Origin of the sequence: Martinezella tropici, from assembly GCF_008370325.1 — a bacterium.
Classification (GTDB): Bacteria; Pseudomonadota; Alphaproteobacteria; order Rhizobiales; family Rhizobiaceae; genus Rhizobium; species Rhizobium tropici_B.
Window position 1 is genome coordinate 1 of sequence record NZ_VNIP01000011.1, and the last position, 55,828, is coordinate 55,828.

Annotated in this window: 56 protein-coding genes and 3 tRNA genes (1 of these 59 cut by a window edge); 28 read left to right on the plus strand and 31 right to left on the minus strand. The window is 60.2% G+C overall.

Annotated features, from left to right (window positions below):
• Nucleotides 1-419: 419 nt before the first annotated feature.
• From FP026_RS20910 to FP026_RS20920, 3 genes are all read right to left on the minus strand, one after another.
• Nucleotides 420-848 (minus strand): DUF3597 domain-containing protein, encoded by a 429-nt coding sequence (locus FP026_RS20910; RefSeq protein WP_112607070.1) that lies wholly within the window; start codon nucleotides 846-848, stop codon nucleotides 420-422.
• Between the two features lie 205 nt (nucleotides 849-1,053).
• A tRNA-Gly gene (locus FP026_RS20915) sits at nucleotides 1,054-1,127 on the minus strand.
• A gap of 26 nt (nucleotides 1,128-1,153) precedes the next feature.
• A tRNA-Tyr gene (locus FP026_RS20920) sits at nucleotides 1,154-1,238 on the minus strand.
• 197 nt (nucleotides 1,239-1,435) lie between these two features.
• Here FP026_RS20920 and rlmB point away from each other — a divergent pair.
• Complete coding sequence (rlmB, locus tag FP026_RS20925; RefSeq protein ID WP_149636539.1) at nucleotides 1,436-2,344, plus strand: 23S rRNA (guanosine(2251)-2'-O)-methyltransferase RlmB; 909 nt, start codon at nucleotides 1,436-1,438, stop codon at nucleotides 2,342-2,344.
• 40 nt (nucleotides 2,345-2,384) lie between these two features.
• The gene (locus tag FP026_RS20930; protein ID WP_149636540.1) at nucleotides 2,385-3,074 is read left to right on the plus strand and encodes an AprI/Inh family metalloprotease inhibitor; all 690 of its coding nucleotides are present in this window, start codon (nucleotides 2,385-2,387) and stop codon (nucleotides 3,072-3,074) included.
• Nucleotides 3,075-3,129: 55 nt separating this feature from the next.
• Here FP026_RS20930 and FP026_RS20935 read toward each other — a convergent pair whose 3' ends face one another.
• The 3 genes from FP026_RS20935 to FP026_RS20945 form a co-directional block, all read right to left on the minus strand.
• Nucleotides 3,130-3,423, minus strand: a complete 294-nt coding sequence (locus tag FP026_RS20935; RefSeq protein ID WP_149636541.1) for a hypothetical protein — start codon at nucleotides 3,421-3,423, stop codon at nucleotides 3,130-3,132.
• 146 nt (nucleotides 3,424-3,569) lie between these two features.
• Entirely contained in the window at nucleotides 3,570-3,839 is a 270-nt protein-coding gene (locus tag FP026_RS20940; RefSeq protein ID WP_149636542.1) for a hypothetical protein, read from the minus strand.
• Between the two features lie 131 nt (nucleotides 3,840-3,970).
• Nucleotides 3,971-4,046: transfer RNA gene (locus FP026_RS20945), tRNA-Thr, on the minus strand.
• A gap of 171 nt (nucleotides 4,047-4,217) precedes the next feature.
• Here FP026_RS20945 and FP026_RS20950 point away from each other — a divergent pair.
• Nucleotides 4,218-4,991, plus strand: a complete 774-nt coding sequence (locus FP026_RS20950; RefSeq protein WP_149636543.1) for an NAD kinase — start codon at nucleotides 4,218-4,220, stop codon at nucleotides 4,989-4,991.
• A 78-nt stretch (nucleotides 4,992-5,069) separates the two neighbouring features.
• On the opposite strand, the gene prfB is transcribed toward FP026_RS20950, so the two are convergent.
• The 3 genes from prfB to FP026_RS20965 all read right to left on the minus strand — a co-directional run bounded on the left by prfB (nucleotide 5,070) and on the right by FP026_RS20965 (nucleotide 10,296).
• A protein-coding gene (prfB, locus tag FP026_RS20955; RefSeq protein WP_149636544.1) for a peptide chain release factor 2 occupies nucleotides 5,070-6,201 on the minus strand; the annotation gives its coding sequence in 2 pieces (ribosomal slippage) (nucleotides 5,070-6,131 and nucleotides 6,133-6,201; 1,131 coding nt in all).
• Nucleotides 6,202-6,327: 126 nt separating this feature from the next.
• The gene (locus FP026_RS20960) at nucleotides 6,328-8,787 is read right to left on the minus strand and encodes a penicillin-binding protein 1A (protein WP_149636545.1); all 2,460 of its coding nucleotides are present in this window, start codon (nucleotides 8,785-8,787) and stop codon (nucleotides 6,328-6,330) included.
• Between the two features lie 258 nt (nucleotides 8,788-9,045).
• Nucleotides 9,046-10,296: an N-acetylmuramoyl-L-alanine amidase gene (locus FP026_RS20965; protein WP_432444146.1), complete on the minus strand. Its 1,251-nt coding sequence runs from the start codon at nucleotides 10,294-10,296 to the stop codon at nucleotides 9,046-9,048.
• 643 nt (nucleotides 10,297-10,939) lie between these two features.
• Between FP026_RS20965 and FP026_RS20970 the strand changes: the two genes are divergently transcribed.
• On the plus strand, nucleotides 10,940-13,843 hold the full coding sequence (locus tag FP026_RS20970; RefSeq protein WP_149636547.1) for an Rne/Rng family ribonuclease: 2,904 nt from the start codon (nucleotides 10,940-10,942) through the stop codon (nucleotides 13,841-13,843).
• A 160-nt stretch (nucleotides 13,844-14,003) separates the two neighbouring features.
• Here FP026_RS20970 and FP026_RS20975 read toward each other — a convergent pair whose 3' ends face one another.
• The gene (locus FP026_RS20975; RefSeq protein WP_149636548.1) at nucleotides 14,004-15,161 is read right to left on the minus strand and encodes a pyridoxal phosphate-dependent aminotransferase; all 1,158 of its coding nucleotides are present in this window, start codon (nucleotides 15,159-15,161) and stop codon (nucleotides 14,004-14,006) included.
• A gap of 212 nt (nucleotides 15,162-15,373) precedes the next feature.
• Here FP026_RS20975 and FP026_RS20980 point away from each other — a divergent pair, with 212 nt between their 5' ends.
• The 7 genes from FP026_RS20980 (at nucleotide 15,374) to FP026_RS21010 (ending at nucleotide 21,263) form a co-directional block, all read left to right on the plus strand.
• Nucleotides 15,374-16,141: a DsbA family protein gene (locus tag FP026_RS20980; RefSeq protein WP_149636549.1), complete on the plus strand. Its 768-nt coding sequence runs from the start codon at nucleotides 15,374-15,376 to the stop codon at nucleotides 16,139-16,141.
• 205 nt (nucleotides 16,142-16,346) lie between these two features.
• A complete protein-coding gene (aroQ, locus tag FP026_RS20985; protein WP_112344254.1) occupies nucleotides 16,347-16,784 on the plus strand; it encodes a type II 3-dehydroquinate dehydratase in 438 nt (145 codons plus the stop codon).
• Nucleotides 16,785-16,808: 24 nt separating this feature from the next.
• A complete protein-coding gene (accB, locus tag FP026_RS20990) occupies nucleotides 16,809-17,276 on the plus strand; it encodes an acetyl-CoA carboxylase biotin carboxyl carrier protein (RefSeq protein ID WP_149636550.1) in 468 nt (155 codons plus the stop codon).
• Between the two features lie 4 nt (nucleotides 17,277-17,280).
• Nucleotides 17,281-18,633 carry an acetyl-CoA carboxylase biotin carboxylase subunit gene (accC, locus tag FP026_RS20995; protein ID WP_188112646.1) on the plus strand — a complete coding sequence of 451 codons (1,353 nt, stop codon included), beginning with the start codon at nucleotides 17,281-17,283 and terminating at the stop codon, nucleotides 18,631-18,633.
• 3 nt (nucleotides 18,634-18,636) lie between these two features.
• Nucleotides 18,637-19,272 carry a leucyl/phenylalanyl-tRNA--protein transferase gene (gene aat, locus FP026_RS21000; protein ID WP_149636551.1) on the plus strand — a complete coding sequence of 212 codons (636 nt, stop codon included), beginning with the start codon at nucleotides 18,637-18,639 and terminating at the stop codon, nucleotides 19,270-19,272.
• Nucleotides 19,273-19,330: 58 nt separating this feature from the next.
• Nucleotides 19,331-20,290: a DUF2167 domain-containing protein gene (locus FP026_RS21005; protein WP_149636552.1), complete on the plus strand. Its 960-nt coding sequence runs from the start codon at nucleotides 19,331-19,333 to the stop codon at nucleotides 20,288-20,290.
• Nucleotides 20,291-20,627: 337 nt separating this feature from the next.
• Nucleotides 20,628-21,263 carry a DUF1062 domain-containing protein gene (locus FP026_RS21010; protein ID WP_149636553.1) on the plus strand — a complete coding sequence of 212 codons (636 nt, stop codon included), beginning with the start codon at nucleotides 20,628-20,630 and terminating at the stop codon, nucleotides 21,261-21,263.
• 67 nt (nucleotides 21,264-21,330) lie between these two features.
• On the opposite strand, the gene FP026_RS21015 is transcribed toward FP026_RS21010, so the two are convergent.
• The 6 genes from FP026_RS21015 to FP026_RS21040 form a co-directional block, all read right to left on the minus strand.
• The gene (locus tag FP026_RS21015) at nucleotides 21,331-21,771 is read right to left on the minus strand and encodes a DUF2155 domain-containing protein (protein ID WP_149636554.1); all 441 of its coding nucleotides are present in this window, start codon (nucleotides 21,769-21,771) and stop codon (nucleotides 21,331-21,333) included.
• Between the two features lie 103 nt (nucleotides 21,772-21,874).
• Entirely contained in the window at nucleotides 21,875-22,273 is a 399-nt protein-coding gene (locus tag FP026_RS21020) for an NADH:ubiquinone oxidoreductase subunit NDUFA12 (RefSeq protein WP_149636555.1), read from the minus strand.
• A 106-nt stretch (nucleotides 22,274-22,379) separates the two neighbouring features.
• A complete protein-coding gene (locus FP026_RS21025) occupies nucleotides 22,380-22,847 on the minus strand; it encodes a GNAT family N-acetyltransferase (protein ID WP_149636556.1) in 468 nt (155 codons plus the stop codon).
• 20 nt (nucleotides 22,848-22,867) lie between these two features.
• The gene (locus tag FP026_RS21030) at nucleotides 22,868-23,371 is read right to left on the minus strand and encodes a GNAT family N-acetyltransferase (RefSeq protein ID WP_149636557.1); all 504 of its coding nucleotides are present in this window, start codon (nucleotides 23,369-23,371) and stop codon (nucleotides 22,868-22,870) included.
• A 3-nt stretch (nucleotides 23,372-23,374) separates the two neighbouring features.
• A complete protein-coding gene (gatB, locus tag FP026_RS21035) occupies nucleotides 23,375-24,880 on the minus strand; it encodes an Asp-tRNA(Asn)/Glu-tRNA(Gln) amidotransferase subunit GatB (protein WP_149636558.1) in 1,506 nt (501 codons plus the stop codon).
• A gap of 88 nt (nucleotides 24,881-24,968) precedes the next feature.
• Nucleotides 24,969-25,478 carry a GNAT family N-acetyltransferase gene (locus FP026_RS21040; RefSeq protein ID WP_149636559.1) on the minus strand — a complete coding sequence of 170 codons (510 nt, stop codon included), beginning with the start codon at nucleotides 25,476-25,478 and terminating at the stop codon, nucleotides 24,969-24,971.
• Nucleotides 25,479-25,779: 301 nt separating this feature from the next.
• Here FP026_RS21040 and FP026_RS21045 point away from each other — a divergent pair, with 301 nt between their 5' ends.
• Nucleotides 25,780-26,037 carry a YjhX family toxin gene (locus FP026_RS21045; RefSeq protein ID WP_149636560.1) on the plus strand — a complete coding sequence of 86 codons (258 nt, stop codon included), beginning with the start codon at nucleotides 25,780-25,782 and terminating at the stop codon, nucleotides 26,035-26,037.
• Nucleotides 26,038-26,100: 63 nt separating this feature from the next.
• Here the strand turns inward: FP026_RS21045 and FP026_RS21050 are convergent, their stop codons facing one another.
• From FP026_RS21050 to FP026_RS21065, 4 genes are all read right to left on the minus strand, one after another.
• Nucleotides 26,101-28,098 (minus strand): DUF4139 domain-containing protein, encoded by a 1,998-nt coding sequence (locus FP026_RS21050; RefSeq protein ID WP_149636561.1) that lies wholly within the window; start codon nucleotides 28,096-28,098, stop codon nucleotides 26,101-26,103.
• 210 nt (nucleotides 28,099-28,308) lie between these two features.
• Nucleotides 28,309-29,790 carry an Asp-tRNA(Asn)/Glu-tRNA(Gln) amidotransferase subunit GatA gene (gene gatA / locus FP026_RS21055; RefSeq protein WP_149636562.1) on the minus strand — a complete coding sequence of 494 codons (1,482 nt, stop codon included), beginning with the start codon at nucleotides 29,788-29,790 and terminating at the stop codon, nucleotides 28,309-28,311.
• Nucleotides 29,791-29,849: 59 nt separating this feature from the next.
• On the minus strand, nucleotides 29,850-30,137 hold the full coding sequence (gene gatC, locus FP026_RS21060) for an Asp-tRNA(Asn)/Glu-tRNA(Gln) amidotransferase subunit GatC (RefSeq protein ID WP_015339557.1): 288 nt from the start codon (nucleotides 30,135-30,137) through the stop codon (nucleotides 29,850-29,852).
• A 67-nt stretch (nucleotides 30,138-30,204) separates the two neighbouring features.
• Nucleotides 30,205-30,915 (minus strand): metal-dependent hydrolase, encoded by a 711-nt coding sequence (locus FP026_RS21065; RefSeq protein ID WP_149636563.1) that lies wholly within the window; start codon nucleotides 30,913-30,915, stop codon nucleotides 30,205-30,207.
• A gap of 204 nt (nucleotides 30,916-31,119) precedes the next feature.
• On the opposite strand from FP026_RS21065, the gene ruvX reads away from it, so the two are divergent.
• Entirely contained in the window at nucleotides 31,120-31,614 is a 495-nt protein-coding gene (ruvX, locus tag FP026_RS21070) for a Holliday junction resolvase RuvX (RefSeq protein ID WP_149636564.1), read from the plus strand.
• On the opposite strand, the gene FP026_RS21075 is transcribed toward ruvX, so the two are convergent.
• From FP026_RS21075 to FP026_RS21105, 8 genes are all read right to left on the minus strand, one after another.
• Nucleotides 31,551-31,883 carry a DUF6105 family protein gene (locus FP026_RS21075; RefSeq protein ID WP_149636565.1) on the minus strand — a complete coding sequence of 111 codons (333 nt, stop codon included), beginning with the start codon at nucleotides 31,881-31,883 and terminating at the stop codon, nucleotides 31,551-31,553. The two genes, ruvX and FP026_RS21075, sit on opposite strands and share 64 nt — an antisense overlap.
• Complete coding sequence (locus tag FP026_RS21080; protein WP_149636566.1) at nucleotides 31,880-32,089, minus strand: hypothetical protein; 210 nt, start codon at nucleotides 32,087-32,089, stop codon at nucleotides 31,880-31,882. Before FP026_RS21080 ends, FP026_RS21075 begins: the two co-directional genes overlap by 4 nt.
• Before the next feature lie 94 nt (nucleotides 32,090-32,183).
• Nucleotides 32,184-32,840 (minus strand): TetR/AcrR family transcriptional regulator, encoded by a 657-nt coding sequence (locus FP026_RS21085; RefSeq protein WP_149636567.1) that lies wholly within the window; start codon nucleotides 32,838-32,840, stop codon nucleotides 32,184-32,186.
• A gap of 104 nt (nucleotides 32,841-32,944) precedes the next feature.
• Nucleotides 32,945-33,562 carry a GNAT family N-acetyltransferase gene (locus FP026_RS21090; protein ID WP_149636568.1) on the minus strand — a complete coding sequence of 206 codons (618 nt, stop codon included), beginning with the start codon at nucleotides 33,560-33,562 and terminating at the stop codon, nucleotides 32,945-32,947.
• A 66-nt stretch (nucleotides 33,563-33,628) separates the two neighbouring features.
• The gene (locus FP026_RS30615) at nucleotides 33,629-33,817 is read right to left on the minus strand and encodes a type II toxin-antitoxin system RelE/ParE family toxin (protein WP_246665402.1); all 189 of its coding nucleotides are present in this window, start codon (nucleotides 33,815-33,817) and stop codon (nucleotides 33,629-33,631) included.
• Nucleotides 33,753-33,929, minus strand: coding sequence for a type II toxin-antitoxin system RelE/ParE family toxin (locus FP026_RS30965; RefSeq protein ID WP_246665403.1), 177 nt, complete (start codon nucleotides 33,927-33,929; stop codon nucleotides 33,753-33,755). Before FP026_RS30965 ends, FP026_RS30615 begins: the two co-directional genes overlap by 65 nt.
• Nucleotides 33,919-34,164, minus strand: coding sequence for a type II toxin-antitoxin system ParD family antitoxin (locus FP026_RS21100; RefSeq protein ID WP_149636569.1), 246 nt, complete (start codon nucleotides 34,162-34,164; stop codon nucleotides 33,919-33,921). Before FP026_RS21100 ends, FP026_RS30965 begins: the two co-directional genes overlap by 11 nt.
• Nucleotides 34,165-34,258: 94 nt before the next feature.
• On the minus strand, nucleotides 34,259-35,917 hold the full coding sequence (locus tag FP026_RS21105; protein ID WP_149636570.1) for an acyl-CoA dehydrogenase family protein: 1,659 nt from the start codon (nucleotides 35,915-35,917) through the stop codon (nucleotides 34,259-34,261).
• 185 nt (nucleotides 35,918-36,102) lie between these two features.
• Between FP026_RS21105 and FP026_RS21110 the strand changes: the two genes are divergently transcribed.
• The 10 genes from FP026_RS21110 (at nucleotide 36,103) to rpmG (ending at nucleotide 47,608) form a co-directional block, all read left to right on the plus strand.
• Nucleotides 36,103-37,059 (plus strand): aspartate carbamoyltransferase catalytic subunit, encoded by a 957-nt coding sequence (locus FP026_RS21110; RefSeq protein WP_015339549.1) that lies wholly within the window; start codon nucleotides 36,103-36,105, stop codon nucleotides 37,057-37,059.
• Nucleotides 37,056-38,345: a dihydroorotase gene (locus tag FP026_RS21115; protein ID WP_149636571.1), complete on the plus strand. Its 1,290-nt coding sequence runs from the start codon at nucleotides 37,056-37,058 to the stop codon at nucleotides 38,343-38,345. The genes FP026_RS21110 and FP026_RS21115 overlap by 4 nt, the downstream gene beginning before the upstream one ends.
• Nucleotides 38,346-38,376: 31 nt before the next feature.
• The gene (plsY, locus tag FP026_RS21120) at nucleotides 38,377-38,997 is read left to right on the plus strand and encodes a glycerol-3-phosphate 1-O-acyltransferase PlsY (RefSeq protein ID WP_188112647.1); all 621 of its coding nucleotides are present in this window, start codon (nucleotides 38,377-38,379) and stop codon (nucleotides 38,995-38,997) included.
• The gene (gene dprA / locus FP026_RS21125; protein ID WP_149636572.1) at nucleotides 38,997-40,145 is read left to right on the plus strand and encodes a DNA-processing protein DprA; all 1,149 of its coding nucleotides are present in this window, start codon (nucleotides 38,997-38,999) and stop codon (nucleotides 40,143-40,145) included. Before plsY ends, dprA begins: the two co-directional genes overlap by 1 nt.
• Before the next feature lie 175 nt (nucleotides 40,146-40,320).
• A complete protein-coding gene (gene topA, locus FP026_RS21130; RefSeq protein WP_149637166.1) occupies nucleotides 40,321-42,990 on the plus strand; it encodes a type I DNA topoisomerase in 2,670 nt (889 codons plus the stop codon).
• Nucleotides 42,987-45,365, plus strand: coding sequence for a ribonuclease R (gene rnr / locus FP026_RS21135; RefSeq protein ID WP_149636573.1), 2,379 nt, complete (start codon nucleotides 42,987-42,989; stop codon nucleotides 45,363-45,365). Before topA ends, rnr begins: the two co-directional genes overlap by 4 nt.
• A gap of 32 nt (nucleotides 45,366-45,397) precedes the next feature.
• Entirely contained in the window at nucleotides 45,398-45,853 is a 456-nt protein-coding gene (locus FP026_RS21140; protein WP_149636574.1) for a DUF983 domain-containing protein, read from the plus strand.
• Nucleotides 45,850-46,167, plus strand: a complete 318-nt coding sequence (locus FP026_RS21145) for a hypothetical protein (protein WP_149636575.1) — start codon at nucleotides 45,850-45,852, stop codon at nucleotides 46,165-46,167. The genes FP026_RS21140 and FP026_RS21145 overlap by 4 nt, the downstream gene beginning before the upstream one ends.
• Nucleotides 46,160-47,344 carry an MFS transporter gene (locus FP026_RS21150; protein WP_149636576.1) on the plus strand — a complete coding sequence of 395 codons (1,185 nt, stop codon included), beginning with the start codon at nucleotides 46,160-46,162 and terminating at the stop codon, nucleotides 47,342-47,344. Before FP026_RS21145 ends, FP026_RS21150 begins: the two co-directional genes overlap by 8 nt.
• Before the next feature lie 96 nt (nucleotides 47,345-47,440).
• A complete protein-coding gene (gene rpmG, locus FP026_RS21155) occupies nucleotides 47,441-47,608 on the plus strand; it encodes a 50S ribosomal protein L33 (protein ID WP_003547442.1) in 168 nt (55 codons plus the stop codon).
• 812 nt (nucleotides 47,609-48,420) lie between these two features.
• Here the strand turns inward: rpmG and FP026_RS21160 are convergent.
• Nucleotides 48,421-49,794 (minus strand): PleD family two-component system response regulator, encoded by a 1,374-nt coding sequence (locus tag FP026_RS21160; protein WP_149636577.1) that lies wholly within the window; start codon nucleotides 49,792-49,794, stop codon nucleotides 48,421-48,423.
• Nucleotides 49,795-49,810: 16 nt separating this feature from the next.
• Nucleotides 49,811-50,182 (minus strand): response regulator, encoded by a 372-nt coding sequence (locus FP026_RS21165; protein ID WP_028754034.1) that lies wholly within the window; start codon nucleotides 50,180-50,182, stop codon nucleotides 49,811-49,813.
• Nucleotides 50,183-50,313: 131 nt separating this feature from the next.
• Between FP026_RS21165 and FP026_RS21170 the strand changes: the two genes are divergently transcribed.
• Both FP026_RS21170 and FP026_RS21175 read left to right on the plus strand, forming a co-directional pair.
• Nucleotides 50,314-50,622 (plus strand): DUF3572 domain-containing protein, encoded by a 309-nt coding sequence (locus tag FP026_RS21170; RefSeq protein ID WP_149636578.1) that lies wholly within the window; start codon nucleotides 50,314-50,316, stop codon nucleotides 50,620-50,622.
• Nucleotides 50,623-50,624: 2 nt separating this feature from the next.
• Entirely contained in the window at nucleotides 50,625-51,272 is a 648-nt protein-coding gene (locus tag FP026_RS21175; RefSeq protein ID WP_149636579.1) for a hypothetical protein, read from the plus strand.
• Nucleotides 51,273-51,302: 30 nt separating this feature from the next.
• On the opposite strand, the gene FP026_RS21180 is transcribed toward FP026_RS21175, so the two are convergent.
• The gene (locus tag FP026_RS21180; protein ID WP_149636580.1) at nucleotides 51,303-51,881 is read right to left on the minus strand and encodes a GNAT family N-acetyltransferase; all 579 of its coding nucleotides are present in this window, start codon (nucleotides 51,879-51,881) and stop codon (nucleotides 51,303-51,305) included.
• A gap of 83 nt (nucleotides 51,882-51,964) precedes the next feature.
• On the opposite strand from FP026_RS21180, the gene FP026_RS21185 reads away from it, so the two are divergent.
• The 3 genes from FP026_RS21185 to FP026_RS21195 form a co-directional block, all read left to right on the plus strand.
• Entirely contained in the window at nucleotides 51,965-53,254 is a 1,290-nt protein-coding gene (locus FP026_RS21185; protein ID WP_149636581.1) for a DNA polymerase IV, read from the plus strand.
• A gap of 189 nt (nucleotides 53,255-53,443) precedes the next feature.
• Nucleotides 53,444-54,484 (plus strand): glycoside hydrolase family 25 protein, encoded by a 1,041-nt coding sequence (locus FP026_RS21190; protein WP_149636582.1) that lies wholly within the window; start codon nucleotides 53,444-53,446, stop codon nucleotides 54,482-54,484.
• A gap of 193 nt (nucleotides 54,485-54,677) precedes the next feature.
• On the plus strand, nucleotides 54,678-55,828 hold the 5' portion of the coding sequence (locus FP026_RS21195) for a L,D-transpeptidase family protein (RefSeq protein ID WP_149636583.1). The gene runs 121 nt beyond the window's last position; only the first 1,151 of its 1,272 coding nucleotides appear in the window; its start codon is at nucleotides 54,678-54,680; its stop codon lies off the right edge, out of view.

Consider the following 55,828-nt stretch of genomic DNA (forward strand, 5'->3'; position numbering starts at 1 on the left):
CAAACTTACTCTTTGCCATTTGAATGCTTCCTGTGAACGTAATGAGTGACCCCGGCGAACCGGTTTAGTGCCGCCGTTTAAGGCTTTCATCGCATTTGCGCAAGACTTAATTGCAGGGCCTATTCCCGGCGAAGTCAGAGCGATTGCGCATGATCCGCAGCCTTCGACATTCCTTCGCCGCACAAGCGTCGCCGGCCGATCCGGAAAGACATAAAAGCATTTGCCGGTTCAGATGCTTAGATAGGGGCGTTCAGGAAAGAATTCCAGATGCAAAACTGAACCGAAGCAGCTCGCCACCAACGAAATACGCCCTCGCCGAGGGGCAAGGGCGCAAAACCATCAAGCAACGGCGATCAGCGCGCTACGGCTTGTTTCCGGCGGACGGCAAGGCCCGCCGGGCCATCCAGGCTTGATGCCTATCAATCGAGAAGATCGGCGGGCACCTTGCCGCCGTTGTCGGCGAGCTTTTTCAAGAGCGCTTTGTGCAGGAACATGTTCATCTTGGCGGAATCTCCGGCATCGCCGGTGTAACCGAGTTCCTGCGCCAGTTCCTTGCGCTCCGAAAGGCTCGCATCCATGCCGAGCGCCTTCATAAGATCGACGATCGAATGTTTCCAATCGAGTTTCTGTCCGCTCTTCTTGACGGCGGCGTCGAGGATCGAGGCGATATCCACTGGCGCGGACGGCGCGCTGGTCGCGGGCGAAGTTGCTGCCGTGGTCGCTGAAGGAGCTGGTGTCGGCGCAGGCGCCGGATTGGCGGTTGCAGCGGTGGTCGTCGGTGCAGGCGCAGCTTCGGCGGCCTTTGCCTGTCCCCAGATTGCACCCTTGATCTTGTCGAAGATACCCATTTACGCTCTCCCGTTTCGGTTGCCAGAGCAATATCTATCGCTCGCGCGAATATAAGCAACCCTTCATGTCAAATATGCAAAGATGGCACCAGAACGAGTGCGAACATGAAATGGGCACAGCAGTGCGAGGGGCGGCCGACAGGCAAACATAGGGATCGGTCGACCCAGAAGCGAGGCGATCAACGAGCTAACAATTTGAAAAGACTGGAGCGGGTAGCGGGAATCGAACCCGCGTATTCAGCTTGGAAGGCTGCTGCTCTACCATTGAGCTATACCCGCGCGGGTGATCAAGATCCGGTCCGGAATGGTGGAGGGAGTTGGATTTGAACCAACGTAGGTGAAACCAACGGATTTACAGTCCGTCCCCTTTAACCACTCGGGCATCCCTCCAGTATTCCGACTGGATCTTGCGACCAAGTTGCTCGACCATGGCGTCGCCGCCGTGATCTGCGCCGCGTATATGACCGGACGATTTCAGTCTGTCAACACAAGGAATTGGCAAAAATGACGAAAAAATTCCAGCCTGTGGGAAAAGCCGGCGGCCGAAAGAGGCTATGCGCCCCGGAAGGCGCTGGTTATAAAGCCGCATGAGCAAAGATAGAACACCCGGCCGCTCCGGCCCTGAAAACACCGCCGACGACAAATCGGCCAAGGACACGCATTACGCCACCCTGCGTCGCGCGCATCGCGATGCCAAGCGTGAGCGCGGCGAAATCCCGACGCCGGCGCCGCAGAAGCGAAAGCGGGCTGGCGCGGACGATTGGAAGCCGCCGGCGCTCGCGCCCGACCAGGTCTTTCTCTATGGTCTGCACACGGTCCGCGCCGCGCTTGCCAATCCCGAGCGCCGGAACATCAAGCTGTCGACGACGCAGAATGCGTTGGTGCGGCTGGAAATCGGCCCGGCCGACGCACTCGGCATTCCCGTCGAGATCGTCTCGCCGCAGGATATCGACAAGGTGCTTGGGCCTGAAGCGATCCATCAAGGGGTCATGCTGGAAACGCGCCCCCTGCCCGTGCGTCGCCTTGAGGCGTTGAAGGACAGTCCGCTGCTGCTCGTTCTCGATCAGGTGACGGATCCGCACAATGTCGGTGCCATCATGCGCTCGGCCGTGGCCTTCGACGCTGGTGCCGTGATCACGACGCAGCGCCATAGCCCGACCGAATCAGGCGTGCTCGCCAAATCCGCCTCAGGCGCGCTCGAGCTCATACCTTATATACAGATCACCAATCTCGCGGATACGCTCAGCGAACTGCATCGGCTCGGCTTCACGACGATCGGCCTTGATTCGGAAGGCCCGGCTCCGCTGGAAGGCACGTTCAGCGGCGAGAAGATTGCACTCGTGCTTGGCTCAGAGGGCAAGGGGCTACGTCAGAAGACTCGCGAAACGGTGAATGCACTGGCTCGGCTCGACATGCCCGGCGCCATCAAATCGCTCAATGTCTCGAACGCAGCCGCGATCGCGCTATATGCGACGCGGTCCTATCTCAAATCATAGCGGCGCCTGTGGCGGCCGCGGCATGTTGGGAGAATTTGCCTTGATCCGTGCTTTCGGTCTAGCGGCGGTTTCCGCCGCCCTTGCTTCGACAGCGGCCCAGCCAGCTCCGGCTGCCGACGACGAAGTCATTCAGGCACAAACCGGCACATGGCTGGTCGCGCCTGAAAGCGGTGCCAAGGGCTGCCGCCTCACCTTCGGGACGAAGGCAGTCGCTGGCGGTCATGAAATCACCGGTGCCGACGCCTGCGAGAAACCCCTGCCCGCTCTCGCCAAAGCCCGCGCCTGGAACTTCACGGACGACGGCGCTCTCGCCATTGCCGATGCAGAGGGCAAGCCGTTGATGCGCTTCCAGCAGGAGGAAGGCTCCCCGTGGGAAAGCGAAGGCGGCGATCCTACATGGCTGTTGCCGGCGCTGGGCGATGTCGATCACGTGCCGACCGTCGCAAACCTTGCCGGCGCGTGGCGCATCCAACAGCCAAACGGAAAGCCGGTCTGCGATATCACGCTGAGCACCGACAAGGACCAGGACGGCACCGCCAAGATGTCGCCGAGCGGGGACTGCGCCGCCGAGATCGGCGAGCTCAAGCTTTCACTCTGGGCCGCCGAAGGTTTCGGGCTGGTGATGCTAGGCAGCGACGGCTCCTCGCTTTCCTTCGACATGAAGCCGGACGGCAGTTACCAGAAGTCCGAAGAGGAAGAAGGCGAACCGCTCCTGCTGGTACGCAAATAGGCCGGCTGAAGCCTATCGAAGCGCTCACCGCGAGCGCTGAATCGAGCCCCGATGCTCATCGCGCGGTGATAGGCGCCAGGTGCCAGGCCGATTGGCGCCAAAGCACTCTCTCGGTAACCGGGCAGCCGTCCTGCAGCTTCGCCCAGGAGGTGACATTGAGGTTCATCTCGCACTGCGCGAGATAGCTCCGGTCCCCGACGGTCATACAAGCGACCTCGCCGACCGCATGCTGCTTTCCATCCGCATTTTTACAGTAGCAGTTTTCACCGGCTAACGCTGATGCGCCTGTGATCGCCGTGATCACGATAAGCGGCAATCCCAAGACGACATGCCGCGACATCTCGCGCATGAACGTATCCTCCCCGCCATTGACGGATGAAGTGTATGCCTATTTCGAACGTTGTAAATGCACCTGCAATCCCGGGCACGCAGGCGAATGCATGCATAAAGAACCGAGGTGCGATTTGATGCGGTTCGCCAGACCTATCGGCAGGTTCAGTGAACCACGGGGTCCGCGTCGTCAAAGAACGATCTGATGCCGTCGCGCGCGATCGTTGCCAGGAATTCGTCGAACGCCTCGCGGTCGGTCGCGAAAGGCTCTTCCCATTCGATCAGATCCTCTTCCGGCGTAATGACTTCCATCCGCCAGTCGGCATTGGTGCCGGCCGGACGAAAGATATCGACCAAGACGGTCACACCGTCATCGGTGAACTCACCCGAGAGTTCGGAATGCTCTAACTTGGGCTTCTTTGGCTTGCTGGTCATATGTTCCAGGGACAGGATGTTACGTTGATGATTTCGCCGGCGTGGCGAGGATTTCGGCATACATAAATTATCTTATTGCCGCCGGTTTTCCATACCAGCGATCAATACGGCAACCAAGTCTTGGAAAAATCTGGTGCCCCCGGCAGGGTTCGAACCCGCGACCCCCTGATTACAAATCAGGTGCTCTACCAACTGAGCTACAAGGGCATATAGGCATGCCAACTAACAGATTTTGAAATCCTGTAAAGTGAAAATCACTCGTTCGGTCTTAAAGCTGAGAGATCAGTGTGTGGCTTCAACGATTTACCAGTCCGACTGAAACGTCTTGTCGCAAGAAGGGAATAACATTACCTAGTATGGCCACTTAAAGGACATTGCATGTCACGCAATCTTCAATCCGTTTGCTTTCTCGCTTCCACCGCGCCGGAAGCTCAGGCGGCGCAGCAGGAACTGATTCGCCTCTATGGCCAGACGCCGCAGGAGAGTGCGGATGTCGTCGTGGCACTCGGTGGCGACGGCTTCATGCTGCAGACGCTGCATAGCACCATGAATTCCGGCAAGTGCGTCTATGGCATGAACCGCGGTTCGGTTGGCTTCCTGATGAATGACTATCGAACGGATTGCCTGGCCGAGCGCATCGAGGCAGCCGTCGAAAACGCATTCCATCCGCTGCAGATGACGACGCGCAATGCCGATGGCAGCTCCCGCGTCGCGCTCGCCATCAACGAGGTGTCGCTGTTTCGCCAATCCTATCAGACGGCGAAACTGAAGGTCGAGATCGACGGCCGGGTCCGTCTGCCGGAGCTGATCTGCGATGGCCTGATGGTAACGACGCCGGCGGGCTCCACGGCCTATAATCTCTCCGCCCATGGTCCTATCCTACCGCTGGAGGCACCACTGCTGGCCATGACGCCGGTCAGCGCCTTCCGCCCTCGTCGCTGGCGCGGGGCGCTGCTGCCGAACAAGGTCACGGTCGACATCACCGTGCTCGAAGCGGAAAAACGCCCGGTCAACGCCGCCGCCGACAATGCTGAGGTCAAGTCCGTCCTCGGCGTCCAAATCCGCCAGAGCGAAGATACGACGGCCCGCATTCTTTCCGATCCGGACAGATCGTGGTCGGATCGGATCCTCGCGGAACAGTTTTCGGATTGAAGCTGGAATTAACAGCGCGCCCGCCAATAAAAAAGCCCCGTCTCCGGGGCTTTTTTATTGGTGCTGATATGTTCGAATTCACTCGACGTCGTCGACGACCGCATCGGCCGCACCGCTGATGCGATGCGCAAGGGCGGCTTCCATGAATTCGTTGAGATCACCGTCCAGCACGTCGCCGGGCGCGGTGCTGGCAACGCCGGTACGCAAATCCTTGACCAGCTGGTAGGGCTGCAGGACATAGGAGCGGATCTGGTGACCCCAGCCGATATCCGTCTTGGAAGCGGCTTCGGCGTTGGCCGCCTCTTCCCGCTTCATCAATTCCGCCTCGTACATGCGGGCACGCAGCATGTCCCAGGCCTTGGCGCGGTTCTTGTGCTGCGAGCGTTCCTGCTGGCACTGCACGACGATGCCGGTCGGAATATGCGTGATGCGCACGGCCGAATCGGTGGTGTTGACGTGCTGACCGCCGGCGCCGGACGAGCGATAGGTGTCGATACGGCAATCGCTTTCATTGATCTCGATCTGGATCGAATCATCGACGACCGGGTAGACCCAGATCGACGAGAACGACGTGTGGCGACGGGCATTGCTGTCGTAAGGCGAGATGCGAACGAGGCGATGCACGCCCGATTCGGTCTTCAGCCAGCCATAGGCATTGTGGCCCTTGACCAGCAGGGTCGCGGACTTGATGCCGGCTTCTTCGCCGTCATGAACTTCCAGCAATTCCACCTTGAAGCGCTGACGCTCGGCCCAGCGGGTGTACATGCGCAGCAGCATGTTCGCCCAGTCCTGGCTCTCGGTGCCGCCCGCGCCGGAATGGACTTCAAGATAGGTGTCGTTGGAATCGGCCTCGCCGGAAAGCATGGCTTCCACCTGCCGACGGGCAGCTTCGGCCTTGAGGGCCTTCAGGGCTTCTTCCGCGTCACGCACGACGTCGGCATCACCCTCTTCCTCACCGAGCTCGATCAGCTCGACATTGTCGGCAAGCTGCTGTTCGAGGGCGCGCACGCCGCTGATGCCGTCATCGAGCTGCTGGCGCTCGCGCATCAGTTTTTGTGCTTCGGAAGCATCGTTCCAGAGGGTCGGATCCTCTGCCTTGTTATTCAACCAGTCCAGTCGTCTTACCGCCTGATCCCAGTCAAAGATGCCTCCTCAGCAGGCTTATGGCCTGCTTGGTTTCGTCGACTACATTCTCGATTTCGGCTCTCATGATCCTGCTTCTTCATTTCGCCGCTCAAGACGAACGGCCATCCAATTCAAAGAGTGCTGGTGACATAGATATACATGCCGCGGCTGTAAAGTCCCGAGGCATGACGATCTGACAAATAGGATGGGATCAGAAGAGACCGCCTGCTCCGGACGTAATCGCCTGGTTCGCCTGTGGCGACGTCCTTAGAATTTCCTCCGGCGCAACCTGCGCGGCATCGCCGCCGCCGATGACCTGGAGGCTCGTTGCCGGGCCGGTGCCGGGCTTGAAGGCTTCCATGATAGCATTCGGATCGCCCTGCTGCGCGGACATGCCAGTCGCGCGATTGACTGCGACCATCGTCATGCCAGCCGGAACCTGGAATTTCTCCGGCGGTTGATCTTTCGTCGCCGCCTGCATGAATTCGTTGAAGACCGGTGCTGCCAGCGCGCCACCTGTGCCGCCCCGACCGAGCGTGGTCGGTGTGTCGTAGCCGATGTAGAGGCCGGCGACGAGGCTCGGCGTGAAGCCGACGAACCAGGCATCCTTCTCATCGTTGGTGGTGCCGGTCTTGCCGGCGACATCGGTATTGAGCTTGATCTTGCCGGCGGCCGTACCGCGAATAACGACGCCCTGCATCATCGACGTGACCTGATAGGCCGTCATCGGATCGAGCACCTGCTCGCGATTATCGGCGATGACCGGCTCGTCCTGATTCTGCCAGGCATTCACATTGCAGTTGTCGCAGACGCGCTCCTCATGCTTGAAGATCGTCTTGCCGTAGCGGTCCTGGATGCGGTCGATCAGCGTCGGCTTGATTTGCTTGCCGCCGTTGGCCATGACCGAATAGGCCGAAACCATGCGCAGCACCGTTGTTTCGCCGGCACCCAGCGACATGGCGAGAACCGGGTTCATATGGTCGTAGATGCCGAAGCGCTCGGCATATTCGGCCACCAGCGGCATGCCCATGTCTGAGGCGAGACGAACCGTCATCAGGTTTCGCGAATGTTCGATGGCGAAGCGCAGCGTGTGCACGCCGCCGCCCTCGCCTTCGTAGTTCGTCGGCTTCCACACATCGCCGTTGCTGAGCGTGATCTGCAGCGGATCGTCGAGAATGACGGAGGCCGGCGTATAGCCGTTATCCATCGCTGCGGCGTAGACGAAGGGCTTGAACGACGAACCCGGCTGACGCTTGGCCTGGGTCGCGCGGTTGAATTCGGACTGTGCATAGGAGAAGCCGCCGACCATGGCGAGCACGCGGCCGGTATGCGGATCCATGACGACCAGACCACCCTGCACCTTCGGCGGCTGGCGCAAGCGATAGCTGCTCGAATCGGCGTTGCCGGTCCTCTGCACGTAAACCACGTCGCCAGCGCTCAGCACGCCGCTCGGCGATTTCACCGACTTGCCGCCCGCCGATCGGTAGGCCCAGCGCATATCGGCAGCGGCGATCGTGCCGCGCTTGCGCTCGGCCGAAACCTTGCCCGCCGCATCGACGCTCGGCTGCAATCCGATGTCGACACCCTGATCGGAGGCGGAGAGGACAACGGCGACCTGCCATTCCGGCACATCGCTCAGCGCCGGAACCTTGGCAAGCTCGGCGCCCCAATCCTGCGAAGTCGCGATCTGCTTGAGCGGGCCGCGGTAACCGCGGCGCTCGTCATAGTCGACCAGGCCGTCCTGCAAGGCCTTGCGTGCTTCGAGCTGCATCTGCGGGTCGAGCGACGTGCGGACGGAAAGGCCGCCTTCATAAAGGGTCTTTTCCCCGTATTGGTCGATCAGCTGGCGGCGGACTTCTTCGGCGAAGTAATCCGAGGCGAAGAGCGACGGGCCGCTCTTCGGCGGCACCACGCCGAGCGGCTGCTTCTTTGCCTCTTCACCGTCGCTCTGGCTGACATAGCCGTTCTCCACCATGCGGTCGATCACCCAATTGCGGCGGGTCAGCGCTGCCTCGGCGCGGCGGAACGGATTGTAGTTGGACGGTCCCTTGGGAAGCGAGGCCAGATAGGCCGATTCGGCAATCGTCAGCTCGTTGACGGATTTGTCGAAATAGGTGAGCGCGGCGCCGGCGATGCCGTAGGAATTCAGGCCGAAATAAATCTCGTTCAGGTAGAGCTCGAGGATCTTGTCCTTGCTGTAGGCTTGTTCGATGCGGAAGGAGAGAATGGCTTCCTTGATCTTGCGGTCGAAGGTCTGGTCGGCGGAAAGCAGGAAGTTCTTGGCGACCTGCTGCGTGATGGTCGATGCGCCGACGAAGCGGCGGCCGGAACCGATATTCTGCAGGTTCACCACAATGGCGCGCGCCAGGCCACCGACGTCGACGCCGGGATGATTGTAAAAATTCTTGTCTTCGGCGGAAAGGAATGCTGCCTTGACGCGATCGGGAATGGCCTGGATCGGCACGAAAAGCCGGTTCTCCCGCGAATATTCCTTCATCAAGGCGCCGTTGCCGGCATGAATGCGCGTCGTTACCGGCGGCGCGTATTTCGCAAGCACCTCATAGTCGGGAAGTTCCTTGGAGACCACGCTCAGATAGATGGCCGCCGCAGCCGCCAAACCCAGAAACAGGAGGCAGCCCAGCCCAAAGAAATATCCAATCAGTCTGATCATATGATACTACCGGTGCTTGTTCTTCATGCGGCATGTGCGTGAGGTCATCGCATAACCACGGGCGTTTTGCATGCTCGCGGTGTTAATGCAAGACGGCAATGAAACAAAGCCGTGCTTCATTCGCGGGCAGATGATAGTTCGCTGTAAAGGCGGGAATGTGAGCAAAATAGGGCTCGCCTCAGTATTCCCAGTTTCATTCAATTCTAATATTTAAGGCTGTGACATGGAAGCCACGGCCGATCATGGCATTTAGCGTCGTTAACCGCCGTTCGCGATGATCGACACGCGATACTTCTTCACCGCCTCGGTCAGTCTGTCGGCGACCTTTTGCCGCCAATCTTGGTCGAGCAACAGCTTCTCGTCTTCCTTATTGGAGAGAAAGCCGAGTTCCAGCAGGATCGAGGGCACATCCGGCGCTGTCAGGACCTGGAAACCGGCGTGGCGGTGCGGGTTGTTGATCATGGAGATCTGGCCATTGAACGAGGACAGCACATCCTGCGCCAGCGAAATGGAGAAGGCCTGCGTCTCGCGGCGGGTCAGATCCATCAAAATGTCGTTGACGGCGGCCGGCTGCGCCTGAGCGTCGGTCCCGGCGATCTGATCGGAATTGTTTTCACGGTCGGCGACCTCGCCGGCAAGGCGGTCCGAAGCCTTGTCCGAGATCGTATAGACGGTCGAGCCGCGGATATCCTTCTGCTTCAGCGTATCGGCATGCAGCGAGATGAAAAGCGAGGCGCGATTCTGGCGCGCGATGGTCACGCGCTCCGACAGCGATAGATATTGATCCTTGTCACGCGTGAGGAAGGCCTTGATGCCGGGCTGGCCATTCAGCTTGTCGGCAAACATCTTCGCGAAGGCGAGCGTGATGTCCTTTTCCTGCGTGACGCCGTCGGTGCCGGTCGCACCCGCGTCGATGCCGCCATGGCCCGCGTCAACGGCGACGAGGAAGATATTCGGATCGGCCTTCTGCGTCGGCTCGACGGGACCGATATCCCTGGCGGTATCGTCGCTCGTCCAGCTCTGCTTCTTCACCAGTTCGGCAAATTGTTCGGCGGGCACCATCTCGGCATCGAGCACGAGCCGCTGCCCCTTGCCCCCTTCATCGGCCTGCACCTTGGCCATGACCAGCTTCACCGGCTTTTTTGCGGTCAGCACGATACGGGCGCTGTCTGCATCCATCGTGCCATAGCGGATATCCTTGAAGAGACCGGTCGCCTTGAGATCGGCGGCCGGGAAGCCGAACGCCGTCGCCGGCAGATCGACCACCACGCGGGCGGGATTGTCGAGATAATGGACCGTGAAGGCCGGCTCTCGATCCATGTCGATGACGATGCGCGTGCGGGCATCGTCGCCGGCTATGCGCGCGCCATAGGCGAGCAACGGACCATCCGCCGCCATGACAGGCGCAAATGCCGAAAACACGACAAGAATCACAAGGGCAAGGGCCGCTGCCGCAAATCGCAAAGCCCTCACGCCAATCTCCGCCACATGCCGCAATCCCTTTACCAAGTGTCCAACGCGCCCCATATTGGTTTCAGCGTTGTTTTTGAAGCCCCAATAGCGGGAACCAGGTTTGACGTGATGGCCGCACCTATGATGCGCCGGGAGACGAATCGTTGATAGCTCCTCCCGCGTCCTCATCATCCGACGAATCCATCAATATTATGGCATACTTGGCTTTTCCCTTGCTATTGTGACAGATAAAACATACAACGCATATTAGGGTAGAAGTGTTGACGGGATAGAGTCGTCGTAACGGCAGCCGCCTCGAGTACCAGGCGCCATAAGCGGCATTCATCCGACGTCTGCAATGCTTCCGCTCCAAACAGTGGATATCTGAATTTCCGGTTTCAAACAGGAAGTTCATCGGTGGAGAGCCACCAAACGCTCTTTAGAGAGCACATTCATCGGGCCCAGCTTTGTGGGTCTAAGGCATAGTCGATCTCGCTTGGTTACGGATGTCACCGCAGCAGCTTTTTCAAAAAGTGAACAGACCCCAGGGAAGTAATGCCCCGGCTGCCGTCTGGATGCTGTCATCTCCGAACCACTTGCGACTTTCATTATCCGGTGCAGCAACGGCGGACCATATCCGGCTTGTCCCAGCGACAGGCAGGCCCCCATCCGGTTGCCTGCGCCGAGGAGCACAGCTTTCATGGCAGACAAAATGCTTATCGATGCGTCTCACGAGGAAGAGACGCGCGTCGTTGTCGTTCGCGGGAACCGCATAGAAGAATTTGACTTCGAGTCTCAGCACAAGAAGCAAATCCGCGGCAACATCTATCTTGCAAAAGTAACGAGGGTCGAGCCTTCGCTTCAAGCCGCTTTCGTGGATTACGGCGGCAACCGGCACGGCTTCCTGGCCTTTGCCGAAATCCATCCCGACTACTATCAGATCCCCCTCGCCGATCGCCAGGCGCTTCTGAAGGCCGAGGCCGAAGAACATCGCCGCGACGATGATGTCGAGCACGTCGAAACCGCGCTCGACCTTTCGCAGCAGGAACAGCCCGATATCGGCATCGTTCCCAAGGCGGGCGAAGAAGCCGAAGTACCGGCCGCGATCGCGGAAGAGGCCTCTGCCCCGGAGGCAGCAGCACCCACCGAGGAAGCAGTTCCGGCCAAGAAGGCGAAGCCGCGCCGCAGCCGCAAGAAGGCGGCAGCGGAGGCCCCTGCCGAAGAGGCGGCCGCCCCGGAAGCGACGGCAGCCGTCGATGCGCCGAGCGAGGACGAGGACGGTCCGTCTGGCGAAATGGCCGCTATGGTCGAAACCGATTCGATCTCCGAAGACGTCCGCTCCTCCAAGCGCCGTCATGATGACGACGACGATGACGATCACGACCATGAAGAAGAGGTGATCGAATCCGTTGGCGCCGAAGATGCGATGGAGGAGGTTCCCGATCGCACCCAGCGCAAGCCGCGCAAGCAGTATCGCATCCAGGAAGTCATCAAGCGCCGCCAGATCCTGCTGGTGCAGGTCGCCAAGGAAGAGCGCGGCAACAAGGGTGCGGCACTCACCACCTATCTCTCGCTCGCGGGCCGCTACTCGGTTCTGATGCCGAATACGGCGCGTGGCGGCGGCATTTCCCGCAAGATCACCAATCCGCAGGATCGCAAGCGCCTGAAGGAAATCGCCAAGATGCTCGAAGTGCCGCAAGGCATGGGGGTCATCCTGCGCACGGCCGGCGCCAACCGCACCAAGGTCGAGGTCAAGCGCGATTTCGAATATCTGATGCGCCTATGGGAAAATGTCCGCACGCTGACGCTCGCATCGACCGCTCCCTGCCTGGTCTATGAAGAAGGCAGCCTGATCAAGCGCTCTATCCGCGACCTCTACAACAAGGATATCGGCGAAGTCATCGTCTCCGGCGAAGAAGGCTATCGTGAAGCGAAAGACTTCATGAAGATGCTGATGCCGAGCCATGCCAAGGTGGTTCAACCCTATCGCGACATCCATCCGATCTTCTCGCGCTCCGGCATCGAGGCGCAGCTCGACCGCATGCTGCAGCCGCAGGTGACGCTGAAATCCGGCGGCTACCTGATCATGAATCAGACGGAAGCGCTGGTTTCGATCGACGTCAACTCCGGCCGTTCGACTCGCGAACATTCGATCGAGGATACCGCGCTTCAGACGAACCTCGAGGCTGCCGATGAAGTGGCCCGCCAGCTCCGCCTGCGCGACCTTGCCGGCCTGATCGTCATTGACTTCATCGACATGGAAGAGAAGCGCAACAACCGCGCCGTCGAGAAGAAACTGAAGGAATGCCTTAAGAACGACCGCGCCCGCATCCAGGTTGGCCGCATATCGCATTTCGGCCTTCTGGAGATGTCGCGCCAGCGCATCCGCGCATCGGTTCTCGAAAGCACGACCCAGATCTGCTCGCACTGCGGCGGCACCGGACACGTGCGTTCGCAGTCCTCCGTGGCGTTGCACGTCCTGCGCGGCATCGAGGAATACCTGCTCAAGAACACGACGCACGACATCACCGTGCGCACGACGCCGGACATCGCGCTCTACCTGCTGAACCACAAGCGCCAGACGATCATCGATTACGAAGCCCGCTTCGGTGTCGCGATCGTCATCGACGCCGACAACGCCGTCGGCACGCAGCATTTCGCGATCGACCGCGGCGAGCCGGTTGCCAATCCGGTGAAGATCGAAAGCCTGTTCAACTTCGCGGCCATCCCCGACGACGATGATGACGACGATATCGTCATCGAAGCCGATGAGGACGAAGACGAAGAACTGGAAGAAAAGGCGGCGACCAGCACCGAACAGCCTGCCCGCGCCGAAGGCAATGAAAATGGCCGCAAGCGCAAGCGCCGCCGCCGTCGCCGTGGCCGCGGCAACGATGCCCAGGCAGCATCGGCTTCCGAGGATATCTCCGCAGCCGATGCTGCCGAGGACGCCGACGGTGAAGAGGGCGACGAGGATGACGGTGATGACGGCGCCGAGAACGCTGCATCCGCCGACAATGATGATGACGCACAGCAGAAGCGCAAGCGCCGCCGGCGCGGCAAGCGCGGCGGTCGTCGCAACCGCGAAGGCCAGGTTGGTGAACAGGCTGATGGCAGCGAATCGGAAGGCTTTGAGGCCGATGCAGCCGACGGCGATGATGCTGGCAGCGAAGAAGAGGCAAGCGTAACGGTGGCGGAGATTGCCGTTGCCGAAGGCGAAGCCGCCGTCGAGGGTCAGCCGGCCATGGCTGCGGTCGAAACGGCAGCGACCGTCACCGAGGATGTGAAGCCCGCCAAGGGCCGCGGCCGCCGGAAGGCAAAGGCTGCCGAGGCATCGCCGGTCGAGACGCCTGTCGTCGAGGAAGCATCCGCGATCGAGGGCGAAACCGAAGCGGTTGCCGAAATTGCCAAAACTCTCGATGATGCAGCCACACCCGAGGCGATCGAGGACGAAGCCAAACCGGCGCGCGCCAACCGCGAGTCCAATGTTTCCTCGTCCGCTCCGGTGGTAACCTCTACCCGCGCCAATGAAGGCGGCGATGGCGAAGGTGAGCCGACCAAGCCGAAGAAGGCTGGCTGGTGGCAGCGCCGCGGATTCTTTTAAGAAGACCGATTTAGAATGAACCGACGAAAAACCGGCCGTGGCGACACGGCCGGTTTTTGTCTTCGCAGGCGGATCGCATGCTTCAGTTACGTGCAGGCACGCGGCTCCGAAACTTGCGAAAGCACCTTCACAAGCTCATGCAATTCATTGATTTTATAATTTATTTCAGCCAGGCTTCCATGCGTTCGGTGGCTTCCTCTGTTTCGGCATTCGAGCCGGCATAGGAGATCCGCATCGCGCGATGCCCTTCCACGGGATCGAAGTCGAGGCCGGGCGTGGCAGCGACGTTGATTTCCGCCAGCATCTTGCGGGCAAAGGCCATGCTGTCGTTTGTGAAGCGGCTGACGTCGACATAGGCGTAGAAGGCGCCATCCATCGGCGAGGCGATGCGCAAGCCGATCTCAGGCAGTCGGCGCATCAGGAAATCGCGGTTGCGACCATAGCTTTCACGATAGATATCGAGCTCGGCGCCAGCGCCGAGTGCTGCCTCAGCGGCAATCTGCGACAATTCCGGCGCGGAAATGTAGAGGCTCTGAGCCACGCGCTCTATGGGCCGCACCAGCCGCTCCGGCAAGACCATCCAGCCGATGCGCCAGCCGGTCATGCAATAATATTTCGAGAAGGAATTGATGACGATCGCCTCGTCGGTCAGCTCCAGCGCACTCGTCTCCTCGCCGACGAAGGTCAGCCCGTGGTAGATCTCGTCTGAGATGAAGGCGATGGAACGGTCGGCGCAATAGTCGGCAAGCGCCTTCAGCGCCGCCCTGCCCGTCACCGTGCCTGTGGGATTAGCGGGGCTTGCCAGCAGCACGCCCTTCAAGCGCTTGCCGCTTGCTGCCTGTGCCGCCTCCAGGCTTTCAGGGGTGAGCGTAAACTGCGTCTCCTCGGTGACCGGCACCTCGACCACATCGAGGCCGAGTGCTGCAAGGATATTGCGATAGGCTGGGTAACCCGGCCGGGCAATGGCGACGCTATCGCCGGCATCGAACAATGTCAGGAAGGCCAGATTGAAGCCGGCCGACGATCCGGTGGTGATGGCAATCCGTTTCGGGTCGATGCTCAAGCCATGGCGAGCCTGATAATGAGCGGAAACGGCCTGCCGCAGGGCAAGTGTCCCCAGCGCATCCGTATAGCCGATGCGGCCATGCCCAAGAGCTGTGCGCGCCGCCTCCAATGCTGCCTGCGGCGCGGGATGCGAAGGTTGCCCGACCGCCATGGAAATGACCGGGTGCCCGGCCTGGCGGCGCAGCGTCGCCTCCGCCAGCACATCCATGGCATGAAAGGGTTCGACATCGCTGCGCTTGGATAGGGAAAACAAGATCAATTCTCTCTCGGATCGGATCGGCATGCGACATTTGCCGCAATATCGGTCCGTTCACAATCCTGCGATTGCGGCTTTGTCGTGAAAATTCCTGTTTCTGGAAATAAGGACGCACCGTAAATTGTCGACGCATGTTTGCGGATGTTAACCCGACGATGCTATGGCGCATCCGAGAATGACGTCTCCGCTCAGACCCAAACGAGGACCCAATGACCTTTTCTCTCAAAAGCCTGCTGACGGTTTCGGCGATTGCCCTGACAGCGTCCTTCGCCACAATCCAGCCGGCCGCCGCGCTGGATGACCAGCAGAAGAAGGAAATCGGGGATTTCATCAAGGAATATCTCGTCGAGCATCCGGAAGTTCTGCTGGACGCTCAGGCGGCGCTCGAGAAGAAGCAGGATGAAGCCCGCGTTGCACAATCGTCCCAGGTGATCGACCAGAACAAGGACGCGATCTTCAATTCCAAGGATGATGTGGCCATCGGCAATCCGAAGGGCAGCATCACGGTCGTGGAATTCTTCGACTATAATTGCACCTACTGCCGGCATGCGCTTGGCGACATGGACACGCTGCTGAAGCAGGACAAGGATGTGCGCTTCGTTCTGAAGGAATTCCCGATCCTCGGCCAGGATTCGGTTGCCGCTTCCCGCGTCTCCAACGCTTTCCGTGAGCTTGCGCCTGAAAAATACGAACAGTTCCACCGCAAGCTCCTGGGCAGCGATGGCCGCGCCTCCGAAGACACAGCCATCGAGGTCGCCACTTCGCTCGGCGTCAGCGAATCCGCCATTCGCGCCGAAATGGCAAAAGCGCCGAACACCGACATGATAAAGGCAACCTATCAACTTGCCTCCGATCTCAACGTGACAGGCACGCCCGCCTATGTGATCGGCAACGAGATGGTTTCCGGAGCAATCGGTCTCGACGCCATCAAGCAGAAGATCGCCAACGTCCGCAGCTGCGGCAAAACCAGCTGCTGATCGGCGCGACAACCACCCTCACGACGGGAAAGCAAATAGTCCGTCCGCATTTTCACAGCTCCGAAACGGCGCCGCGTCCCCACGCGGCGCAAAAATGCCAAAATCGCGGCGTTTCCACACCTAGAGACATGCAACCTTCGCTCTGGGGCTTTCCTACAGGGCCTCGGGAGTCTATAGGTTGCGCTGCACTTTGACGGAACATCTGATGGCGCAAACAATTTTTGTCCTCAACGGACCCAATTTGAATGCCTTGGGCAAGCGCGAGCCGGGCATCTATGGCGGCAAGACGCTGAAGGATATCGAAGCCGACTGCAAGTCCGCAGGCGAAAGCTTGGGCTTCATTGTCGATTTCCGGCAGAGCAATCACGAAGGCGTGCTGGTCGACTGGATGCACGAAGCGGACGACAAGGCCGCTGGCATCGCGATCAATCCCGGCGCCTATGGTCATACGTCGATCGCGCTGCACGACGCGATCCGCGCCATTTCCATTCCCGTGGTGGAGGTGCATATCTCCAACATCCACGCACGCGAAGAATTCCGGCACAAATCGATGATCGCGCCCGCTGCAAAGGGCATGATCTGCGGTTTCGGACCTTATGGCTACATCCTGGCGCTTCATGCGCTTAAATCCATCACCCAATAACAAAAATACAGGGCAAGAAATCCAATGGCTGAAAAGAAATCGGGTATCGACCAGGCGCTGATTCGCGATCTCGCCAACATTCTCAACGACACCGATCTGACCGAGATCGAAGTCGAGCAGGAAGATTTGCGCATCCGCGTATCGCGCGCCGGCACGATGCAATATGTTCAGGCGCCGATTGCCGGCCCGGCCGCCTATGCCGCGCCAGCAGCTGCCGCCCCGGCCGCCGCCGCGCCCGCAGGCAAGACCCGCAATCCCGATAACGTCGTCAGCGCACCGATGGTCGGCACCGCCTACCTGGCGCCGGCGCCGGGCTCGGCCGCCTTTATTCAGGTCGGCTCGACCATCAAGGAGGGCCAGACCCTGCTGATCATCGAAGCCATGAAGACGATGAACCAGATCCCTGCGCCAAAGTCTGGTACGGTGACTGAAATCCTCGTTCAGGACGGACGTCCGGTCGAGTACGGCGAAGCCCTGGTCGTCATCGAGTAAGCCCATGCCCATGATTTCGAAGATTCTCATAGCCAATCGCGGAGAGATCGCTCTGCGGGTGCTGCGCGCCTGCAAGGAACTCGGCATTGCGAGCGTTGCGGTGCATTCCACCGCCGATGCGGACGCGATGCATGTACGGCTTGCGGATGAGAGCGTTTGCATCGGCCCGCCGCCGTCGCGCGAAAGCTATCTCAACATCCATCAGATCGTCGCCGCTTGCGAGATCACCGGCGCGGACGCCGTACATCCCGGTTATGGGTTCCTCTCGGAAAACGCCAAGTTCGCCGATATTCTCGAGGCGCACGGCATTACCTTCATCGGTCCGACGGCGGAGCATATCCGCCTCATGGGCGACAAGATCACCGCCAAGGCCACCGCGCAGCAGCTCGGCATTCCGGTCGTTCCCGGTTCCGACGGCGAGGTGAAGACCGAGGCGGACGCGCTGAAGACGGCGCGCGAGATCGGCTATCCGGTGCTCATCAAGGCAACCGCCGGCGGTGGCGGCCGCGGCATGAAGGTCGCCCGCACGGAAGAAGACCTGATCGAAGCCTGGTCGACGGCGCGCACGGAAGCGGGCGCCGCCTTCGGCAATGATTCCGTTTATATGGAAAAGTACCTCGGCAAGCCGCGCCATATCGAAATCCAGGTTTTCGGCGACGGCGAAGGCAACGCGGTCCATCTCGGCGAACGCGACTGCTCGCTGCAGCGCCGCCACCAGAAGGTCTGGGAAGAAGCCAATTCTCCGGCCCTCAACGTCGAACAGCGCATGAAGATCGGCAAGGTCTGCGCCGACGCGATGAAGAAGCTGAAGTATCGCGGTGCCGGCACCATCGAGTTTCTCTACGAGAACGGCGAATTCTATTTCATCGAAATGAACACCCGCCTGCAGGTGGAGCATCCGGTGACGGAAGCCATCACGGGCATCGACCTCGTGCACGAGCAGATCCGCGTCGCCTCCGGCGGCGGCCTCTCGGTGACGCAGGATGACGTGCATTTCCAAGGCCACGCCATCGAATGCCGCATCAATGCCGAGGATGCCCGCAGCTTCATCCCCTCACCCGGCACGATCACGCATTTCCATGCGCCGGGCGGCCTCGGCGTGCGTATCGATTCCGGCGCCTATCAGGGCTACAAGATCCCTCCCTACTACGACAGCCTGATCGGCAAGCTGATCGTGCATGGCCGCACCCGCGTCGAATGCATGATGCGCCTGCGCCGCGCGCTTGACGAATTCGTGGTGGACGGCATCAAGACCACCCTGCCGCTCTTCCAGGATCTGGTTTCCAACCAGGATATCGCCAATGGCGATTACGATATCCACTGGCTGGAAAACTACCTGGCGAAAACATCGGCCTAGCCAGTGCCCGGAGCGCGCGGCAAACATCCCGGCATTACCCCGGAGATCTTGTTGCGCGCCTATTCCATCGGGCTTTTCCCGATGGCTGAATCGGCAGACGACCCGGAAATCTTCTGGGTCGAGCCGGAATTGCGGGGCATCATCCCTCTCGATACGTTTCACGTCTCCAAGAGCCTCGCGAAAAAGATCCGCCAAAATCCCTTCGATATCCGCTTCGACACGGATTTCGAGGCTGTCATCGCAGCCTGCGCCGAACAGACCAGTAACCGCCCGAGCACCTGGATCAATCAGACGATCCGCTCGCTCTACTCTACACTGCATCACATCGGTCATGCCCATTCCGTCGAGGCGTGGGAAGGTGATCAGCTGGTCGGCGGTCTCTATGGCGTTTCACTAGGCTCCGCCTTCTTCGGGGAAAGCATGTTTTCCCGCCGCACCGACGCCTCGAAGATCTGCCTCGTCTATCTGGTAGAGCGCCTTCGCGAACGCGGCTTCACCCTGCTCGATACGCAGTTCACCACCGAGCACCTGAAGACATTCGGCGCCATCGACGTGCCGAAGGATGCCTACGCCACGATGCTGGAAAAGGCGATGGAATCACCCAATCTGAGCTTCTCAGACGGTGGAAATCTGCCCTAGATGATTTGATTCCAGTCAGGACTGCCCTAAGTTCGGCGCAACAGCCGAGGGTAGAATAATGAAGAATCATATTGCAATTGCCTTTCTCGCTGCGTTGACGATCACAACGCAGGCCAACGCCAAATCCTTCCACGATATATTCGGAGCAGAGCCGCCGGCCGGACCAGAAAGCACGGTGCTCAAACAGCTGAATTTCCAGCAGGGAGCGATCAAGCTTCCCGGAGCGAATGCAACGCTGAACATTTCGGATGAGTTTTACTATCTCAACCCAAGTGACTCCAGAAAGGTGCTGGTGCAGCTCTGGGGCAATCCGGAGAATGCCGCGGGCTCCACGCTCGGCATGATTTTTCCAGCGAAATATCCGCCGACGGACCAACAGTCATGGGGCGCACTGATCGACTATGAGGACAGCGGTCACGTCTCCGACGATGATGCGGCATCGACGGATTACAATGCGCTGCTGAAGCAAATTCAGGACGCAATCAAGGAGGAAAACCCGGAACGGGAGCAACAGGGTTACGACCCGATCACGCTCGTCGGCTGGGCCGAACCACCGCACTACGACAAGGTGACCCATGCCCTGCACTGGGCTCGCGATCTGATCTTCGGCAAGGACCCGAATGGGGAACACACGCTGAACTACTCCGTTCGTGTCCTCGGGCGTGAAGGCGTCACTGAGCTCGAATTCATCGCCGGACTCAACCAGTTGCAGCAGATCAATGCCGCCATTCCGAACGTCATCAATACGGTCCAATATGACAGCGGCAAGCGCTATGCCGACTTCGTCAACGGCGACAAGATCGCCGCCTATGGTATGGCAGGAATGATCGCCGCTGGCGCCGGCGTGAAGATCGCGGCAAAGCTTGGTTTCCTTGCGGTCGCTCTCGGCTTCTTCAAGAGTTTCGGCGTTGCCCTTCTGGCATTGAAGAAAGGGCTCATCGTCGTGCTGGCGGGCGTTGTCGCGGCCGGCCGCAAGATCTTGGGTCTGTTTCGCCGCAAGGGGAACACCGACACCTGAGGCAATCCAGGCCTGAAGTTCTTTGCGACTTCAAATCCTGATTGTCGTCTGCTATCCCTCCTAGCGAAGAGTTTTGGTGCGTAGAGGTTCCACTTTGCCGTCGTAAATACCGGTCTCATCCAAATCACCCAGTGCAGCGGGGCGGCGCAGCGCCGTCCGATGCATATTTATGTCCATCGGGTGATGGCCTGAGACCGGTTTGGCATTGTCAAAACGCGCCTAATGCAGCAGCCGCTGTCTCAGCTCTTCAGCCGTCCCGCAATATCGCCATACCGTGCCCTGACGGGCTTGTCTCACCGCCAGCTTGGTGGACTTCCAGACGGAAGACCAAGACGGTATGTGCAATATTCTACAGGTCCGTTGGACCATTTCTCCTCGAACTTCGCCTCAGCCATGGATCGCCTGCAGCGGCTGCGGATATCCAAGACCCTTCCGATCGAGCGGCAAGATCAGGCTCAATGCCAATGGCAAGCGGCTCGATGCCTGGCTCATCTACAAATGCATCGATTGCGACAAGACCTGGAACCGGACGCTCTTCGAACGCCGGACCATTCACGATCTCGGCCCCTCCGCGCTAGAGGCACTGCAACGCAGCGATCCGGATTGGGTGCGGGCCCAGGAATTCGATCTCGACGGGCTGAAGCGGAAAGCCAAGCGCATCGAGGAACCGCCGGATGTCATCATACGGAAGGAGGCGATACGTGCGGTGAGCGGTTGGACGTTGCTGGATATCGAGATATCAACCGAGTTCCCGATAAACCTGCGTCTTGATCGGTTGCTGGCATCGGAACTGGCCATCTCGCGGTCACGGCTGCAGGCTCTCCGCGATGGGAATAAATTGAAGGCCCGTCCGGACAGCAGCGATTTCCTGCGCCACAGACCCAAAGACGGGATGAGGATCTCCCTCGACCTGTCGGAGAGCGCCGATCGTCAAGCGATAGGTGACGCCGCCTCCAATTCGGAGCGAGGCTAAAACTATGCCCGCAGGAGCAAGGCTTCTGCGGGCTGTCCAATTCTGCTGTATATGTCCTGGAAAGCGATTATTTCGCGCCGGCGGTGTCCGGCGCCGGAACGTCGGACTTTGGCTTGCACTCTTTCAGCCAGACGTCATAGATCGGGTGCTCGACGGCATTGAGGCCCGGGCTGTCGGCAAACATCCAGCCGGTGAAGATGCGGCGGATGCGACGGTCGAGAGTAATTTCGTCCACCTCTACGAAACCATCCACTTTCTGCTGCTCGGTTTCGTCTCGCGAATAGCAGGCGCGCGGAGTCACCTGCAGTGCGCCGAACTGCACGGTCTCGTTGATATAGACATCGAAGGTGGTGATGCGGCCGGTGATCTTGTCGAGCCCGGAGAAAACGGCAACCGGATTAGCGATGCGGGCAGCCTCGACGGTGGGAGCTGCCATGATGCCCGCAGCGAGAGTAACGCCGGCCACGGCCAGTGCACGCAAAGAAGCGCTCCGCGTGAAAACCATCATATCCGCCACTCTCCGCTTGGTCTCGGTCAAGGCGCCGAGCAAAAGCCGGCATATGTCGCGCCTAACGGCCAATTGTGGCCAAAGGACGAGCCGGCCCTTATGCTCAGTTGCCCGGGGTCCAGGCGTCGTAGTCGCCGGTCACGCGCGGACGTTCGCCGGCAACGGCGAGAGAGCCCGGCGGACGGTAAGCCTGCGGCGAGCCAGTCGGATTGGCGCGATGTTCCTTCTGCCAGTCCTTGGCAACGTAGTTTTCCTTGGTCGGCGGAACGTCGGTGCGATGATGCATCCAGCCGTGCCAGCCCGGAGGAATGGCCGAGGCTTCGGCATAGCCCTTGTAGATCACCCAGCGCTTCGGAAGGCCGTAGGAGGACATGCCACCCTCGTAATAGACGTTGCCGAATTCATCCTCACCGACACGCTTGCCAAACCGCCAGGTCGCGAAGCGCGTGCCCATGGTCTGACCGTTCCACCAGGTAAATGTCTGTACGATGAAATTCCACATGTCTTTTCCTCGATACCCGCCAAGCGGCGAGCGATACCAGAATTCGTTCGTTTGCTTATGCCGCCATGGAACCGGCTTGTCCAGTGATTCCAGCAGGCAAACCGGCTCATTTCAATGTCATCTTGAAGCCCAGATGCGTCGGCTTGAAACCCAATCTCTCATAGAAGCGATGGGCATCCTTGCGCACCGCATTCGAGGTCAGCTGCACCATCCGCATGCCGCCGACCTTTGCCTCGCCGATACAGAAATTGATCATTGCCGCCCCAATCCCTTGCCCGCGCATATTCGCCCGCGTCTGGACCGCCTCGATGATCATGGCGGAGCCACCTCGCCCGGTCAGCGTCGTCGTGATCATCGTCTGGAACGTCCCAACAACTTCGCCAGCAAGTTCGGCAACATACAGCGTCTGCTCCGGCGATGCCGCAATGATGCGAAACGCCCGGAGATAATCATCATAGGCAGAGGGATCGGCCGTATCGCCATGGCCGCCCATGGTGTCGGCGGCGAAGAGGCCGATCAAGGAAGGAAGGTCGGATTCTTCCGCTTCGCGAATCACCAGGCGGGTGTCTTCCATGAACGATCTCGTCTATTCTCTCAATGACCTGCCAGCGGCTTCTCGAAAATGAGTGCCGGAATGCCCGATTGCCCGTTGCCGCAGTTTTCGGTGCGGCCGACCTCGATAAAGCCGTGAGCCTTGTAGAAAGCGATTGCAGGCTCGTTTTGCGGATCGACCTCCAGGCGCATGATCTCCGCGTCCGGAAAGCAGGTCTCCAGCTCGGCAAAGATATCGCGGCCGATGCCCTCTCGCTGATGGCTGGGGCTGACATAGAGCATGTAGAGCATGACGGTCTTGGTCATCTCTGCGGACATGGCGGCATAGCCCATGCCGCCGATCGTCCTGCCGTCATCGGCCACCAGGAATTCGGAATTCTTGTTCGCCAGCCGTGTCTTCAGCGAAGCTGTCGAATGCCAGGAGGCATGCAGTTCATTGACCTTCTCCGGGCCGTAGATCCGGTCGTAGGTCGCATGCCATGTCTCGCCGAGCAGAGCGCGGACCTTTTCCAGGTCCTGCTCGCTGGCGGTGCGGACGAAGAACACCGCTTATTCCTCTTCGATGCCGAGCTTGGCCTTGACCAGCGCCTGCACGGCCTGCGGGTTGGCCTTGCCGCCGGTCGACTTCATCACCTGGCCGACGAACCAGCCGGCAAGCGTCGGCTTGGCCTTGACCTTGGCGACCTGATCCGGATTGGCGGCGATGATCTCGTCGACGGCTTTTTCGATGGCGCCGGTGTCAGTGACCTGCTTCATGCCACGTGCTTCGACGATCTCGGCGGGATCGCCGCCCTCATTGAGCACGATTTCAAACAGATCCTTGGCGATCTTGCCGGAGATGGTTTCGGCCTTGATGAGGTCGATGATCGCGCCGAGCTGAGCGGGCGAAACCGGAGTCTCTTCAATGCCTTTGCCTGATTTGTTCAGAGCGCCCAAAAGGTCGTTGATGACCCAGTTGGCCGCCATCTTGCCGTCGCGGCCGGCAGCAACCGCTTCGAAATAATCAGCGATCGCCTTTTCCGAAACCAGAACGGACGCGTCGTAGATCGAGAGGCCGAGCTCGCGGACGAAACGCTCCTTCTTGTCGTCGGGCAGTTCCGGCAGATGCTCGGCAAGCTCGGCAACAAAGGCGTCGTCGAACTCGAGCGGCAGCAGATCCGGATCGGGGAAATAGCGGTAGTCATGCGCATCTTCCTTGGTGCGCAGCGAACGCGTCTCGCCCTTGTTCGGATCGAACAGGCGGGTTTCCTGATCGATCTTGCCGCCATCCTCCAGGATGCCGATCTGCCGGCGCGCTTCATATTCGATCGCCTGACCGATGAAGCGGATGGAGTTGACGTTCTTGATCTCGCAGCGCGTGCCGAATTCGCCGCCCGGACGACGGACCGAGACGTTGACGTCGGCGCGCATGGAGCCTTCGTCCATATTGCCGTCGCAGGTGCCGAGATAGCGCACGATCGAGCGCAGCTTCGTCATATAGGCCTTCGCCTCGTCGGACGAACGGATATCCGGCTTGGAGACGATTTCCATCAGCGCGACGCCGGAGCGGTTAAGGTCGACATAGGACATGGTGGCATGCTGGTCGTGCATCGACTTGCCGGCATCCTGTTCCAGATGCAGGCGCTCGATGCCGATCTCGATATCCTCGAACTGACCCTGACGATCGGGACCGAGCGAGATGACAATCTTACCCTCGCCGATGATCGGATCCTTAAACTGCGAGATCTGATAGCCCTGCGGCAGGTCGGGATAGAAATAGTTCTTGCGGTCGAAGATCGAACGCTTGTTGATCTGCGCCTTCAGGCCAAGGCCGGTGCGCACGGCCTGCTTCACGCATTCCTCGTTGATGACGGGCAGCATGCCGGGCATGGCGGCGTCGACGAGCGATACGTTGGAATTCTGAGGATTGCCGAACTCCGTCGAGGCGCCGGAAAAGAGCTTGGACTTGCTCAGCACCTGGGCGTGGACTTCCATTCCGATAACAACTTCCCAATCACCGGTGGCACCGGGAATGAAGCGTTTCGGATCTGGCGTACGGACGTCGACAATGGTCATGGGAAGCTCTTGTATGATGCTGTTTTCTGCTTTGGTGAGGTAGAGCAATTGGCGAGACGGCGCAAGGCTTTCGGCATTGGCCGATGTGCTATATGCCGGGTCCGTAGGCGCCGTCGCCCTCCCCGACCAGCGATTTCGAAAGCCCTATCGTGGGAACGTCGGTATCGAGCTTCGGGGAATAGATGATCGATAGCCAGCGGATCTCATAGCCGCGCGCCCGGAAGAAGGCGATGGCGTCCGTATTCCCCGCATGGCTCTGCAGGGATACCTTTTCCAGTCCCTGCCCGCGCACGTCCTCTTCGATCCGCGCAAGGAGAGCGGAGCCGAGACCCCGCCTGACGAAATCCGGATCGATCCAGAAATCGGAGATCGCCTCGTCCAGCGCCTCGCGCGCGGCCCATCCCACAGCCTCGCCATTCAGCTCTATGACTGATATCGTCAGCCATAGATTGCGGGTAAAATTCGTGAAAGCTTCGCTTGCACTTTCCAGCTGCTCGCCCGAGCCACCGATCGCGCCCATGGCCTTCTGCCAGGAGCGCAGGCCAATGCTCGCCAACACCGCCGTTTCACCTTCATGGGCATTGCGAATATGGATCATCGAGCCCCCGCCATTTGTGACCAGTAAAGCATCGGCCAAAGGCTTTTGCCAGCGACGAGATTCGCCGGCACGGCTGACGGCGGAAAAACGTCTGCTGAGTTGAACTTGACCTCGAGGCGCAACCCGCTTTAGAAAAGGCGCATCAATGGAGTTTTGATGTCTAACTTTTGTCAGTCCCGGTAAAGGCCCCGCTCGCAAGTCTTCTTGCGTGCCGGGCCTGAAAAACGAAGCCCCGACTTCCCCAAGGGAAGGCTCGGATCGTTTTTGTGCGCCCTTTGGCGCTATACGGATTCTGACAACAATGGACATTTCCCGCGCTGAACAGCGCATCCTTCACTTGCTCGCTCAAGGCGGCCGCATCGAAATCGAACGTAGCGACAACAAAAAGATCGAGACCGCCTACTGCTTTACGCGTGACGGCTGGGTCTACCCGGATTTCGGCCTCGACCTCTTCCGGCGGCTGAAGCGCCTTAAGGCCATCAAATCCAAGGACGGCCACCCCTATCGCATCAGCGAAAAGGGATTGCGGCTGGTGAGGGCGCAGCTGAACAATCGATAAGCCAGACAAGAGAGCCGCCCCTGTCTGGCGGCTCTCCCCGATTGATATGAGGGCGCTTGGCGATCAGAACGTTCTGATGATCTCGGCCACCTGGTCGCCCAGGCGATCGCTGTCTTCCTGCATCGCAGTTCGTTTCTGGTCGACTGCAGTGATTTGATCCTCGCTGTCAGCCAAGGCCTTCAAATAGCGCTTCTTCAGATCGCTATTTTCGGGCACGGCGCCGATATTCCGTCTTATCCGTTCTTGTTCACTGGTGATTTTCTCGAGCTCGCTATCGAAACTCGCCAAATCGTTCTGGGCGGCGACCTGTTTCCTACGCGCCTCCGCTAGGTTTGTGAGCTTGTCCGTGAGCGCCTTGTCATGTGTCGAGGCTGCCCATCCCAGCACCATGTCGGGCTCGGCATCGACCAAAGCATAACCGTTGCTCTGAAGCTGCTCGTCGACCGCGGTCAGCGTCTTCTCCGTACCAGCGGGCACAACAACCTTGAGCCGCTGATGCGTTGCCGTCTTGCCGAAGCTTTCAGCCGAGGAGAATGACCAGCCGTCCCTGATCGGATGCTCGATGATAACGGTCCGCTCGCCGTCAAGCGCGCCCGAAACGGTGTACGTCGTCGTCTGGCGGTATTTGACGACGGCATTCATCAGGCCATCGGAAACCTTTAGAGAAGCGACCTCCTCCGTCGGTGTCTGCTGCTCGCTGATCGAAACTTTCCGATCGGTCGCGAAGCTGGCGAGGCGCGTATCGTCCTTGGGCAGCGCGGACAGTTGGGAATCGCCGATATAGCCGGTCTTGCCGTCGTATAGCGTCAGAATTCCCGCCGGCATGCTGACCGCGGTGGTGTTCTTGAGCATCACGGCGGCGATAGGATTGCGAAGAGCGCTACCGGCCCGATACATATCCACCATGTCGGCCTCCACCTCCGCATCCATGATCGGCACCGATAAGGTATCGCCATTGGCCAGATCGTAGGTCCCCGGAAGCTCGAAAGTGGCCGAGATATCGCTTTCGGTCGCGGCGGTGGGATTGGCCGTGGCAATTTGCATTGGCGCGACCGGACTTTCCAGCTCGTCAGCCGCGTATGCCTTTCTGCTGACGCCGCCCATCATTGCCTTGGCGGGCGCTGGCGCAGCTCGTTCCTCAGCATTCGATGCCAGGCGCCGCCTGTTGGACAAGTCGCCGCTATCGGGATCAGGAACATTGTTCGACGCCGTGTTGACGGGCACTTCCTGCCGCTCTCTCCAATAGAGCTGGTGCAAACCCTGTTTCAGTGTCACCGGCTCCGCCGAAGTCAGCGTCAGCTTGATGCCCTCCCAGTCTTCGCCGCTGGCGTTTTCCAACACCGTCCATGCCTGCAGGCGCGCCTTGTCATTTCCCTGGATAACGACCTTGTAGGCCGTTTTCCAGATCGGAGACGGGACGACATAAGTCAGGCCGACATCGCCGCTGTTCTTTACGCCGTTCACCTTAATATCGATGGCACGCGTGCGGTCGTTCTTGCCGCGGGCGATGGCTGCGGCCGCCTTGGCGAGCTTTGCCCGCATGTTGGGATCGTCAAGCCGCACGGACGCATCCTCGCCCAGTGCCAGCGTCTCCACCGCGCCATCCTTGTCGATAACGGTCAGTAGATAAGCCGGTGCCTTCTCGTCGGCCTTCCTCGCCTCGATTCCAAGGATATTCCCCTCAACGGTCTTGCCGCCGCTGGTGACCGATACTTTGGCGCCCTGCATCGATGTCAGAAGCGACGGCACGGATGAGAGCGCTTCCAGACTGAACGGCAAACCCTTGAACGTCTCCTGCAATGGCTGCGGCCCTGCCAGCGACATGCCGGCCACCGAGCCTACAGATCCGCTGACCACAAGGCTCTTCAAGATGTCATCGACCTGATCAAGGGGAACCTCGATCCGGATCACGCCGTCGCTATTGACGCCGGCCGCTCGGGAAACCTCGGCCAGGCCACCCGAGGACAGGGTAATGGATCGAATGGCCCCATTGTCGGCCGCCAGCGACATCGCTGGAAATGACGCGCCGAGGAGCAGGATCACCGAGACTTGCTTGAGCATGAAGAGACCTTCCGATTCGGTTGCAGAGGACGAGACCAAGCGGCTCACTGCAATTTATGATCGTATTTCGGTCCAAAGTGTGATGGTGTCCGCGCGGAATATTGGCATGTGCAAAAGGGCCGTCCGGATTTCCGAACGGCCCCTCTCATAAGTGGCATCAAACGTCGCGAAACTTGCTTGCTCGGCGCGGTCGGAAAGAGGCAGTGCTGCTTACCACCACTTCGCCGGCGTAAACTTGCCGGCGGCCTGTTCGATGACGTAGGCGGTCTTGAAGAGGGTTTCCTCTTCGAACGGCCTGCCGATGAGTTGCAGGCCGAGCGGCAGGCCCTTCGGGTCGAGGCCGGCAGGGACGGCGATGCCGGGCAAGCCGGCCATGTTGACCGTCACCGTGAAGATGTCGTTCAGGTACATCTTCACCGGATCGGAAGCGAGATCCTCGTCGGCGATGCCGAAGGCCGAGGACGGGGTCGCGGGCGTGAGGATCGCGTCGACACCGGCATTGAACGCCAGTTCGAAATCACGTTTGATGAGCGTACGAACCTTCTGCGCGCGGAGGTAATAGGCGTCGTAATAGCCGGCCGACAGCACATAGGTGCCGATCATGATACGGCGCTTCACTTCCTGGCCGAAGCCGGCGGCGCGTGTCTTTTCATACATGTCGACGATATCCTTGCCGTCGACGCGCAGGCCGTAGCGGACGCCATCGTAGCGGGCAAGGTTCGAGGAGGCCTCGGCGGGCGCGACGATGTAATAGGCCGGCAGCGCATATTTCGTATGCGGCAGGGAGATGTTGACGATCTCGGCGCCGGCGTCCTTCAGCCAGGCAATACCCTGCTGCCAAAGCGTTTCGATCTCTTCCGGCATGCCGTCGACGCGGTATTCGTTGGGGATGCCGATCTTCATGCCTTTCAGCGACTGGCCGAGCGCGGCTTCGTAATCCGGCACCGGCAGATCGACGGAGGTCGTATCCTTCGCATCGACGCTTGCCATCGACTTCAGCAGGATGGCGGCGTCGCGGACGTCGCGGGCGATCGGGCCGGCCTGGTCGAGCGACGAGGCGAAGGCGACGATGCCCCAGCGCGAGCAGCGGCCGTAGGTCGGCTTGATGCCGACGGTGCCGGTGAAGGCGGCCGGCTGGCGGATGGAGCCGCCGGTGTCGGTAGCCGTCGCGCCGGCGCAGAGATGAGCTGCAACGGCTGCAGCCGAACCACCGGACGAGCCGCCGGGAACGAGCTGCTGGTTAGATCCCTCGGCGCGCCAGGGGTTGATCACCGGCCCGTAATAGGAGCTCTCGTTGGAAGAGCCCATGGCGAACTCGTCCATGTTGAGCTTGCCCAGCATGACGGCGCCGTCGTTCCAGAGGTTCTGCGTGACTGTCGATTCATAGTGCGGTTCGAAACCGTCCAGGATGTGGCTGCAGGCCCGCGTATGAATGCCTTCAGTGCCGAACAGGTCCTTAATGCCAAGCGGAATGCCTTCCAGCGCACCGGCTTTGCCTTCCGCAAGGCGGGCGTCCGACACCTTGGCCATTGCTAGCGCCTTTTGCGGCGTCACCTTCACATAGGCATTGAGCTGAGCATTGGCCGCCTCGATCGCCGAGATATAGGCCTCGGTCAGTTCGGTGGCGGTAATCTGCTTGGCGCGCAGCTTATCGCGGGCTTCGGCAATGGTCAGGCTGGTCAGTTCGCTCATTTTGTTTCGCTTCAGATCTGGAATTGGGCAACGGGTCGGAAAAGGCTCGAAGGGAGCCGTTATTCGACGACTTTGGGCACCAGGAAGAAATTCTGATCGGTATTCGGCGCATTGGCGACGATGTCGGCGGCCTTGTTGCCGTCGGTCACTTCGTCGGTGCGTTTCTTCATCGCCATCGGCGTGACGGAGGTCATGGCTTCGACGCCATCGACATTCACTTCGGAGAGCTGCTCGACGAAGCCCAGAATGCCGTTCAGCTCGCCCATCATCCGTTGCGCTTCGTCTTCATTGACGGCGATGCGGGCAAGATGGGCGACGCGTTTGACGGTGGCGAGATCGACGGACATGGCATTCTCCGGATAGGATTTTTCCTATCGCTATAAAGACCATGCCCGCCATACGCAACGGGTATCGTCAGGCGGAAACGCTCTCACCCACCTTCGGCGCAGCAACCACGGTCTTCGAACCTTCCATACCGGTGATGAACTTTTCCGGGGTCTGGTCGATGATCGGGAAAGTGCCGTAGTGGCAGGGAATGGCGGTCTTGAAGTTGAAGAAGCGCTGGCAGGCGAGTGCTGCCACGGCACCGCCCATGGTGAAACGGTCGCCGATCGGCACGATGCCGATATCGGGCTGATGCAGCTCGTTGATGAGGGCCATGTCCGAGAAGATATCCGTATCGCCCATATGGAACAGCGTCGGCTCGTCGTCGAAATGCAGCATCAGGCCGTTCGGATTGCCGAGTGCATGCGACACGCCATCCTCGGTGATCTGCGCAGAGGAATGCAGCGCATTGGTGAAGGTGGCGGAGAAGCCGCCGAGGCCGACGGTGCCGCCGGTATTGCCCATTTCCAGCTTCTCGACGCCCTTGGTGCCGAGCCAGGAGGCGAGATCGGCATTGGCGAGAACGACCGCGTCCGTGTCCTTGGCGATCTGCACCGCATCGCCGACGTGGTCGCCATGACCGTGTGTCAGCAGGATATGGGTCACGCCCGCAGCGACGTCCTTGATGTTGAGGCCGGCGGCGGCGAAAGAGGAATTGTAGGTCAGGAAAGGATCGATCAGTATTTTTGCCGTGGCGGTTTCGATGCGAAACGCGGAATGGCCGAGCCAGATGATCTTCATTGGATTTCTCCTTATAACTTGATTTGAAATAGAAGGCTGGTGTCCGGAGCATTTCCGGTGGAAACGCTCCTTCTATTTGCTCTTCCGCATTTCCGCACGCAAAACCGCTGTGCGCTTTTGCTGGAAATGCTCTAGGAGATATCCCAAACCGCGGCAAAGAAAAGCGGCTTTGGCTTCAATTTGTTTTGACGAGAGCGAGACCTGATGACGACGCTGACCATCGAAGACCTAGCCGCGACGCTCCTGCCCGGCCAGCCGATTGCCGGCCTCGATCTCGGCACGAAGACGATAGGGCTTGCGATGTCGGATCTCGGACGACGCTTTGCAACGCCTCGCCCCGTCATCAAGCGCGTGAAGTTCACGCAGGACGCCGAAACGCTGCTTGCCTTCGCCGAAAAGGAAAAGGTCGCGGCCTTCGTCATAGGGCTGCCTGTCAACATGGATGGTTCTTCGGGGCCGCGCGTGCAGGCAACGCGCGCCTTCGTGCGCAGCATGGCGGAAAAGACCGCCCTGCCCTTCGTCTTCTGGGACGAGCGGCTTTCGACCGTGGCCGCCGAACGGGCGCTTCTGGAAATGGACGTTTCGCGAGCCAAGCGCGCCGAGCGTATCGACTCCGCGGCGGCAAGCTTCATTCTTCAGGGAGCTTTGGACAGGCTGTCGGCCCTCGGAAGGGCAAGTTTGCCCGATCTCGACGCCTGACGGCGCTTCCACCACGCGATAATGGCGGCGCGACGACGGAAGCCGAAAATCGCGAAGACCAGCAGGCTGTCGAAGGCGATCGCGCGCGCGACCAGCGGCGGAATGGTTTCCGGCGGGATGCCAAGGATCTTGCCATAGATGTCGAACACGAGATCGTGCATCTGACGCGTCAGCATGAAGATGCCGAAGCTCATGTCGTAGTATGACAGGTAATACCATGCCCCGAGAAACGAGACCGGTCCGGCCCAGCAAATCAACAACCACTTCATGCGGTTCCCCTTCGACGCGGATATTGCGTCGTGCCAGCCGAAAGGACGAGCCAATTCGACAACGCCATGGCGCTCAACACCATCGCGGGCAGCGTTATATCTAGTGCAAGCACGGCGAAGAACATCATCGCCGCGACAAGAAACACTAATTTTGCGGGTTTTGACCCCATGGCTGCACGCTTGATGGTTAACTCTTCGTCTTCCAACAGTGACGACTTAACCGCCGTGGCGCAATGTAAACCAATTGTTAAGGTTAATGGCGGAGCGGGCTTGTGGATATCCCTCGCTTGAGCCCCGGCATCAGCCGTAGACGCCGCGCACGAGCCGCTTCAAGGCCGTTGCCGCCTTCTCCCAATCCTTGCCGTTTTTCAACGCGAGACCCGCGCATTGATCGCTGACGGCTGACGCCAGCACGATGTGCTGGATGGCGGCAAAGATCATGGCGTTGACCGCCTGGGCATCGACGCCCTTGGGCGGTACGAGCGAGCCGCGCATGCGTTCGATCCAGCCGGCGAGCGCCTTGGAGCGCGCCTCCGACAGGCGCCGCACCTGCTCGCTGCTTTCGGAGACCTCCCAGGCGACGATACGGCGCATCAGGGGATCCGCACGCAACGCATCGAGAAACAGCATCGAAAGCCGCTCCATCAGATCGCCATAGGTGAGAAGGAACATGCCGCCGGTGTCGTCGGGAATGCGATCCGTCACCCAGCTGCCGAGATCGGTGCCGATGGCTTCCACGAGGCCGTTGAGGCCGCCGTAATAGCGATAGATGAGCTGCTTGTCGCAACCGGCACCGCGAGCAACCGCATTGATGCCGAAATTCTGGAACCCCTCCTCCGCCAGCAGCCGCTTGGCGGCATCGAGGATCGCCTGCTCGGTCGCGGCGCGATTGCGCACGCGCTTTTCGACAACAGGTATTTCCAGGGGGATTTTAACGGCAGCGTTTGCAACGGCCATCGATTCGACTCCAATCTGTCACCGAGTGGTGATTAGCAAGCCTGGTCGCCTCGAACAACAACGGCGCGAAGATCCGATCAAGTCAAAACCCGCGAATCCACAGATTAGAGAAACTGACCAAACCACACCGTCGTTTCGGAAGCCAGCCCCGGCGGAAGTTCCACGGAAACGAAACCGCGCGATAACCAGAACCGGATGCCGCCATGATTGCTGGCATTGACGCCGAGATGGACGCCCGTGACGCCATTGGCCAGGGCATTTGCGATCCAGTGATCCAGCAGCGCAGTACCGATGCCCTTGCCCTGGGCGCGCGGTAGGAGGTTCATATGAATATGTGCGGGGAATTTTTCGACAAGAGGCGCAGGTGTCCGCTTCGGATGATGGATCAGCGATATCCGCTTCTGGTCGGCATTCCACAGCATGGGATCACCTTCCGGATCGGCATAGCGACGCTGCAGATGCGGCCACCACTCACGCTCCAGTCGCTCGTCGAAGGCAATCGTATCGAAGACACCGGCGATATAGCCAAAGACGCCTTCGTCATCTTCAGCAACGAACACCAGCTCGGGATGTAGCATGGCGTAGGGCGCGGAGTAGATGTGCCCGATCAGCCGGCCGTCGCGATGGAGCGGCGCTGCATCCTTGCCGGCATCGCCTGTTGCTAGCGAGATGGCGTAGAGCTGATCGATATCCTCGTGGCGAACCACACGAAGGTCGATCATGAGCGCCTCCGAAGGCGTCTGTAGAAATTGCGGGTAGCCAAGTCGATCAAAACTGCAAATACCTCTTCAAAGATGCCGGCCTACATCCATCCGCCGATGTAATATGCGGATGACGGCGATCTCTGTATCCCGCAAGAGATAATAGATCACATGGGAACCGACGACATATTTGAAATAGTCGTCGCGGATGTCAGTAGCGCGGCCAATTTTCAGATCGGACGCCAAATCCCTCGAAAGCCTCGACGATTTCGGCATGGTAGATCTCGGCTTGCCTTACAGACCAGTTCTCGACCGTATATCGCCAGATACCTTCAAGATCGGCCACAGCAAGTGGAGAAAGACCGTACTTGCGAGGCCTATTGACCATAGGTCGCACGCATTCGCTTGAGGAATGCGGCGTTATCGAAGGAAGCAACCTCTCCGGATTTTTCACCAGCAATCAATGCATCCTGCAGAGCTTTAACCTTCGTCTCGTGCTCTTCGAGCAGGCGCAACCCCGCGCGAACAACATCACTGGCTGAGCCGTATCGGCCCGTCTGTATCTGGGCCTCGATGAAGGCACTGAAATGATCGCCAAGCGAAACGGATGTGTTGCGAGCCATGGGGCACTCCTCTATCGGTACCAATATATAATAAATATTGGTACCGCATCAACTGGAGATGCCGCGCCGAAACTGCGAGACGGCCGGCGACACTCTAAGTCGCCGGCGGATACAGCAGATCGACGATGTAGCTGGCGTCGAAGCGGGAATCGAGCATGCCGTAGGTCGCCCGCCAGCCGCCGGCCAGGCGGGTTTCGATGAAGGCATCGGCGATCTTGCCGGCTCCGAGGCGATAAAGCTCGGCCGCACCGGCGGCGAGCGCCATCTGCTCGACCAGCAGGCGGGCAGCGCCCTCGTCCTGCTCGCAAAGCGCCATGGCGGCGCGCAGGACCTCGATAGTCTTCTTGCCGGCAGGCCCGAGATCACGGGCAAGACCGGAAAAGACGGTTTCGAACAGGTCCCTGCCCCGGTTCAATACGCGCAGCACATCAAGCGCCATGACGTTGCCGGAGCCTTCCCAGATCGCGTTGACGGGGGCCTCGCGGTAATGACGGGCGATCGGACGCTCTTCGATATAGCCGCTGCCGCCGATGCACTCCATGGCTTCGTAGATCAGCGCCGGCGCGATCTTGCAGCACCAGTATTTGGCAACCGGCGTCATGACGCGGGCATAGGCCGCATCCTCCGAGCTGCCGCTTGCCTTGTCGAAGGCCTCGGCCAGGCGGAAGGCGAGCGCGGTCGCGGCAGCGACATCGAGCGCCATATCGGCAAGCACGCGGGTCATGATCGGCTGGTGGACCAACATCTTGCCGAAGACGCTGCGGCCGCGGGCATGATGCACGGCTTCGGCCAGCGACGCGCGCATGATGCCGGCGGATGCCAGCGCGCAGTCGAGCCGCGTCAGCGTCACCATGTCGAGGATCGTGCGGATGCCGGCATCCGGCGCGCCGAGCAGGAAGCCGAACGTATCGGTAAACTCGACTTCCGACGAGGCGTTCGACCGGTTGCCGAGCTTATCCTTCAGCCTCTGGAAATGCAGGCCGTTGGCCGAGCCATCCTCCAGAAGCCGCGGCACGAGGAAGCAGCCCATGCCATCCTTGGTCTGCGCCAGCATGATGAAGGCATCGCTCATCGGCGCCGACATGAACCACTTGTGACCCGAAAGCCGGTAAATGCCTTCGCTGACCTTGTCGGCACTCGTCCGGTTGGCGCGCACATCCGTGCCGCCCTGCTTTTCCGTCATGCCCATGCCGATGGTGACGGCGCTCTTCTGCATGGCGGGCTTATTGGACGAATCGTACTTGCGCGACAGGATCTTCGGTGCCCAGTCCTTCTGCACCGCCGGAGAGGCCATCATGGCGGCGACCGAGGCACTGGTCATCGTCAGCGGGCACAGATGACCGCATTCGAGCTGAGCCGTCAGATAGAAGCGCGCGGCGCGCACCTTGTGCGACTGGCCCTTCGCCTCGGGATCGGCCTGCGCATCCCAGATCGAGGAATGCAGGCCCATCGCCATGGAGCGGCGCATTAGCGCATGCCAGGCGGGGTGAAATTCGACGACATCCAGACGCTCGCCACGCGGGCCATGGGTACGCAGCTGCGGTGCGCCCTGGTTCGCCATGCGTGCCAGTTCCTGCGCCTCGTGCGACGTGACGAACCGCCCATGCTGCTCCAGCTCTTCACGCGTCGAACGCGGCAGGCCGGACGTGAGATCGACGATCAGCGGATCGGAGCGATAGGCATTGATACCGGTCCAGAGGCTCGGCTGGTTCAGGTCGGCAAAGGGGTCGTCAGTCCGGGTCGGTTGGGTCATGAATCGCTTGTAGAGCAAGAAGGTTGCAAAGGGAAACCGGAAGTTACGTCTCCCACCGGCATGGGTCCTGTAGCGGGATTCGGGCGAAATTGCATGGGGAACAAGCAGCCTCGGCGCACACCGCCGCTTGCCCCATGGGCGCTCGCTCTTTATAGACCCCCTGACGAAATCCAGAGGGCAGGTTCATGGTCTTCTTTCCCCACCGCCACCTCATCGGCATCAAGGGCCTCACCGAGCAAGATATCACCTATCTTCTCGACAAGGCCGACGAGGCGGTCAAGATCAGCCGCCAGCGCGAGAAAAAGACGTCCACGCTTCGTGGCCTGACACAGATCAATCTCTTCTTCGAAGCATCGACGCGCACGCAATCCTCCTTCGAACTGGCCGGCAAACGGCTCGGCGCCGATGTGATGAACATGTCCGTCGGCAACTCCTCCGTCAAAAAGGGCGAGACGCTGATCGATACGGCGATGACGCTGAATGCCATGCGGCCTGATGTGCTCGTCATCCGCCATTCGAGCGCGGGCGCCGCCGCACTTCTGGCGCAGAAGGTGTCCTGCTCCGTCGTGAATGCCGGCGACGGCCAGCATGAGCATCCGACCCAGGCGCTGCTCGACGCGCTGACGATCCGCCGCGCCAAGGGCAAGCTCTCGCGCATCATCGTCGCGATCTGCGGCGACGTGCTGCACTCGCGCGTTGCCCGCTCCAACATCCTGCTGCTCAACGCCATGGGCGCACGCGTCCGGGTCGTGGCGCCCGCCACGCTGCTGCCGGCCGGCATCGCCGACATGGGTGTTGAAGTCTTTCATTCGATGAAGGAAGGGCTGAAGGATGCCGACGTCGTGATGATGCTGCGCCTGCAGCGCGAGCGCATGTCCGGTGCCTTCGTGCCCTCGGTGCGCGAATACTACCATTTCTACGGGCTCGACGCCGAAACGCTCAAGGTCGCCAAGGAGGATGCGCTCGTCATGCATCCGGGTCCGATGAACCGCGGGGTGGAAATCGCCTCCGAAGTGGCCGACGGTCCGCAAAGCGTCATCGCCGAACAGGTGGAAATGGGCGTCGCCGTGCGCATGGCCGTGATGGAGACCCTGCTCGTTTCACAGAACCAAGGACCTCGCACCGAGGGAGCGGGCGCATGAGCAACTCGATCGTCCTCCAGAACGTCCGCATCATCGATCCCTCACGTGATCTCGATGAGATCGGCACGATTGTCGTCGAAGACGGCGTAATCATCGCGTCGGGCAAGGATGCGAAAAACCACGGCGTTCCCAAGGGCGCGAGCGTTCGCGACTGCGGCGGCCTCGTTGCCATCCCTGGCCTGGTCGATGCCCGCGTGCATGTCGGCGAGCCTGGCGGCGAACATCGCGAAACCATCGCCTCCGCCAGCCGCGCGGCCGCAGCCGGTGGCGTCACCTCCTTCATCATGATGCCGGACACCGATCCGGTCATCGACGACATCGCGCTTGTCGAGTTCGTCCGGAAGACGGCGCGCGACACGGCCGTCGTCAATGTCTATCCGGCAGCGGCCCTCACCAAGGGACTTGCCGGCGAGGAGATGACGGAAATCGGCCTATTGCGGGAAGCGGGAGCCGTCGTGTTCACCGACGCCCATTCCGGCGTCCACGATAGCCAGGTCCTGCGCCGCATCATGACCTATGCGCGCGAATTCGGTGCAGTGATTTCCTGCGAAACACGCGACAAATATCTCGGCGCAAACGGCGTCATGCACGAAGGCCTGCTGGCAAGTTGGCTCGGTCTCTCGGGCATCCCGAAGGAAGCCGAGTTGATCCCGCTCGAGCGCGACCTCCGCATCGCGACGCTGACGCGCAGCCACTATCATGCCGCGATGATTTCGGTGCCGGAATCGGCTGAGGCGATCCGCCTCGCCCGCTCGCGCGGCGCCAAGGTCACCTGCGGCATCTCGATCAACAATCTGGCGCTCAACGAGAACGACATCGGCGAATACCGGACCTTCTTCAAACTCTATCCGCCGCTGCGCTCCGAGGACGATCGCACAGGTATGATCGAGGCACTGGCGGACGGCACGATCGACATCATCGTCTCCTCGCATGATCCGCAGGATGTGGACACAAAACGCCTGCCGTTCGGAGAGGCCGAAGACGGCGCCGTCGGGCTCGAAACGCTGCTTCCCGCGGCACTTCGGCTCTATCACAGCGGTCAAGTGAGCCTGATGCGGCTTGTCGATGCGCTCTCGACGCGACCGGCGCAGATCTTCGGACTTCCCGCCGGTACGCTGAAGCCCGGCGCCAAGGCCGATATCGCGCTTGTCGATCTTGACGAGCCTTGGCTTGTCGCAAAAGACATGCTTCTGTCGCGCTCGAAGAATACACCCTTCGAAGATGCGAGGATGAGCGGCCGGGCGGTTGCAACCTATGTCGCCGGCAAGCTGGTTCATAGTCTCTAGGGCAGCCTTAAGGGTTTACGGAGAATAAGACGTGATGGCGGATTTCTGGACTTGGCAGCTTACCCCGCAGACCGCGCTGGCCGGCCTCGTCATCGGCTACCTGCTCGGCTCCATCCCCTTCGGTCTATTGCTGACGCGCATGGCCGGGCTTGGCGACGTGCGCAACATCGGCTCCGGCAATATCGGCGCGACCAACGTGCTGCGCACCGGCAACAAGGGGCTCGCCGCGGCCACGCTGCTGCTCGATGCCCTAAAGGGCACCGCCGCTGTCTTGATCTCAGTGCATTTCTTCGGCGGCGATGCCGGTGTGCTGGCCGGTTTTGCCGCCTTCATCGGCCACATCTTCCCCGTCTGGATCGGTTTCAAGGGCGGCAAGGGCGTCGCGACCTATCTCGGCATCCTGCTAGGCCTTGCGCCGCTGATGGCGCTGATTTTCGCCATCGTCTGGCTGGTTATCGCCTTCACCACACGCTACTCCTCGCTTTCCGCGCTGGTTGCAACCCTTGTCATCCCGGTTGTATTGTGGATATTGGGCGTCGATAAGATCGCCGCCGTCATGGCGCTGATGACCGTCATCTCCTGGTACAAGCATAGGGCCAATATCGCCCGGTTGACCGCGGGAACGGAAGGCAAGATCGGAGCGAAGGGATAATGGACACAGGCAGCGCAAAACGGACCGGAGTTGCGCTGACCGAAAGACAAAGGATCGCCTGGCTCAGGCTTATCCGCTCCGACAATGTCGGGCCATCAACCTTTCGCGATCTCATCCATCATTATGGCTCCGCCGAAGCAGCACTTGCCATGCTGCCGGAGCTTTCGCAGCGCGGCGGCTCGACGCGCGCGATCCGCATTGCCGACGAGCGGGACGCATTGCGGGAGCTGGAGGCGGCGCATCGCTTCGGCGCGCGCTTCGTCGGCATCGGCGAGCCGGACTATCCCCCTGCCCTTCGCGAGATCGACGGCGCGCCGCCGCTTCTTGCCGTCAAGGGCAGCATGTCTGTGGCAACGAGACCGGCCATCGGCATGGTCGGCTCCCGAAATTCATCGATCAGCGGCGCCAAATTCACCGCCATGATCGCGCGCGCATGCGGAGAAGCAGGTTACGCCGTGGTCTCCGGCCTGGCGCGCGGCATCGATACGGCCGCTCACCGCGCCAGTCTCGCGACCGGTACGATCGCCGCTTTGGCGGGCGGACTCGACCAGCCCTATCCACCCGAGAATGTCGGCCTGCTAAACGAGATATGGGACGGCAACGGGCTCGCCGTCAGCGAAATGCCCTTCGGCTGGGAGCCGCGGGCTCGCGACTTTCCGCGCCGCAATCGTCTGATCGCGGGTATCTCGCTCGGTGTCGTGGTCGTCGAAGCGGCAACCCGCTCCGGCTCGCTGATCACGGCCCGTCTTGCCGGCGAATTCGGCAGGCTTGTCTTCGCCGTTCCCGGCTCGCCGCTCGATCCGCGCTGCGAAGGCACCAACGGGCTGCTGAAAGATGGCGCGATGATCGTGACGACGCCGGCCGATATCGTCGAGGCGCTGCGGCCGCTCGCCGAGCCGGACCTCTTTCGCCCACGCCCGGCCGAGACACCCGTCGAACGGAGCAAGCCGCTCTCGACACCGCCCGATGATGCCGAGCGCGACCGTGTCGTCGATGCACTGGGTCCGACACCGGTAGAGATCGACGACATCGTCCGTCATACCGGCCTGCCGATAGCGGCTGTTCATTCCGTCCTTCTCGAACTGGACATGGCCGGCCGGCTGCATCGCCATCCCGGCGGACTGGTGTCGATCTCCATGCTGGATTGAAAAGTGTGACACGCGTACCAATTCTAAGCATCGCATCGCCGCGCCAAGCGCAAAAATCGCCTTCGCCTCTTGACCGCGACGAATTCCCTGTCCATGTCGGAAGGCCGGGAAGCCGGAAAAACCCGGTATCTCCCGCGCCTTATACCGGCGCGACCTCTTATTCAGAGACTTGATGATGAACGTTGTAGTGGTGGAATCGCCTGCCAAGGCCAAGACAATCAATAAATATCTGGGACCCGGATATAAGGTTCTTGCTTCCTTCGGCCATGTGCGCGACCTGCCCGCCAAAGACGGTTCGGTGCTGCCGGATCAAGATTTCGAAATGCTGTGGGAAGTCGATGGCGCTTCGCAAAAGCGCATCAAAGATATCGCCGACGCGATGAAATCCTCCGACGGCCTGATTCTCGCGACCGACCCCGATCGCGAGGGCGAAGCCATTTCCTGGCATGTGCTCGACCTCTTGAACAAGAAGCGCGTCATCAACGGCAAGCCGGTGAAGCGCGTCGTCTTCAACGCCATCACCAAGAAAGCCGTGCTCGACGCCATGGCCGACCCGCGCGACATCGACGTGCCGCTGGTGGACGCCTATCTCGCCCGCCGCGCGCTTGACTATCTCGTCGGCTTCAACCTGTCGCCGGTTCTCTGGCGCAAGCTGCCGGGTGCCCGCTCGGCCGGCCGCGTGCAGTCCGTAGCCCTTCGCCTCGTCTGCGACCGCGAGTCCGAGATCGAACGCTTCATCTCGGAAGAATACTGGAACCTGTCTGCGATCCTGAAGACGCCGCGTGGCGATGAATTCGAAGCCCGCTTAGTCTCCGCTGACGGCAAGCGCCTGCAGCCGCGTGCGATCGGCAATGGCGAGGAAGCCGGCAGGCTGAAGGCTTTGCTTGAAGGCGCCTCCTACGTCGTCGATACCGTCGAGGCGAAGCCGGTCAAGCGCAATCCGAGCCCGCCATTCACCACCTCGACGCTGCAGCAGGCTGCCTCCTCGAAGCTCGGCTTCTCGGCCTCGCGCACCATGCAGGTGGCGCAGAAGCTCTATGAAGGCGTCGATATCGGCGGCGAGACAGTCGGTCTCATCACCTATATGCGTACCGACGGCGTCCAGATGGCGCCGGAAGCGATCGATGCGGCACGCCACGCCATCGCCAACCAGTTCGGCGAGCGCTACCTGCCGGAAAAGGCGCGCTTCTATTCCACCAAGGCAAAGAATGCCCAGGAAGCGCACGAGGCAATCCGCCCGACCGACTTCGACCGCGTGCCGGACCGCATCCGTAAATTCCTCGATGACGACCAGCTGAAGCTCTACGATCTCGTCTGGAAGCGCGGCATCGCCAGCCAGATGGCATCGGCAGAAATCGAGCGCACGACCGTCGAAATCCTGGCCGATAACGCCGGCAAGAAGGCGGGCCTGCGCGCCGTCGGCTCCGTCATCCGTTTCGATGGCTTCATCGCCGCCTATACCGACCAGAAGGAAGACGGCGAGCAGAGCGACGACAGCGAAGAAGGCGGTCGCCTGCCGGAGATCAATGCACGCGAAAATCTCGCCAAGCAGAAGATCAATTCGACCCAGCATTTCACCGAACCGCCGCCGCGCTATTCGGAAGCATCGCTGATCAAGAAGATGGAAGAACTCGGCATCGGCCGCCCCTCCACCTATGCGGCGACGCTCGCAACGCTGCGCGACCGCGATTATGTCACCATCGACAAGCGCAAGCTGCTGCCGCAGGCCAAGGGCCGGCTGGTGACGGCCTTCCTCGAAAGCTTCTTCACCAAATATGTGGAATATGATTTCACGGCCGATCTGGAAGAGAAGCTCGACCGTATTTCGGCCGGCGAGCTGAATTGGAAGGACGTGCTGCGCGACTTCTGGCGCGATTTCTTCGCCCAGATCGAAGATACCAAGGAACTGCGTGTCACCAACGTTCTCGATGCTCTGAACGAGACGCTCGCTCCGCTCGTCTTCCCGAAGCGTGAGGACGGCAGCGACCCGCGCATCTGCCAGGTGTGCGGCACGGGCAATCTCTCCCTGAAGCTCGGAAAATACGGCGCCTTCGTCGGCTGCTCGAACTATCCGGAATGCAACTATACCCGCCAGCTTTCGTCGGAAGGCGGCGCGGAGGCCGAAGCCAACGGATTGAACGAGCCGAAAGCGCTTGGCACCGATCCGGTGACCGGCGAAGAGCTGACCCTGCGTTCCGGCCGCTTCGGACCCTATATCCAGCGCGGCGACGGCAAGGACGCCAAGCGTGCTTCTTTGCCGAAAGGCTGGAAGCCGGAGGATATCGATTACGAGAAGGCGATGGCGCTGATCTCGCTGCCGCGTGACATCGGCAAGCATCCGGAAAGCGGCAAGATGATCTCGTCCGGCATCGGCCGCTATGGCCCCTTCCTTCTGCATGACGGCAGCTATGCCAACCTCGAAAGCGTCGAGGATGTCTTCACCGTCGGCCTCAACCGCGCCGTCACGGTTCTTGCCGAAAAGCAGAGCAAGGCAGGCGGCGGAGCGCGCGGCGGTACGCCCGCGGCGTTAAAGGATCTCGGCGCGCATCCGGATGGCGGCGGCTCGATCACCGTTCGCGACGGCAAGTATGGTCCCTACGTCAATTGGGGCAAGGTCAATGCGACCCTGCCGAAGGGCACGGATCCACAGGCGATCACGGTCGAGGAAGCCCTGGCTCTGATCGCGGCGAAGGCCGGCAAGAGCGGCGGCACCACCAAGAAGGCGCCCGCCAAGGCAAAGGCTGCGGCAGCCGGCGCAAAAGCGACGAAAACGACCGCTAAGCCGAAGGCCGCTGCTAAGAAGCCGGCGGCCAAGACGACAGCGAAAAAGAAGAGTGCAGAGTGAGCAGAGAACCGCGCGGCAGGAATCCATCGTCGGAACGGCGTTCCGGCAGACCCGGCCGCGCCGGCAAGGCAGGCGGTGACGCGGAGCCGATGATGGCGATCGTCCACGGTGTTCTGCCGCCGCGCGAGGTTATCCTGCGCTTCATCGCCGATCATCCGCAGCAGGCTTCCAAGCGCGAACTGGCCAAAGCCTTCGGCCTGAAGGGCGAGAGCCGCGTCGCGCTGAAGAATCTCCTGCGCGAGCTCGAAGAAGACGGCATGGTGCAGAAGAGCCGCAAATCGCTCATCCGCCCCGGCGCGCTGCCACCGATCGCCGTTCTCGACATCACGACGCGCGACAAGGATGGCGAGCTGATCGGCCGGCCCGCCGAATGGGCCGACGAAAACGGCGTGGCACCCGCGGTGATGATCAAGCAATCCTCCTCGCCCGCCGGCCGCAATGGCAAGGGCAAGGCGCCGGTCGCCGGCATGGGCGACCGCATCCTTGCAAAAATCTTTTCGGCCGCGGATCGCGGCGGTCCGGCCTACACGGCTCGTATCATCAAGGTCCTCGACAAGCGCAAGGGCGCCTCCATGGGCGTCTTCCGAGAAACGCCCGGCGGCGGCGGCCGGCTGATGCCGATCGAGCGTCGCGGCGAGGAGATGGTGATCGATCCGGATTATACCGGCGATGCCAAGGACGGCGATCTCGTCGAGGTGGAAATAGCCCGCCTCGGCCGCTTCGGCCTGCCGCGCGCCAAGGTGCTGTCAGTCATCGGCTCGGTCGCCTCGGAAAAAGCGATTTCCATGATCGCCATCCATGCACATGGAATCCCGCACGTCTTCCCCGCCTCCGTGATCGCGGAAGCCGATGCCGCCAAGGCAGCGACCATGTCGCATCGCGAGGATTGGCGCAGCCTGCCGCTGATCACAATCGACCCCGCCGATGCCAAGGACCATGACGACGCCGTCTATGCAGAAATGGATCCTTCGCCCGACAATCCGAACGGCGTGATCGTCACAGTCGCCATCGCCGACGTCTCGTGGTATGTGCGCCCGAACTCGCCGCTCGACCGCGAGGCGCTGAAGCGCGGCAATTCGGTCTATTTCCCCGATCGCGTCGTGCCGATGTTGCCTGAGCGCATCTCCAATGATCTCTGCTCGCTGAAGGAAGGCGTCGACCGCCCTGCCCTTGCCGTGCGGATGACCTTCTCCAAGGAGGGGCGCAAGGCGGGCCACACGTTCCATCGCGTCATGATGAAGAGCGCTGCCAAGCTTTCCTACCAGCAGGCGCAGGCGGCGATCGACGGCAAGCCCGACGACAAGACCGGGCCGATGCTGGAGCCGATCCTCAAGCCGCTCTGGCACGCCTACGAGATTTTGAAAAAAGGCCGTGAGAGGCGCCAGCCGCTCGAGCTCGACATGCCCGAGCGTAAGATCCTGCTGAAGCAGGACGGTACGGTCGATCGTGTCTTCGTGCCGCCGCGCCTCGACGCGCACAAGCTCATCGAAGAGATGATGATCCAGGCGAACGTCGCTGCGGCCGAGACGCTGGAGAAGCGGAAGCAGGTGCTGATCTACCGCATCCATGACGGACCGACGCTTGCCAAGCAGGAGGTGTTGCGCGAGTTTCTGGCGACCCTCGGTATTTCGCTTGCCAAGGGCGGTAATGTGCGCGCCAACAGCTTCAACGGCATTCTGGCGAAAGCCGAGGGCACGGTGCATCAGACCATGGTCAACGAGATGGTGCTGCGCTCGCAGAGCCAGGCGATCTACAGCCCCGACAATATTGGGCACTTCGGCCTGAATCTGATGAAATACGCCCACTTCACCTCGCCGATCCGCCGCTACGCCGATTTGATCGTGCACCGCGCCCTCGTCGGCTCGCTTGGTTTCGGCGAAGGCGGGATCACGCCGGACGAGGAAGCAACGCTGGACGATATCGCCGCTGAAATTTCCACCTTCGAGCGCCGTGCCATGGCGGCCGAACGCGAAACGGTCGACCGGCTCATCGCCCATCATTTGGCCGGTAAGGTCGGTACAGAATTCGAGGCGCGCGTCGGCGGTGTCACCAAGTCGGGGCTTTTTGTCACCCTGCCGGACTATGGCGCCGATGGTTTCATCCCTATATCCACGCTGGGCTCCGATTATTTCATCTATGATGAGGCCCATCAGGCATTGACGGGCGAAAGAACGGGACTCGGCTATCGTCTCGGCGATGACGTCAGCGTGAGGCTAGCCGAGGCCGTGCCGCTTGCCGGGGCTCTGCGCTTCGAAATGCTCAGCGAAGGTCGGGCGATGCCGACCGCGGTGCGTTCCTTCCACAAGGCGACCCGCCGCAACAAAAACCAGGCCCGTAAGGCGCCGGGCACAAGACCGCCGCGCGGACGCAGGTAAGAGGCGGCTGCCGGCAGGAAGGAAACGCATTCATGACGGGCAGCCCATCCGACTCTCCTACCCGCTTCGGTGGCTCCGATGAAAGCGAGCGACCGCTTGGGCGATCGATTTCCCGCGGTATGCTGAACCGCTGTCCGCGCTGCGGCACCGGCAGGCTCTTCCGCGCCTTCCTGAAGCCGGTGGATCATTGCGCCGTATGCGGCGAGGAAATCTTTCACCAGCGTGCCGACGATCTGCCGCCCTATCTGGTGATCCTTGTTCTCGGCCACATCATCGTTGGCGGTTACATGCTGACGGACATGACTTTCAAATTGCCGATCTGGGCACATCTTGCCATATGGGCGCCGATTACCGTCATCGCAGCACTTGCCGTCATTCAACCGATCAAGGGGGGTGTCATCGGCCTGCAATGGGCGCTGCGGATGCATGGATTCGGCGGACATGACGACAATCCGGAAGAATGGGATGAGGGAAACGGCCGGTCGTGACAATGTATGCCCGCCTGCGCAGCCGGCCCGGACAAAGGGTCGAGGTTGTCTCACATCATTACACTCTTCTATCGGGAATCACGATCGATTCGCCGCATATTCGCGATTTGCGCGAGCTGGTTCATCAGCAACGGCTTGACATCAGCAACATTTCTTGTCTGAACATGCCGCGCGTCAAGGGGACTGTTCCGGAGGGTTTGACCGATCTCATGAAAGCCGACCCGTCACCTGTATTTGGCCGAGCCGTGGCTTTCTATGTTGCGCATCCGGATCGATTCGCCTGCCTCATGCTCCAGGATTTAGTTTATGCTTGAACCGACGAACGACAAGGCCGGCCATGTCGAAGAAATTCACTGGCCTTCGCTCGTCGCAGCCATTGCCTCCGTGTCCGCCGTCGGCATCGCCATCGGGCTAGGCCTGCCGCTTCTCAGCATTATTCTCGAAAAGCGCGGCATTCCTTCGAGCCTGATCGGCCTCAACACGGCGATGATGGGGATAGCCTCGATGCTGGCCGCGGTCATCACGACCAAGCTCGCGCATCGCTTCGGCGTCGTGCAAACGATGATCTGGGCGGTCTTTCTCTCGGCGTTAAGCTCACTCGGCTTCTATTATGCCGAGAACCTGCTTTTATGGTTCCCGCTGCGCATCGTTTTCCATGGTGCGACCACGACCCTTTTCATCCTGTCGGAATTCTGGATCAACGCGGCCTCGCCGCCTTCCAAACGCGGCTTCGTGCTCGGCCTTTATTCCACGGTGTTCTCGCTCGGCTTTGCGGCCGGTCCGCTGCTTTTCTCCGTGGTCGGCAGCGAGGGCTTGCTGCCCTTCATCGTCGGCGCCTGCATCATCCTGGCCGCCGCCATTCCGATCTTCATTGCGCGCAATGAGAGCCCGATCGTCGACGAGAAACCCGAACTGCATTTCGTCCGGTACATCTTTCTGGTGCCGACGGCGACGGCGGCGGTCTTCGTGTTCGGCGCGGTAACCGTCGGCGGCGGCTCGCTGTTCACCAGCTATGCGACGCGCCTCGGCTTCAACGAATCGCAGGCCGCATTGCTGCTGACGGTCATGGGCGTGGGCAATTTCGTCTTCCAAATCCCGCTGGGGCTGCTTGCCGACCGCATGCGCGACAAACGGCCGCTATTGTCGATCATGGCTACGATCGGCTTTGTCGGCGCGCTTCTGCTGCCATCGCTCTCATCGAACTGGATCATTCTCGCCGTCATTCTGCTCTTCTGGGGCGGCTGCGTTTCGGGCATGTATACGGTGGGGCTCAGCCATCTGGGCACACGGCTGACTGGCGCCGATCTGGTGGCTGCCAATGCCGCCTTCGTCTTCTGCTATGCCATCGGCATGGTTCTCGGGCCGCCGACGATCGGCACGGCGATGGATTTGGTCAACCCAAGCGGCTTTGCCTGGGCTGTGGCCTTTTTCTTCGGCCTTTATGTCCTGCTTTCGGGGATACGACTGCTTTTCATGGGCAACAGAGGTTGACTTTTCGGGCGCGATTTGTATTTTCGCGCCAGAATTCGCCGTGGACCTCCGCACTGGCCGTCCACGGCGTTCATTTTTATTAAAGGCAGGACGACTATGGCCAAGGCTACCACCATCAAGATCAAGCTGCTGTCGACGGCCGACACTGGTTTCTTCTACGTCACGACGAAGAACAGCCGTACGATGACGGACAAGATGACGAAGACGAAGTACGACCCGGTTGCGAAGAAGCACGTCGAGTTCAAGGAAACGAAGATCAAGTAAGTTTCCTAAACCTCAGGTTACAAAAAGGCGCAACCTACGGGTTTGCGCTTTTTTTGTTTTTGCTGAGGATTTCCAGGGCAAAGTCCAATTTTGCGACATCACCCGGGCTGAAAAGCTGACTGCCCTGACGAAGAAGAAAAAACGCCGCCTTCGATGAACGAAGAGCGGCGTTTTTAAATTGGGGGCCGGCTAGCCTGCAAAACGGCACGAGGAACCGTTATCTTTCTGCCTGCCAGCCGACCGACCCCACGACCCAGGAGATGCGGCGGACCTGAGCATCATGGGGTATCTTCGAAACCCTTGCGGGCTGTTTGTATATGAGACTAAATTCGCGCGAAATCGAAAGGAAATCAACAAATTCTTAATGATAAAAATGCTTGTCTTCTCGAATGGTTAAAATTCATGACTTCGACAAAAAAGAATGCCCGATAGTTTTAATAAACCAAGGTCAAGAAGGCCTAAAGAATAAAGATCTAATTCCTATGGCGAAGGAAAATTTGAAATATATATACTCAAGCATAATTTAATATATAAATTACTTTCAGTTAAGCCTTCGCTTTGCAACTTGCATATAATGAGAATTTATCAAATAATTCTCAACTATCAAACAAAATAGCGATCAAATTTTAAGTTTAACCCAAATGCGCATGTATTCATGCAGACTTCGGAAAAGAGTACGCGCCTTTTCCTGCGGCAATACAAGAGCGGCGCATCCTGGAGGAACAGAGAACAATTTTTTATGACCCTTGTTCAAAACTTGAAAAATACCCTCAATATAGAGAGGTGGCCTCCACTTTAATGGTCTGTTTCCGTCAAGCAGCCGAGGCGACGACCCTGTTGCGGCCCGCCCTTTTGGCTTCATAAAGCGCAAGATCCGCCTGCTTCATCAATTGCTCCGGCGCTTCGATTGTGTCCAAACGAGACGAAATACCGAAGGATGCGGTAATGTTAATCGCGACGCCGCCATCCCGCAGCTTCACCGGCATATTTTCTACCGCAGCGCGCAGGCGCTCGGCGACCGCAGCCGCGATATCAGCCGTTGTATCCGGCATCACGACAACGAATTCCTCGCCGCCGTAACGGCAGGCCAGATCGGCACCGCGCACCGTTGAGCGGATGCGAGCGGCGAACTCCTTCAACACCTCATCGCCAGCATCGTGACCATAGGTGTCATTGACGGTCTTGAAACGATCTATGTCGGTGATCAGGACGGAAAGCGGCCGTCCCCGCGCCAGGGAGCGATCGAAAAGCACCTTGAGGTGATTGTCCAGGTATCGCCTGTTGTGCAAGCCAGTGAGCGCGTCGGTGACGGCAAGCTCGATGGTCTGCTGCACGCTGGCACGCAGCCGGTCGTTATACCGCTTGCGCCGTATCTGAGTGAGACAGCGGGCGACGAGCTCGTTCGGATCGATCGGACGGACGATATAGTCGTTGACGCCGAGGTCGAGCGCACGGACGATCATCTCGTCGGCGCCCTGTTCCGTCACCAGCAGCACGGGCAGGAAGCGCGTACGCTCCAGCGAGCGAAGCTGTGAGCAAAGCCGCAGCGGATCGTAGCCTTCGAAATTCGAATTCACGATGACGAGCTCGAAAGGCCGTTCGGCGGCCTCGAATAAGGCGGCCTGCGGGTCGGACATCGCGACAACCTGGGCGATCGGCTTGAGCGTACGGATGATACGCTCCTGCGAATTGGCGCGGCCATCGACCAGAAGCACCTGTCCGGCTTCGTCGGCGCGGCCATCACCGGCGCGAAGCAGATCCTCGATGCCGATATTGCGCGCGGTCTCGCTGCGCATGTTCAATTCGTCGCTCAGCGTCTTCAAGCGAAGAAGGCTCTTGACGCGGGAGATCAGCTGCAGGTCGTTGACCGGCTTTGTCAGGAAGTCGTCGGCGCCTGCCTTCAAACCGCGCACACGGTCGGCCGGCTGGTCGAGCGCGGTGACCATGATAACGGGGATATGCGCCGTACGCGGATCCGACTTCAGGCGCTCGCATACTTCAAATCCGTCCATACCGGGCATCATGATATCGAGAAGGATGAGATCGACCTGGGCATTCGCACAAATGGCGAGCGCCTTCAAACCATCTTCCGCCGTGAGCACTTCGAAATATTCGGCAAGCAGACGCGCTTCCAGAAGCTTTACGTTGGCGGGGATATCGTCGACTACCAGGATGCGCGCTGTCATCAGTTCTTCCCCATCATCAGGCGTCGCCCAGATAGGTCTTAATGGTCTCAATGAATTTCGGCACCGAAATTGGCTTCGAGACATAGGCTTCGCATCCGCCCTGGCGAATACGCTCCTCGTCGCCCTTCATGGCGAAGGCCGTAACAGCAATTACGGGGATGACGTGGAGATCGTCGTCTTCCTTCAGCCATTTGGTGACTTCGAGACCTGAAACCTCCGGAAGCTGGATATCCATGAGAATCAGGTCCGGACGATGCTTGCGAGCGAGATCGAGCGCTTCCATGCCGTTACGGGTCTGGATCGTCGTATAGCCGGAAGCCTCGATCAGATCGCGAAAGAGCTTCATATTGAGCTCATTGTCTTCTACAATCATTACCTGCTTAGGCATGGAAAGCTGTCCCTGCATCCGGTATTGCATCCATTCTCTCGGAATATAGGGTCGCGAGGAACCGATTCCACAAATACTTGAATCGCATACTACCGGGATTTGGTTGAAAAATAGGTAACTCACCCGTCAAAATGCAAAGTAACTTCAAGAACCCGAAGAAGAATGCGGCCGACCCGCAAGAGACTGCGATTGCCGTACTCGGCTGGCTAGCCAACGAACCGGATATGTTCGGCCGTTTCCTGTCGCTGACCGGCGTGGAGCCGGCACAGGTGCGCAATGCGATCAACGAGCCCGCCTTTCTTGCCGGCATGCTCGACTTCCTGATGAACCACGAACCGACATTGCTGGCCTTTTGCGAGGCGAGCGGCACTGCACCGGAGGTTGTCGCCGCCGCGTCGGCGCATTTTTCGCCACCTGGCCTTGCCTCTGGAGAATATTGACCATGGATGCCCCGCTCGAACTCGACGTATCGCATATCCGGCTGCGGGAGCGGCCGCTGATCGTCTGCGATGTCGACGACGTCGTCTTGCATTTCTTTGCCCCTTTCCTGACCTTCATCGACAGCGAAGGCTATGAATTCCTGCCGCGCTCTTTCCGCCTGACAGGCAACATCGTTTCCAAAGACAATGGCTCCGCCTTGGAAGAAAAGGATGTTCACCGGCTGATCGAAGTCTTCTTCGAGGTGCAGGAACAATGGCAGACCCCTTTCGAGCGCGTCGTCGATACGCTCGGCGAATTCTCGAAAGACGCCGATATCGTCTTCCTCACGGCCATGCCGCCACAGTTCTGGGCTCAGAGGCGCCGCCTGCTCGACAGGCTCGAACTTGCCTATCCCCTGCTGGCATCGCTGCAGCCGAAGGGGCCGATCGTGCGATCCCTGCATCGACAGCGCGCAATGCCCGTCGCCTTCGTCGACGACATGGCCCATAATCTGCATTCGGTCAGCGACCATGTTCCGGAATGCCTCCTGATCAACCTCAAACCGGATTCCGTCGTCCATCGCATGGCGCCAGCCGTCGCGGCAGGGATCCCCGAAGCAAACGAATGGAGCCAGGCAGCGCCACTGATCCAGGCCCATATCGTGCGCTGAAGCCCTCCGACCCGATATCAGAGCCCGGTATCATAGAATGAGGCGCATCAGTGGCCTGCCATCCTTGCGCTTCGCCACCTCCGAAAATCCGGCCGCCTCGAATATGCGTTGCGAGCCCACATAAAGGCCGACGGATTTCGATTGCTTGGTACGCTCGATCGGACAGCCCTCCAGCAGCCGCGCACCGGACGCCTTGGCGAAGTCGATTGCCTCCGAAAGCATGCGATGGCTGTATCCCTTGCCGCGATCGCGCGCATTCATGAAGAAGCAGCTGACAGCCCAGATCGAGCTATCCTCCGCATCCGCCGGGTCGAGCGGGCGCGATACGGTTTTGGGCGAATTCCATTGCGGCAGCTCGGCGCGCGGACCCACCTGCACCCAGGCAATCGGCTGTGCGTCGATATAGCCAAGGAGACCGGGTGGCGGCCCAGCCGCGATACGCGCCCGTATGAACCGCTTCTTGGCCGCCGCGTCCATCGTCTTGCGTTGTGACGTGGGCACACGGAAATAGGTGCACCAGCAGCCATAGCAGGCGCCGCTTGGCCCGAAAAGCGCTTCGAAATCGTCCCAGCGGTCGGGCGTTAATGGCTGCACGCTTAAATTCTGCACTCCCTGCTCCCCGACAGTTTTCCGGCTTGAGACTCACGAGCTTAAAACATAAAGTAGCGATGTTCAATTTTTGTTCTCGTTCAATGACCAATGCGCCCGACAAGATCTCAGGTTTCTGTCGCGATTGCTTGAGCGAGCAATCGACCGCACGGACGCGCTGTCGTAGCTGCGGCAGCCCTCGCCTCGTCTATCACCACGAACTCTATGGACTGACGCTGGCGCATATCGACTGCGACGCCTTTTATGCCTCAGTCGAGAAACGCGACAATCCTGAGCTGGCCGACAAGCCTGTCATCATCGGCGGCGGCAAACGCGGCGTCGTCTCCACCGCCTGCTATATCGCCCGCATCCATGGGGTGCGCTCCGCCATGCCGATGTTCAAGGCGCTGGAAGCCTGTCCGAACGCCGTCGTCATCCGCCCGAACATGGAAAAATACGTCCGGGTCGGCCGCGAGATTCGAGGCATGATGCAGGAGCTGACGCCCTTGGTGCAGCCGCTTTCGATCGACGAGGCCTTCCTTGAGCTCGACGGCACGCAGCGGCTTCATCACGATCCGCCGGCCCGGATTCTCGCTAAGTTTGCCCGACGGGTCGAACAGGAAATCGGCATCACCATCTCGGTCGGCCTTTCCTATTGCAAGTTCCTCGCCAAGGTCGCCTCCGACCTGCAGAAGCCGCGTGGCTTCTCCGTCATCGGGCGCGAAGAGGCGCTCTCCTTTCTGGAGCCACGCCCCGTCACCACGATCTGGGGCGTCGGCAAGGCCTTTGCGGCAACGCTCGAGAGCGATGGCATTCGCACGATCGGCCAATTGCAGTCCATGGAGGAAGGCGACCTCATGCGTCGCTACGGCGTCATCGGGCAGCGGCTTTTTCGTCTCGCCCGCGGCATCGACGACCGCACGGTGCATCCGAACGAGGCAGCAAAGAGCGTGTCTTCCGAAACGACTTTCTTCGACGACATTTCACGCCATGACGATCTTGTGCCGATCCTGCGCGATCTCTCGGAGAAGGTTTCGCGGCGCCTGAAGCGCAGCGGCATTGCCGGGCAGACCGTGGTGCTGAAGCTAAAGACCGCCGATTTCAAGACGCGCACGCGCAACCGCAGACTGGAAGATCCGACCCAGCTTGCCGACCGGATCTTCCGCACCGGCCTGCGCCTGCTCGAACACGAGACCGACGGCACGAAATTCCGCCTCATCGGCATTGGCGTTACCGATCTCGGCGACGCTGGGCGCGCAGACCCGCCTGATCTTATCGACATACAGGCAACGCGCCGCGCCGCCGCGGAAGCTGCCATGGACAAGCTCAAAGAAAAATTCGGCAACAAGACGGTCGAGACCGGTTATACATTCGGCGATAAACGCCATAAATAACAATGGCTTAAAATAAAGTCATCGGACAGAGATATGTAAGAACGCCGCGAAAATCGCATCCCGCCCATGATTCTTTGTGACGGAAAGCTCGGATTCAAACTTTTTTGGTAAATTTCCATTAGGACTTGGATTCTGTGACTTCCGAACGGCGCGGATCCGCCGTCGACTGTGTTTTGCGTACGGGTTCCTATGCGTCTATCGGCTGTATCGACCATTCTTCTTGCCTGCCTGACGATTTCAGGCTGCGCCGCCCGAGGTGAGCGCGAAGCCGCGCAAGCCAGCCCGCCCTCGAAGGAAACGACCAGCTCTATCACAAAGAGCAGCCGGCCGGTGCCATCGGTCGAAATCGGCGAAACGGTCTCGCACGTCGAGCGTCAGCAGGCGCTCGCAGTCGCCATGCCGACAAATCTCCGCCCGGAGGGGCTCATGCCTTCTGACCAGAGCGATGACGGCGCACCCGTGCCGCTGCAACGGCCGCTCGCCATGCTCTCGCCGTCGAACCCTATGCCTCGCGCCATGCGGCAGCAGCCGATGCAGATCTATAGCCACCGCTTCCGCGATGCCAAGCCGATCAACTTCGGCTCTTCCACTTCGCCCCGGAAGCTCGCCGTGCATGGCGTCGATGTCTCGCGCTGGCAGGGCGAGATCGACTGGGACACGCTGCGCACCCAGGGTGCGAACTTCGTCTACATCAAGGCGACGGACGGCGGCGATCATCTCGATCCGATGTTCAAGAAGAACTGGCGGGCCGCCCAGCAGGCCGGTCTGAAGCATGGCGCCTATCATTTCTTCTATTGGTGCAGGACGGCCGGTGAGCAGGCCGATTGGTTCATCCGCAACGTTCCGAAGGAAGCCGGGGCGCTGCCGCCGGTCATCGATGTGGAATGGAACGGCGAGTCGAGCTGCAAGCGCCGCCCCTCGCGCGAGCAGGTGCTTGCCAAGATGCAGGTCTTCATGGACGCGCTGGAGAGGCATTACGGCCAACGTCCGATCGTCTATACCGCGCCGGATTTCTATCGCGACAATCTCAGCGGCGAACTGCTCGACTATCCCTTCTGGCTGCGCGCCGTGGCCCAACATCCATCCAAGGTCTATCCGGGCCGGAAATGGCTGTTCTGGCAATATTCCGGCTCCGGCGTCTCCCACGGCGTGGACGGCAAGATCGATCTCAACGCCTTCCACGGCAGCGAGCAGGACTGGCACAACTGGGTAGCCTCCAGCGCTCACTGATCTCTGGATTTCCGCCGATGCCTAAATGCCGAAGCAGGGTCGCCAGCCTAGCTTCGGCATTGCTGAATCTTATTTCGAACAGGCAACCCCAGGATTTAGCAGGAGCGATAAGGCAGGTTTTTTCAGCAAGCCTTCCTTAAACTTCAAAGCCTAACCTTGGCGGTACGAGTATTGCGTATTGGTTTGTGTTCATATGAAGCCGTTTCTGTTGCTTGGGCTCGGGCTGTTGTCGGCCACTGCCCTCTCACATCCTTCTCTTGCCGCGACGGATACCCGCACGCTGCAGATCGTGGTGTCCAAAGACAGGCAATCACTCGCCGTCTATGATGGCGACCACGTGATCGCAACGTCCAAGGTTTCGACCGGCAAGCGGGGGCACACGACACCGAGCGGCATCTTCTCCATTCTGGAAAAGAAGGTCTACCACGAGTCAAATCTCTATTCGGCCGCGCCCATGCCCTACATGCAAAGGCTGACCTGGTCGGGCATTGCGCTGCACGAATCCAATTCGGTTCCGAATTATCCGGCTTCCCATGGCTGCGTGCGCATGCCGAAAGCCTTTGCCAAGACGCTTTACCAGATGACCGAGCGCGGCGTGCATGTTGTCATCGCCAATCAGCCACTGGTGCCGCAGCCTTTCGAGAGCGCAATGCTGTTCCAGCCGCCGGCAGCACCTCCACCGGCGCTGTTTTCCGGCATCGAACTGCGCCCGATGACCGCAAGCTTTCTGCCGCAGGGGCAATCCCTGCAGGTCGCGACGAATGATGTGACCTCGATCCGGATACCGAAGGCACAGGAAACCATTGCCTCGCCTGCCGATTCGGCACCGCTCAGCATCCTCATCACCCGGCGTGGCCTGCGCGAGAATGTGCGCGACCTCCAGGCCATTCTGAACGGGATGGGTTTTATTACCGGAACGCCCGACGGCATGCTCGGGCCGGCAACGGTGCAGGCGATCGAAGATTTCAAGAAGGCGCATGACATCAAGGCGACGGGCGGCCTCGTCAGCCCCGCATTGATGAAGGCGGTCTATGCCGCCGCCGGCAAGGGCGAACCACCGAACGGCGCGATCATGGTCCGCCAGAACTTCAAGCCGCTCTTCGAAGGCCCAGCCATCATCGCCGAGCCGCAAGAGGCACTCGGCGTGCATTTCTTCACCGCCAACGCGATCGACCGGATCAGCGGCAAGGCCGACTGGTTCGGCATGACGCTCGAAGAGGATCTCAGCAAGCAGGCAAAGAAGCGGTACGGCATCACCAGCGACGAACAATCGCAATCGCTCGATGCCGCCGGACAGGCGCTTGCCCGCATCACCATTCCCGACGATGTCCGCCACCGCATCGA

Excerpts from the sequence above, each read along its gene's own strand:
- FP026_RS21050 (WP_149636561.1), bottom strand. The coding sequence starts at position 28,098 with ATGCTCAAGCAAGTCTCGGTGATCCTGCTCCTCGGCGCGTCATTTCCA.
- FP026_RS21005 (WP_149636552.1), top strand. The coding sequence starts at position 19,331 with ATGAAGAATCATATTGCAATTGCCTTTCTCGCTGCGTTGACGATCACA.
- FP026_RS20960 (WP_149636545.1), bottom strand. The coding sequence starts at position 8,787 with ATGATCAGACTGATTGGATATTTCTTTGGGCTGGGCTGCCTCCTGTTT.
- FP026_RS21075 (WP_149636565.1), bottom strand. The coding sequence starts at position 31,883 with ATGAAGTGGTTGTTGATTTGCTGGGCCGGACCGGTCTCGTTTCTCGGG.
- FP026_RS21020 (WP_149636555.1), bottom strand. The coding sequence starts at position 22,273 with ATGTGGAATTTCATCGTACAGACATTTACCTGGTGGAACGGTCAGACC.
- gatC (WP_015339557.1), bottom strand. The coding sequence starts at position 30,137 with ATGTCCGTCGATCTCGCCACCGTCAAACGCGTCGCCCATCTTGCCCGC.
- accB (WP_149636550.1), top strand. The coding sequence starts at position 16,809 with ATGGCTGAAAAGAAATCGGGTATCGACCAGGCGCTGATTCGCGATCTC.
- FP026_RS21190 (WP_149636582.1), top strand. The coding sequence starts at position 53,444 with ATGCGTCTATCGGCTGTATCGACCATTCTTCTTGCCTGCCTGACGATT.
- FP026_RS21140 (WP_149636574.1), top strand. The coding sequence starts at position 45,398 with ATGACGGGCAGCCCATCCGACTCTCCTACCCGCTTCGGTGGCTCCGAT.
- FP026_RS21110 (WP_015339549.1), top strand. The coding sequence starts at position 36,103 with ATGGTCTTCTTTCCCCACCGCCACCTCATCGGCATCAAGGGCCTCACC.
- FP026_RS21085 (WP_149636567.1), bottom strand. The coding sequence starts at position 32,840 with ATGGCCGTTGCAAACGCTGCCGTTAAAATCCCCCTGGAAATACCTGTT.
- FP026_RS21150 (WP_149636576.1), top strand. The coding sequence starts at position 46,160 with ATGCTTGAACCGACGAACGACAAGGCCGGCCATGTCGAAGAAATTCAC.
- FP026_RS30615 (WP_246665402.1), bottom strand. The coding sequence starts at position 33,817 with ATGCCGAAATCGTCGAGGCTTTCGAGGGATTTGGCGTCCGATCTGAAA.
- FP026_RS21065 (WP_149636563.1), bottom strand. The coding sequence starts at position 30,915 with ATGAAGATCATCTGGCTCGGCCATTCCGCGTTTCGCATCGAAACCGCC.
- gatB (WP_149636558.1), bottom strand. The coding sequence starts at position 24,880 with ATGACCATTGTCGACGTCCGTACGCCAGATCCGAAACGCTTCATTCCC.
- FP026_RS20940 (WP_149636542.1), bottom strand. The coding sequence starts at position 3,839 with ATGACCAGCAAGCCAAAGAAGCCCAAGTTAGAGCATTCCGAACTCTCG.
- FP026_RS21015 (WP_149636554.1), bottom strand. The coding sequence starts at position 21,771 with ATGATGGTTTTCACGCGGAGCGCTTCTTTGCGTGCACTGGCCGTGGCC.
- FP026_RS20980 (WP_149636549.1), top strand. The coding sequence starts at position 15,374 with ATGACCTTTTCTCTCAAAAGCCTGCTGACGGTTTCGGCGATTGCCCTG.
- FP026_RS21175 (WP_149636579.1), top strand. The coding sequence starts at position 50,625 with ATGGATGCCCCGCTCGAACTCGACGTATCGCATATCCGGCTGCGGGAG.
- ruvX (WP_149636564.1), top strand. The coding sequence starts at position 31,120 with ATGACGACGCTGACCATCGAAGACCTAGCCGCGACGCTCCTGCCCGGC.
- FP026_RS20935 (WP_149636541.1), bottom strand. The coding sequence starts at position 3,423 with ATGCGCGAGATGTCGCGGCATGTCGTCTTGGGATTGCCGCTTATCGTG.
- FP026_RS20950 (WP_149636543.1), top strand. The coding sequence starts at position 4,218 with ATGTCACGCAATCTTCAATCCGTTTGCTTTCTCGCTTCCACCGCGCCG.
- FP026_RS21025 (WP_149636556.1), bottom strand. The coding sequence starts at position 22,847 with ATGGAAGACACCCGCCTGGTGATTCGCGAAGCGGAAGAATCCGACCTT.
- dprA (WP_149636572.1), top strand. The coding sequence starts at position 38,997 with ATGGACACAGGCAGCGCAAAACGGACCGGAGTTGCGCTGACCGAAAGA.
- FP026_RS21105 (WP_149636570.1), bottom strand. The coding sequence starts at position 35,917 with ATGACCCAACCGACCCGGACTGACGACCCCTTTGCCGACCTGAACCAG.
- FP026_RS21115 (WP_149636571.1), top strand. The coding sequence starts at position 37,056 with ATGAGCAACTCGATCGTCCTCCAGAACGTCCGCATCATCGATCCCTCA.
- FP026_RS20970 (WP_149636547.1), top strand. The coding sequence starts at position 10,940 with ATGGCAGACAAAATGCTTATCGATGCGTCTCACGAGGAAGAGACGCGC.
- aroQ (WP_112344254.1), top strand. The coding sequence starts at position 16,347 with ATGGCGCAAACAATTTTTGTCCTCAACGGACCCAATTTGAATGCCTTG.
- rpmG (WP_003547442.1), top strand. The coding sequence starts at position 47,441 with ATGGCCAAGGCTACCACCATCAAGATCAAGCTGCTGTCGACGGCCGAC.
- rlmB (WP_149636539.1), top strand. The coding sequence starts at position 1,436 with ATGAGCAAAGATAGAACACCCGGCCGCTCCGGCCCTGAAAACACCGCC.
- FP026_RS21100 (WP_149636569.1), bottom strand. The coding sequence starts at position 34,164 with ATGGCTCGCAACACATCCGTTTCGCTTGGCGATCATTTCAGTGCCTTC.
- gatA (WP_149636562.1), bottom strand. The coding sequence starts at position 29,790 with ATGAGCGAACTGACCAGCCTGACCATTGCCGAAGCCCGCGATAAGCTG.
- FP026_RS21160 (WP_149636577.1), bottom strand. The coding sequence starts at position 49,794 with ATGACAGCGCGCATCCTGGTAGTCGACGATATCCCCGCCAACGTAAAG.
- accC (WP_188112646.1), top strand. The coding sequence starts at position 17,281 with ATGCCCATGATTTCGAAGATTCTCATAGCCAATCGCGGAGAGATCGCT.
- FP026_RS21040 (WP_149636559.1), bottom strand. The coding sequence starts at position 25,478 with ATGATCCATATTCGCAATGCCCATGAAGGTGAAACGGCGGTGTTGGCG.
- FP026_RS30965 (WP_246665403.1), bottom strand. The coding sequence starts at position 33,929 with ATGGTCAATAGGCCTCGCAAGTACGGTCTTTCTCCACTTGCTGTGGCC.
- FP026_RS21090 (WP_149636568.1), bottom strand. The coding sequence starts at position 33,562 with ATGATCGACCTTCGTGTGGTTCGCCACGAGGATATCGATCAGCTCTAC.
- FP026_RS21170 (WP_149636578.1), top strand. The coding sequence starts at position 50,314 with ATGCAAAGTAACTTCAAGAACCCGAAGAAGAATGCGGCCGACCCGCAA.
- FP026_RS21010 (WP_149636553.1), top strand. The coding sequence starts at position 20,628 with ATGTGCAATATTCTACAGGTCCGTTGGACCATTTCTCCTCGAACTTCG.
- topA (WP_149637166.1), top strand. The coding sequence starts at position 40,321 with ATGAACGTTGTAGTGGTGGAATCGCCTGCCAAGGCCAAGACAATCAAT.
- FP026_RS20910 (WP_112607070.1), bottom strand. The coding sequence starts at position 848 with ATGGGTATCTTCGACAAGATCAAGGGTGCAATCTGGGGACAGGCAAAG.
- FP026_RS21185 (WP_149636581.1), top strand. The coding sequence starts at position 51,965 with ATGACCAATGCGCCCGACAAGATCTCAGGTTTCTGTCGCGATTGCTTG.
- FP026_RS21165 (WP_028754034.1), bottom strand. The coding sequence starts at position 50,182 with ATGCCTAAGCAGGTAATGATTGTAGAAGACAATGAGCTCAATATGAAG.
- FP026_RS21045 (WP_149636560.1), top strand. The coding sequence starts at position 25,780 with ATGGACATTTCCCGCGCTGAACAGCGCATCCTTCACTTGCTCGCTCAA.